We start from the raw sequence: 57,671 nt of genomic DNA, 5'->3' as shown, positions 1-57,671 counted from the left end.
CCCGGGTCAAATCGGAACACGGTCATCTCGGCTGTTCCCTTGAGTGGGCCGATCGTCACGTTGCCCTCGATTGCGCCAGCTGAGGACGAGTTCACGTACCTCACGCCCTCCCCCTCATAGAGGGGCCCGATACGCTTGTGGAAGTGCCCGGACAACTGGACGGGGACACATCCGGATGCCATGACGGGCGTACCCACAGCAGGCGTATGGATGGCCAGAATGTCTGCGTCTGCGCCGGGCTCACACGCCACGGACGCGAGCCGGGCGCCCCTGTCCGCGTAGTTTTCCTCGCCCACCAGAGTGGATCCCTGGCCGATGCGGGTCGCGCGGGGGTCCGAGTCCCCAAGGAATCGAACGCCCGCGACCTCCACGACCTTGCCGTCCAGCACCACTACCCCGGCGTCGCGCGCCTGCTTGGACGTGAGGGACGAATCGTGGTTCCCGTCGGACTGAACCATCACCGCGCCATGTGGCAGAGCCTTGGCAAAGGACTGCACGCAGAACCGCTCAATATCGGTCCCGTTGATCGTGGTGTCCCCGGTGTTTACCACGATCTTGGCACCAACCTCCTGGGCAGCGCTCTTGATCAAGGGAGCCATGCCCACGTTACAGTGCAGGTCAGAGACCTGCAGGATGGTGATGAGGTCCTCCTCCGGGGTCTGATTCTCCTGCGCCGCCTGCAAGACAGTGCTGGCCTGGGCGCGGAACGGAATGGACTTCTCATCTCCGGCCTCGGTGATTTGCTTCCGCGCCGCAAACGCGTCCCGCAGTGCCGCATCCGCACCGGCGTAGAAGTTCTGGTTCTTCTCGTACACACCGATGAGCTCGCTGCCGTACGTGTCAATGACACCTGCCAGGCGACCCGTGATCCGAGCATCCTCCAGCGGCGTCCCAGCAAGCACCGCAGTGGTTCGACCCGGCTCGGCCTCCGTGCGTTGGCGGGACTGCGTCACCGTGATCGTCATGACGGTGGCACCCAAAACTAGGTAGGCGGCAACCGCGGTCCACGTCTTGCGTGACAGCCTGTAGGCCAGTTCCCTCCGCCGCGTGTAGCCAACGAGCCAAGCACCTCCCGCAATGGTTAAGCCAACCACCGCCGCACAAAGCAGTGCGCGCTGAATCGCGTTTGCAACGAGCAGCTCGGCGGCGAGGTTGAGCGTCTCCTGTGGCGCTGCAAAGAACTGGAGGTACATGCTGAGGTCCTGCTGTAGGGCACCCAACGTCTCACTCGCGTCTAGCGCAGTCAGGTTTGCTGGGATCTCCCCCAGTGTTGCCCGCGCCCCCAGGAACGCGGGAAGCGTGGAGTCCAACTCCAGCGAGCCAAGCGGCCCAACGTCTAGCGTGAACGTGGAATCAACCGTGACCTCGTAGTGGGCGTTGTGCGGCCCAAAGTTGGAGTCCGCCCGCGCCGTCACCACCCCAAAGATTGCGGAACCAAGCAACACCCCAAGGAGAACGAGCATGTAGCGCACCACTCGAGGAGGCGCAGTTTTGTCTCCGGGGAATCGTGCCCATCGGCTCAGCCTCGCCCAGCCCTCGCGCAGGCGCTCCGAGAGGGCATTCCGGCGCGCAGCAGTCAGCCCGATCCGGTCAAGCAGTGATACGGGTGCGCCAGCGTGTGGGGATGGTGTGCTCTGTTGTGACATCGCGCGGAAGGTTCCTTGATGGGGAGGTTCTGGCCTCTAGTCTCTCACTTTTGTGGCCTTCGCCCGGGGAACCGCCCGCACTTCAGGACGCACCGAACTCCCTGGACAAAAATGTGGCGTTAGCCTCATTTCCTGTAAACCGCAAGGGACCTCGGTCACAGCCAAGTGAAAAAAATCACCTTGGCAATCTCGCTCGCTGACGCGGGATTATCATCAATCCCGTGGCATACGCAAAAACAACAGGTGAACCAGACTTCGACGTCGTACTGATCGGCGGCGGCATCATGAGCGTTACCCTCGGTGCCCTTCTGCATCAGTTGGAGCCAAACTGGAAGATCCGTCTGTACGAGCGACTGAGCGATGTAGCTCTGGAGAGCTCGAACCCATGGAACAACGCAGGGACCGGACACGCGGCCCTCTGCGAACTCAACTACACCCCGGAAATGGCTGATGGTTCGATCAACATCGCCAAGGCCGTTTCCATCAACGACCAGTACCAGCTCTCCCGCGAGTTCTGGGACCACCTGGTCGCGCAGGGCAACCTCGATGCCGAGGGCACCTTCCTCTCCGAAACCCCTCACATGACCTTTGTGTCCGGGGAAGAGAACGTCGATTACCTTCGCCGTCGGTGGGAAAAGCTCCGCGCAAATTCACGCTTTGAAAACCTCGAGTTCTCCTCCAACCCGGAGGTCATCAGCAAGTGGGCTCCGCTCCTCACCCAGGAGCGCTTTGGCGATGAACCCATCGCAGCAACCCGCGCGGCTGGTGGAACCGACGTTAACTTTGGGCGACTCACCGTCAACCTCGCCTCACACCTCAAGGACTCGGGCGTTGACATCCTGACCGGGCGCCAAGTTTCTAACCTGAAACAGCGCAAGGACGGGATCTGGAACGTGACCGTGCGCGACAAGCGCTGGAACGCTCCTCGAAAGGCTGAGAAGGTTTCGGCCCGCTTTGTGTTTGTGGGCGCGGGCGGCGGCGCACTGCCTCTCCTGCAGAAGTCCGGCATCCCAGAGATCAAGGGCTATGGCGGATTCCCCATCTCGGGCCAGTTCATGCGCACCACCAACCCCGAGATCGTGGCTCAGCACAACGCCAAGGTGTACGGAAAGGCCTCGGTTGGTTCGCCTCCGATGTCCGTTCCTCACCTCGACACGCGCGTGGTTGATGGCGAGACTTCGCTCCTGTTCGGCCCCTACGCCGGGTTCTCCACCAAGTTCCTGAAGTCCGGATCCCTGCTCGACCTGTTTGGCACCATCAAGCCAAACAACATCCTGACCATGCTTTCCGTGGCCAAGGACAACTGGGACCTGACCCGCTACCTCATCACGGAGGTCACCAAGTCGGACCTGCGCAAGTTCCGCTCCCTCAAAGAGTTCATGCCCACGGCTGACCCTAAGGACTGGGAGTTCATCACCGCCGGTCAGCGCGTCCAGGTCATGAAGACCAAGCCGGGCTCACGTGGCGGCATGCTTGAGTTCGGAACCGAGCTCGTGTCCTCCGCCGACGGCACGATCGCGGGTCTACTGGGCGCCTCCCCCGGCGCATCAACCGCGGTGGCCGCCATGGTCTCGCTCTTGGAGAAGTGCTTCCCGGACGAGTTCCTGCTCTGGGAGAACGACCTCAACCGGATGATGCCGTCGCTCGGCACCCCGGACCTGGTGGCAAGCGCCCCCAAAACGCGCGAAGAGTTCTGACGCATAAAACGTCACGGTGAGGCTCGTTGAACTACCTTCCACGGAATTAGTTCAACGAGCCTCACATATTTTCCTTGCGGCCTGCTTAGACTGGCCGCATGGAAACTCGCACATCATCTCGACTCCCCTTTGACCTGTCCGTTGTGGGGCAGGGTTGCTGGCAGCTCGGCGCGGACTGGGGTTCGGTCTCCGAATCCGACGCAATGACCGTCCTGCACTCCGCACTTGAGGCCGGGGTCACCTTCTTTGACACCGCGGACGTCTATGGCGACGGCCGCTCCGAAAAGCTCGTTGGCGCACTGCTGCGCGAGCACAGCGACAAGAACATCACAGTGTTCACCAAGATGGGCCGCCGCGCCAACCCGTTTGAGGCCGCGCAGTTCACGCTCGACAACTACCGCGCGTGGACGGACCGCTCCCGCGAAAACCTGGGCGTGGACACCCTGGACCTGGTCCAACTCCACTGCCCACCCACCTCCGTGTACTTCGACTCCGCCACCTATGACACCCTGGACACTCTCGTCCAGGAGAAGCGCATTGCCGCCTACGGCGTGTCCGTGGAACCAGTGGCCGAGGGCCTCGAGGCCATCTCCCACCCGGGCGTCGCCTCGGTTCAGATCATCCTGAACGCCTTCCGCCAGAAGCCACTGGAGGAGTTCCTCCCGGCTGCTCGCGAGGCCGGCGTGGCCGTAATCGCGCGTGTTCCACTCGCCTCCGGCCTCCTGTCCGGCCGGTACACCAAGGACACAACGTTCGCGGCCGACGACCACCGCACCTTCAACCGTCACGGTGAGTCGTTTGACGTGGGCGAGACGTTTGCCGGAGTTCCGTTCGAGGAGGGCGTCGAGGCTGCGGCCGAGTTCTCCCAGATCGTCGCGGACGAGGGCACGGGAGCTACCCCTGCCCAGCGCGCCCTGCGTTGGATCATCGACCAGCCAGGCGTCACCACCGTCATCCCGGGCGCCCGCAACGCCGAGCAGGCAGCGGCCAACGCGGCCGCGGGCACCCAGCCCGCGCTGTCCGCACAGGCCGCGGAGCGCGTGAACGCGCTCTACGCGGATTCCATTAAGGCACACGTCCACGGGCGCTGGTAACCGCTTCACGACGATCGACTCCCGTCCCGTAGAACCCTCACCAACCAGCCCACTCGGGTAGGGAAAAGGTGCTGGGACCGGCTCTATCGTCGATAATCAAACGCCGAGATCCTAGATACAACGGTGAGTTCCTCGCACACAGCCAGGGACTCACCGCCACAACTAGGATCTCGGCGTGAACCCTACTCAATCCAGGCGGCTCCCAAGGAGCCGTCTGGATTCTGTATGTGCGGCCCCATAGGGCCGTATGGAAAGCGTTAGGACGCTAACAGTTCCGGACCACGGCGTTGTGAGATGGAATGTCCGCAGATGCGGGCACGTACTGCGTCTTAGGAGCTGATCATGCTTGACGGCCTGGCTGTTGGCCTCGCGCTGCTGACCTTCCTTGTGGTGCACCTCGTACTCAAGGGATGTGAGAAGCTGTGATCTTTTTGAATGTGCTCGCGCTCGTGATGGGCGCCGGGGCACTCGTGTATCTCGTGTACGCACTGGTGAAGCCGGAGCGATTCTCGTGAACACCCTCTTTGTTATCCAGTTCATCCTCCTGATCGCTGCCCTGGGCGCCTGCTACAAGCCGCTCGGCGACTACATGGGCCGGACGTTTGCGACGGAACGCGACATCGCCCCGGAGCGCTGGCTGTACCGGTGGCTACGGGTCGATCCGCGCTCCGCCCAAACCTGGCAGTCCTACGCGCGCTCGGTGCTGGCGTTCTCGGTAGTCGGCCTCGTGCTGCTCTACCTCATCCAGCGGCTGCAGGCATTCCTGCCCTTTGCGGGTGGCCACAAGGGCGTGGAACCGTTCCTCGCCTTCAACACGGCCGCGTCCTTTGCTACCAACACCAACTGGCAGAACTACTCGCCCGAGCAGACCCTCGGGCACAGCGTCCAAATGTTTGGTCTCACGGTCCAGAACTTTGTGTCGGGGGCAACGGGCCTCGCCGTGGCAATCGCTCTGGTGCGCGGGTTCGCGTACGTCAAGCGGGGCACGATAGGAAACTTCTGGGTGGACGCCACCCGTGCGATCTTCCGCATCCTGCTGCCACTGGCCGTGGTGAGCGCGCTCGTCCTGCTTGCCGGCGGAGTCATCCAGAACCTCGTGGGGCACACTGACGTCACCACCATCGCTGGTGGCACACAGTCCATCCCCGGCGGACCAGTGGCAAGCCAGGAAGCAATCAAGCTCCTGGGCACCAACGGCGGCGGATTCTTCAACGCAAACTCCGCCCACCCGTTTGAAAACCCCAACGCGTGGACCAACATCTTTGAAGTCTTCCTCATGCTCCTGATCCCGTTTTCCCTCCCCCGTACCTTCGGCTGGATGGTTGGCAACCACAAGCAGGGCTACACCATCCTCGGCGTCATGGGCACACTGTTCGCCGGCTCGCTCGCTCTCATGTCGTGGTTTGAAATGCGCGGGGCAGGGGCGGCAACCCAGCTCGCCGGGACCGCACTCGAGGGCAAGGAACTCGCCTTTGGGGTGCTCGGCTCCACGCTGTTCGGCACCGCGTCCACCTCGACCTCAACGGGTGCGGTCAACATGATGCACGATTCCATGACTCCGCAGGGCGGACTCATGGCGATGATCAACATGATGTTGGGCGAGATCTCGCCCGGCGGAGTGGGCACAGGTCTGTACGGCCTACTGATCCTGGCCGTGATCACCGTGTTCATCGCCGGACTGCTCGTGGGGCGAACCCCCGAGTACCTGGGTAAGAAGATCGGCCCCCTGCAGATGAAGCTCGCAAGCCTCTACGTGCTGGTCACGCCCACACTCGTGCTCGCCGGAACGGCCCTGTCCTTTGCCCTGCCCTGGGCCCGCGAATCAGTAACCGGGACGTCCATCCTCAACACCGGCCCGCACGGCCTGTCCGAGGTGCTGTACGCGTTCACCTCGGCGGCCAACAACAATGGCTCCGCGTTCGCCGGTCTCACGGGCAACACGCCGTGGCTCAACGCGAGCCTCGGGGTTGTCATGATCCTCGGCAGGTTCATTCCGATCGTGCTCGCACTCGCGCTCGCGGGATCACTGTCCGCGCAGACACGCGTGCCTTCAACGTCGGGAACGCTACCCACCACCAGCCCACTGTACGCCGGAATGCTCATGAGCGTGGCCATCCTAGTCTCCGCTCTCACCTACTTCCCCGCCCTCACCCTTGGCCCGTTGGCAGAAGGAATGCACTAGCCATGTCCACATCAGCTACTCCATCCACGTCTGAATCGTCGGCTGCCACTGCGGCAGCAGCCGCCTCGGCCACATCGGCCACATCGGCCACGGGTGCAAGCAACCTCTTTGCGTCCGACACCCTGAAGACCGGCGCCAAGGACGCCCTGCGCAAGTTCGACCCCCGCGTGATGTGGAAGAACCCCGTCATGTTCGTGGTCGAGATCGGCGCGGTGCTGACCACCCTTCTGGCCATCGTCGAGCTGTCCAAGGGGTCCGCCCAGGACTCTGGCGGATCACCCATTCCGCTCGCGTTCTCGCTGGTCATTTCTATCTGGCTGTGGTTGACCGTGTACTTTGCTAACTTCTCGGAGGCGCTCGCGGAGGGGCGAGGCAAGGCGCAGGCCCAGACCCTGCGCAAGACCCGCACCACTACTCCGGCCCGTCTGATCAGCGAGACCCGCACCTACACGCCGGGCCTCGCGGTCCCCGAACACCTACACGTAACCATGGAGGCGTCCGCAGATCTGCGCGTGGGCGACTTTGTGGAGGTGCGGGCCGGTGAGATCGTCCCCGGCGACGGCGAGATCCGGTGGGGTCTGGCCTCGGTGGACGAGTCCGCGATCACCGGGGAGTCCGCTCCCGTTGTCCGCGAGGCCGGGACCGACCACTCCGCCGTGACTGGCGGTACACGTGTCCTGTCCGACCGCCTCATCGTGGAGATCACGGCCCAGCCCGGGCAGACGTTTGTGGACAAAATGATCAAGCTCGTCGAGGGGGCAAACCGCCAGCGCACCCCCAACGAGATCGCGCTCTCCATCCTGTTGGCGAGCTTGTCCCTCATCTTTGTCACCGTGGTTCTCACGATCAACCCAATCGCGTCATGGTCGGGCGGAACCGTGTCCTTGGCTGTTCTGGTGGCCCTTCTGGTCTGCCTGATCCCCACCACGATCGGTGCTCTGCTGTCCGCGATCGGCATCGCGGGCATGGACCGGCTGGTCCAGCACAACGTGCTGGCCAAATCCGGCCGCGCGGTCGAGGCCGCCGGCGATATCACCACGATCATCCTGGATAAGACAGGCACCATCACGTACGGTAACCGCCGCGCCCACGAGATTACGCCCATGCCTGGAGTGCTTTACGACGATCTTGCTCGCGCTTGCGTGGCCTCCTCCTTGGCAGATCCAACACCTGAGGGCAAGTCCATTCTGGACTTGCTGCCGGACTTCCAGTCCGACGTGGCTCCTCGGCCTGAGTGGATTGTTCCGTTCTCGGCCCAGACCCGAATGTCGGGCATGGACTACCCGGACGGCGGTCGGCTGCGTAAGGGTGCGTCGAGTTCGGTTTTGGCGTGGCTGGGCGAGAATGGGTGGCTGGGTTCCGATGCAACCCGCAAGGCGCTGACCACCGAGGTGGACAGGATCGCGGGGCTCGGCGGCACACCTCTCGTGGTCGCGGAGGTCTCGGCCACGGGCGTGGCCCGGGCGCTCGGCACGATCCACCTCAAGGACATAGTGAAGGAGGGCCTGCGCGATAGGTTCGCCGAGTTGAGGTCGATGGGCATTCGCACAATCATGGTCACGGGCGACAACAGGCTCACCGCATCGGCTATTGCTCGCGAGGCAGGCGTGGACGATTACCTTGCCGAGGCAACCCCCGAGGACAAGTTCGAGTTCATCAAGAAGGAGCAGGCCAGTGGCAAGCTCGTTGCGATGACCGGCGATGGCACGAACGACGCCCCCGCACTGGCCCAGGCCGACGTGGGAGTCGCTATGAACTCGGGGACGTCCGCGGCCAAGGAGGCCGGCAACATGGTGGACCTTGACTCCGACCCCACCAAGCTCTTGGACGTCATCCGCATTGGAAAGCAACTGCTCATCACGCGCGGTTCGCTGACCACGTTCTCCATTGCGAACGACGTGGCCAAGTACTTTGCAATCATCCCCGCGATGTTCGTGGGCGTGTTCCCAGGGCTTGAGGCGCTCAACATCATGCACCTGCACTCCCCTGCTTCCGCCGTGCTGTCCGCGGTGATCTTCAACGCCATCATCATCATCGCACTGATCCCCGTGGCGCTGCGAGGCGTCCCCTACAAGCCACGCACCGCGAGCAAGATCCTGTCCCACAACCTGCTGATCTACGGTCTCGGCGGCCTGATCGCGCCCTTCCTAGGCATCAAGCTGATCGACCTGCTGATCTCCCTCATCCCTGGCTTCTAGGCCATCCTGGTTTCTTGGAGGAACACATGCTTCAGTCCAAATCGTTCGGCTACCTTGGGGTGGCGCTGCGGGCGATGATCGCGTTTACAGTTCTTCTCGGTGTGGCGTATCCGTTTGCCATCATGGGCGCTGCGCGGATTTTCCCCGACCAGGCCACCGGCTCACTGGTGACCGATTCCGAGGGCGACGTGCGCGGGTCAACCCTCATCGGCCAGTCGTTCAGTGATGCCCAGGGAAAGCCAATAGCCAAATATTTCCAGCCACGGCCCTCTGCCGCAGGGAACGGGTACGACGCCATGAGCTCGGGCGGCTCCAACCTCGGCCCCAACTCCCCGGTGCTGCTCAAGCAGATTGCGCAGCGCCGCGCCGAAGTGGCCACGTTCAACACGGTCCCCGAGTCTCGCGTGCCGGCCGATGCGGTGACGGCCTCGGGATCGGGGCTGGACCCGCTGATCTCGTCCCAGTACGCCTCGATTCAGGTTGAGCGCGTGGCAAAGGCCCGCGGCCTGACCACCGCCGAGATTGAGGCTGAGGTGCTCAAGGCAGAAGTCGACGCCATGCCCTGGCGCTCGGAAGAACCACTCGTCAACGTGGTGCTTCTCAACCTGCACCTGGATGAACTAAACGCGGCATCCGCAAACTAGGATCAAATCACACAGTGACTGTACTCGGACAGGATGACAGATGAAGGGCCGACTCAGGGTCTTCCTAGGCGCCGCTCCAGGCGTGGGCAAGACATTTGCAATGTTGGAGGAAGCACAGCGACTCAAGGACGAGGGCAATGATGTGGTCGTTGCCCTCGTGGAGAGCCACGGTCGACCCGCAACCGCGGCACTCGTGGAGGGCCTCGAGGTCATCGCACGCATCCAAAAAGATCACTCCGGACTGACACTTGAGGAACTCAACGTTGACGCGGTAATCGAGCGTGCGCCCACCTACGCTGTAGTGGACGAGTTGGCCCACACCAACGCAAGGGGCTCCGCCAACCCCAAGAGGTGGCAGGACATCGACGTTCTCCTCGAGGCTGGAATCAACGTGCTGACCACGGTCAACGTACAGCACGTGGCCTCGCTCAACGACGTGGTCGAGGAGATCACGGGAATCGTCCAGCAAGAGACGGTCCCCGACTCCGTGTTGCGCGCAGCTAACCAGATCGAGCTCGTGGACCTGGCCCCGGCCGCTCTACGTGACCGGTTGGCCGAGGGAAACGTCTACCCCGCAGAACGCATCGACGCAGCGCTGTCCAACTATTTCAGACTGGGAAACCTCACCGCGCTCCGCGAACTCGCGCTCCTGTGGCTCGCGGACGAGGTGGACTCTGCGCTCAACGACTACCGCCACGCGCACTCGATCGAGGGACGCTGGGAGGCCCGCGAGCGCGTGGTCGTCGCACTTACCGGCGGCCCCGAGGGTGAGACCCTGCTGCGCCGAGGCGCCCGCATCGCCGCCCGCTCGGCGGGAGGAGAACTCCATGCAGTCCACGTCAACCAGAACGACGGTCTGGCACGGACAAACGCCGCCGAACTCGCGGCACTGCGGGCGCTCGTAGACACGCTCGGCGGGACGTACCACCAGGTTGTGGGGAACGACATTCCCACCGCGCTGGTGGAGTTTGCACAGGGCATCAACGCGACCCAGCTGGTCATTGGCCTGACACGCAAGACCCGGTTGCAATCAATCGTGTCCGGGCCAGGCATCGGACACGCAATCATCGCGGCTGCCGGCGGGATCGACGTGCACATCGTCAACCACGCCGCTGCGGGGATGAAGCCCTCGCGGAGGCGGCGACGTCAGGTGCTCACGCCGCGGCGCCTGGCGTGGGGCTTTGTGGTTGCACTGCTCATGGGTCCTGCACTCACCGCGCTGCTCGTGTCCCTGCGGAGCTCTGAATCGATCATCGGCGATGTCCTGTCGTATCAGCTCCTCGTGATCATCGTGGCGCTCATCGGAGGGCGTTGGCCAGCACTGTTTGCCGCAGTCATGTCGGGGCTGTCGCTGGACTACTTCTTCATCGACCCGATCCATACGGTGTCCATCGGCCATCCACTGCACGCGATGGCGCTGGTCCTCTACGTTGTGAACGCGCTCCTGGTCTCGCTCGTGGTGGACCTCGCGGCGCGCCGACTGCAGGCCGCACGCCGGGCTAGCGAGGATTCCGAACTACTCGCAAACATTGCGGGCTCGGTCTTCCGCGGGGACGACGCGCTGACCGCCCTAGTCAACCAAACGCGCGAGGCCTTTGGCCTCGACTCAGTCGAACTAGAACGCAACGGCCACCTTGTGGTGTCATCCCCAGCCATATCGTCGTCAAGCAGTTCCCACACGCCGTCAGGCGAGCCGCTCAGTGCTGTCGTGGAACGCGTCAACGTGGGCGACGAGTCCGAGCTGATCCTGCGGGGCGACTCACTCGCCGCGTCCCAGCAGCGCATGCTCGCGGCCGTGGTGGTCCAGCTGGAGGCGGTCCTCGAACACCAGGAACTCGAGCAGGCGGCCCAGACTGTGGAGCCACTCGAACGCAACGATCAGGTCCGCTCCGCGCTGCTGTCCGCGGTCAGCCACGACCTGCGACGGCCGCTGGCCGCCGCAGTGGCCGCGGTGACGTCGCTGCGCTCGCAGGACGTGAGGTGGGACGAGGACGACCGCGAGGAGTTGCTGACCACTGCGGAGGAATCACTCAAGACCCTCACCAACCTGGTGACCAATCTGCTCGATGCAACGAGGCTGCAGGCTGGCGTGCTGGCGGTATCGCTGTCCCAGGTGGACAGCGAGGAGGTGATCGTATCGGCGTTGGACGAGCTCCGGCTCGGACCCGACAGCGTCTCGCTGGACCTGTCGGAGACGCTCCCACCGGTGATTGCGGACAAGGGCCTCCTGCAAAGAGCGGTGGCGAACGTGCTGGCCAATGCCCATAGGTTCTCCCCAGCCGACTACCCCGTACGAATCTCCACAAGCGAGTTGCGCGGGACCGTCGAAATCCGGGTGATCGACCACGGCCCCGGCATTTCGAGCCAGGAGCGGCCCGACGTGTTCGTCCCGTTCCAGCGCCTCGGCGACACCGACAACACGACCGGCCTTGGGTTGGGGCTCGCGCTGTCGCGCGGCTTCATGGAGGGGATGGGCGGGTCGCTGGTGCTGGAAGACACCCCAGGTGGCGGCGTTACGATGGTGCTCGCGCTGCACGCGGCACCTACCGGCCCTGGCCGGGCCGGGGAACTACTGTAAGACTCAAACCGTGGGAGGTGACCAATGAAAGTCCTTATTGCCGACGATGACCCTCAGATCCTGCGCGCGCTGCGGATCACGCTCATAGCGCGTGGGTATGACGTGATCTTTGCGCGCGATGGCGCAGAGGCGATCAACAAGGCGATCGAGCACAAGCCCGACCTGTACGTCATCGACCTCGGCATGCCCCGGTTGGATGGAATCGAGGTCATCACGGCGGTTCGCGGCTGGACTTCCTCCCCCATTTTGGTGGTCTCCGGCCGCACGGATTCGTCCGACAAGGTTGAGGCATTGGACGCGGGAGCCGACGACTACGTGACCAAGCCGTTTGCCGTGGACGAACTGCTAGCCCGGCTTCGCGCGCTCTCGCGGCGTATTACCGGAGACGCTCCTGCCACCGGTCCCGTGCTAGATCTCGGGCACCTCGTGGTTGACCTGTCGGCCAAGGTCATTACGCGGTCGGACTCGCCTGGCGCAACCGGCTCGGCAGACTCACCCGGCTCACCCGGCGCGCACGTGCAGACGGTGCGGCTTACTCCGACCGAGTGGAAGATGCTGGAAATCCTTATCAGAAACCAGGGGCGCCTGGTCACTCGGCAGACCTTGCTCTCAGAGATTTGGGGCACTGACCGGGCAACCGACTCAGGCTACCTGCGCCTCTACATGTCCCAACTGCGCAAGAAACTCGAGCTCGATCCCGCGCATCCCGTCTTCCTCCTCACCGAGGCCGGGATGGGCTACCGATTCACTCATGGCAGCTGAACGATCAAGTCCTCACCGCGAGATTGCAGTTCGGGGACCGAGATATGCCGGCGGCCCTACAATCTCGGACCCCCACCTGCAATCTCGGCATGACATGCTCTGGCAGTAGGCCCTACTTCACACAGTCAAGACGTCATCATCGTTCATAGGAGAGCCCGTGCGTCCAGCCTCAGCGTTTGGTATGGCAGTAGTGATCAGCGGAGTTACACTTTTGTCCGGATGCTCCTCTGCACCCAGTTGCGGGGACGGATACGAGGAGCCTGCTGAGGCTATTTTGATGCTCGTGACCGCTGCCCGAATGGACGCACCCGAGTGGGCTTGTGCCTCCCTGCCCAAGGGCTCGAGCAAGGAGCAGGTTGCGTCCGAGGTCGCCTCCTACAGCGACTTCGCGGCTCTCTCCGACAGTACGAGAGCCGAAGAGGTGGACCAGATGGGTCGATCGCACCTGCTCAAGGTGACTGTCGGAGACCAGAGCCGCGAGGTCGAAGTAGTTTCGCAGTCCGTGGGCCGCTGGTTCTGGCGCAAGGACGTCTACCACGTGGTGCCCACCACCTATGAACTAGAGAGTGGTTCGACTCCGTCGCCGAGCACAACAGTGGACTAGATGGGCACCCGTCAGCGGAGGCGTCGACTCCCGTCCCGTAGACCATTCACCAACCAGCCCACTGCAGTTGGTGGATGGGGCTGGGACCTGCGCTATCGTCGATAATCAAACGCCGAGGTCCTAGATACAACGGTGAGTACCTAGCACACAGCTATGAACTCACCGTCACAACTAGGATCTCGGCGAGAACCCTACTCAATCCAGGCGGCTCCCAAGGAGCCGTCTGGATTCTGTATGTGTGGCTCTGTAGGGCCGTGTGGACAGCGTTACGCGGTTACGGCATCCACTTTTCCAACGGGTCGCACACGGGATAGTTCACGGCTTCTCCGTCGACGCACTGGAAATCCACAAGCGCGCGTTGGCCAATGGGTTCTTTCAACGTCACCGTGGCGGGGACCTGGTTGTTTCCTTGGCAGTTCGCTGCCGCACTTGGAGTTCGTGCGACATCCACACGGATGACGATCCTGTCGTTCTCATAGCTCACTGTGGGTTTCAAGATCTCGCCGGTCACGCCGCTGGCACATTCGAGGCGCGTAACCAAAATGTCCACGGAGGTGCTGGACGCTGAGACCTCCCCAGGATTGGCCAGTTCCCACATCCCTGCCTCTCCACGTCCGTTCGTCTGTCGCCCCACGATAAAGATGGTGACAAGCGCGGCCGCGATGACCACCAGTAGGGCGGATACCGCCAGAAGGGAGCGTCTCTTGGTGCGCATTGTCGGTCCTCTGGTGCAGTCTTGGGATTCGTACTGGTCGCGATACGAATGTGCTGATGTTGTGAGTGTGTCACCAGGACGACCAGACTTACCGCTCGACGCGGCTTAAGTCTCCGTATGGTTGGTTCCAAGACAGTGCCTTTATTTAGTCTGCCGCCCCTGAGGTTCACAGGAGAACTCATGCGTAGATCGACCAGATGGGCCGCGGATACATCTTCGAGGTGAGCGTGGGCGATCAGATCCGTGAGGTTCAGGTAGTCTCCGAGGGAGTTGGGCGCTGGATCCGGCGCAAGGACGTCTACCGGGTTGTTCCGACCCCGTTCGATTAAGACTAGGAAAGAGAAGCCACGTGAGTCACTCCAAGAGCCGCTCTGGAACCAAGCGGACACGAGAGCCGCACGTCCTCTTTGCGGGTGCGCTGTGGGGTGCAAGCAGCCTACTCATCGCAATCGCAGTCGTGCTGGTAGTTGTTGGGTTAGCGTTGAAGCCTGCGAGCTGGCCATTTACCGTAGCCTTCTACCCGCTCGCCCTTGCTGCAGCGGCACTGCTCACCCTATTGATCACTACACTTCCGCGCGAGGAAGCGTACGAATGGAACGCGGACTTCACCGCGTTTCCTGGTGTGATTCGTTGGCCACTCGCGGTTGGCGCCTGGATTGGCCACGGCGTTGTAATCGCCGTAGACCTCGTGTCCGTTTTCAGCCCGTCCTCTAGCACCGCACTGCTGAGTGCGAGTTCACGGGCAAGCGTGTCGGTACTCGCAGTTCTTGGTGCCATCGCGAGTGTGTTTACTCTCCAGGCAACTCCGGTAAAGATCGCGCTCTTTGTTGCCTGGGGCCTTATCGTGCTCATCTCAGTAGTGAGAGGCATCTACGGTTTCATCCGCGAGGCAACAAGCCGCTAAGCCTCAGCGGTTGAGCTTGCCGCCCGATTCCCGCAGGTAGCATTTGGCACACAGCGACTCGTAGGTGACCTCGACGCCGTCGATGGCGACCTGAGCGCCGTCAAAAATGAACTTTCCGTCAGCCCTGCGCGCGTTGAACACAGCCTTGCGTCCGCAACGACAAATGGTCTTGAGCTCTTCGAGCGAGTGTGCGATCTCGAGCAGTCGGCGCGATCCTGGGAAAGCGGCCGTTTGGAAGTCCGTGCGCAGGCCGTAACAGATCACAGGGATGTCATCGAGAACGGCCACCCGCAAGAGGTCGTTGACGTGGGTTTCAGAAAGAAACTGAGCCTCGTCCACCAGCAAGCACGACACGTCCTTGCCAGTCTCCTCTTGCACGCGCGCGCGGTGCTGCTGAAACGCGTCGTACGCGCTCTCATCCTCGCCGATCAGGTAGTCAACGTCGTGGTTCACGCCGAGTCGGGAGATAATCGCCCGCCCAGCCTTGGAGTCAATACCAGGCTTGGCCAGAAGAACAATGTGTCCGCGTTCCTCGTAGTTGTGCGCTGCCTGAAGAAGCGAGGTACTCTTTCCGCTGTTCATCGCTCCGTAGCGGAAGTACAACTTAGCCAAGGTGGGGTTCTCCCTGTGTGAATGCCTGCTGGGGTCGCTTTATGTTAGCCGCGCTCTCCCCAAGTTCTGCGGAGGTCGCGGTGTGAGAATCGCGGATGCGGATCAGTCTGTGTTGAGCGGCTTGGGTGCATGAAGGTCGTAGTGGATGCCGAGCATTCGGATTGCAAATCCGATGGCTGCTGCGACAACAACCCATGGGACGAGGTGAAGGTTGGCCGAGACCACGATCGCGGTGAGCGCTGCGGTGACGGCAGCAGGGATCGCATAGAGCTCAGTATGGAGCACGGCAGGTATCCGCTGGATCATGATGTCTCGGAGTGTTCCACCACCGGCTGCTGTGATGATGCCGAGGATGATTGACTGCGTTGCGCCCAGCCCGAACTCGAGCCCCTTGAGCGTCCCCGTCACCGCGAACAGTGACATTCCCACTGCGTCGAGCATATTGATGGTCTTGGCAAGCTTCTCTAGCCGCCGCCCGAGGAAGAATGCGATCAGGGATCCTATGGCGGCAGTGAGCAGGTAGCGCCAGTCCTGGAAGGTGGTGGGTGGCAGGTCATCGATCAAGATGTCCCTGATGAACCCACCGCCAAGAGCGGTGACCATGCCGAGTGTCAGAACACCCACGATGTCGACTCGCGCGTACTTGATAGCCGTCATCGCCCCGTTGATTGCGAACGCAAAAGTTCCTACGAGGTCAAGAATGAGCAGCGCGATAACGCCTGAATCCATATGCACATGTTTACTCGAATCTGCCCCCTTGGAGCAAAGCGGCACGCATTGCTCGCCGCGATCCGAACTAAGGTGGACTCATGACGCTTTACATCAACGATGACGCCACCGTGTGGGTGCGCCGTCCGCAAGAGTCCGGTCCGCTGGTTGTCCTCATGCACGGAATGGGCTCCAACGAAGACGATCTTGCCGGGCTCGCCCCGTTCCTCCCCCAGGAGTATGGAGTGGTTTCGCTTCGAGCTCCCCTTGGATTTATGGGCGGGTACGCCTGGTTCCATCCCACCCAGACCCCCGCTCACCCGGACCCAGCGCAGGTCCAAGACGCCGCCGAGGCGGTGTTGGCGTGGCTCGATGTCAACGTTGCTCCGACCACTCCTGTGGCTTTGATGGGCTTTTCTCAGGGTGGCGCTATGGTGTCGCAGTTGCTGCGTTCCCGCCCTGAGCGGTTCATTGCTGGTGTGATGATGTCCGGTTTTGTCAGCGCCACCGCGCTGCCAACTGACGATGCGTTCAAGGCTGCTCAACTGCCGATCTTCATTGGCCGCGGCGACGTGGACCCGGTGATCCCAATGGACAGCTTCGAGTTCGCTTCCGACTGGCTACACGAACGTTCGCTGTTGACCGAGGTCGTCTACAACGGAATGGCTCACGGCATCTGCGAACCGGAAATGACCAACATTGCGCACTTCTTGGAGTACGCAATCAGCGACGATAATGATCGGTTCGCTGCGTTCCTCTCGTCCCAGCGGAACTAGTTTCGTCTGACGGCAACTGGCCGGCGCCCGTCCCGGGTGCCGGCCCTTTCTTCGTCTTGAGCGCTCAGAGAGGCCGTTGGTCTCCCGTAGAGCCGCCGTGCACGTTGGTGCCCAAGCTTTCCATGAAGACAGGCCCGGTAGTGCCAAGTTCGACCCCGTAGTCCTGCGCCCACTGGGAGAAGGGTGCAACCGCAAGCGACTCGTTGGCAAAGCGCCGATCTTCTGTGACCTCAGAAACGCAGAAGCTAGGAATCCGCAGGTCCGTGACGGGTCCCCCGCGCTCGACCTCCGCAACGATCAGTGGAAAGTTGCTGGCACCGAAGACGTCGATAACCCACCCGTCAGAGTCGAGCCATACCGAATAGCGGTTCTTGATGATCCGGTTGTCGCCGCGTTCGAGGAGGTTGAGGCCCATGCTGATGTCGAGTTCGCGTTCCGCCTCGTACCGGGTCCCCGCGTTCATTGGCCCCTTGACTGTGATTGCACAGAAATCGAAGTCGGCGGCGTGCGTGCGGAGCACCGCGTCAATGTCCTCGTGACCGCTGTGCTCAAGCCGCACTCCCTGCGCCGATGCGCGCACGCGGATGGCATAGCCGTCCTTGGACAGGAAGTAGTTCTGCACGATGAGGGTCGGAGTCGGGTCGTCCAGTGCCACGACTGGGAGTTCCTCAAGATAGAACCGACGCTCAAACTCGAAGTCGCCGTATCCGGTCTCGCTCATGATCGCCTCCGCCTGTGCTGTCCCCGCGGATTCGTCCAACGCTGGACGTGTGGGTTTGGCACCAGTCTAGTGCCCCGAGCAGGAAAAATGAGGAGGGCTAGGCCCACGAAAGGAGAAGTGCCAAGCCAAGCAAGATCGTCGAGAATCAGTTTGCGACCGAGCCCAATCAGATCCCCCTCCCATCGAACGGATGATTATTGATCCGTTCGATGAAGAAGGAAGGCCGTGACCGAGGCCGCCCCGAGCATGACAGGGGCGAGAAGCAGCACGCTCTTCGGGGATGCGCGCGCCCACGCCCGGAACTTAGCAGGTGAGAGTGTATGAAATTGGGGTAACACTCTCGCAGTACACCCAACAAGGCCATATGCTGAAACGAACCTCAGGCGATGATGCCTGTCAACGTGGAAGGACCCCGCAATGGCTGGACTTGAAGACATTATCAACATGCTCCCGATCGACGAGATCGCGTCTAAGTTTGGAGTTGACAGGAGCACGGCCCAGCAGGCGATTCAGGAGGGCGGCGCAACCATCCTTAGTGGCCTGCAGTACAACGCGCAGACACCGGAAGGCGCTTCGGCCATCGAGCAGGCACTCAACAAGCACGCGGGCAACGTCGGCGATGGCACCATCGACATCAACTCAATTGACGTCAACGACGGCGGCAGCATCCTCGGTAAGATCTTTGGTCAGGAGAAGCAAGACGTCGTTCAGGCACTCAATCAGGAGCAGCGCACCGCGAGCATCGACTTTGCGAAGCTCCTGCCGATGCTCGCACCTGTCGTGATGGGCATTCTTGCCAACAAGATGAAGCCGAACCAGCAGGTTGAGCAAGCTCAGCAACAGCAACCACAAGCCGATGGTGGCATGCTCGGAACCATCCTCGGTGGACTGCTCGGCGGCGGAAACACACAGCAGCAACCGCAAGCTGGTGGTGGCATGCTCGGCAGCATCCTTGGTGGACTCTTCGGCCGTTGAGCACAGTTTCTGACTGATTGGTCAGGACATGAGGGCGCCGAACCTTCGGGTTCGGCGCCCTTTCGCATGCCTCACGTCTCGTTGCACTGGAGTAGATCTCCGATCAACGGAACGTGTCAGTAATGGAGGTGTCAGCCCTCGAAAGACGCAATGTACTCGTCGATTGCGGCGAAGTACTTGGCCTTCTCCTCGTCAGAGATCCAGCACACGTCGAACGAGTTCTTGGCGATCTGGATCATTTCCTCCGTGGAAACGCCGGACTTGGCCGCGTAGTCCACGTAGTTCTTGCCGATGTATCCGCCGAAGTATGCGGGGTCGTCGGAGTTCAGGGTGACCTTGACACCCTCACGAAGGAGCGCGGTGATCTCGGTTGCCTTCATGTCCTCCGTGACAAAGGAGTTGGACACTGGGCAGCAGGTCAGGCCAAGACCCTTTTCCTTGACGATTGCTACGAGCTCGGGGTTCTCAACGATATTGGTGCCGTGGTCGATACGGTCAACCTGGACGTCCTCGATGACCTGGCGGATGTTCTCGATCGAGCCGACCTGGTCGATGTCGCAGTGCATGGTGAGCTTGTAACCGAGCTCGCGGCCACGGGCAAAGACCTCAGCGAACTTGGCTGGTGGGTTGTCGCGCTCGTCGGAGTCGAGGCCCAGGCCGAGGATCTTGTCCGCAAATGGCACGGACATTTCGAGGTGCTCGGCGGCTGACTCAGCGGACATGTCACGCAGGAAGCACATGATGAGCTCGGCGGAGATACCGAGGTCTGCTGCGTCCTGGGTTGCGCGGTAGTAGCCGTTGACCACGTCAGCGAACGGCACGCCACGGGTGGTGTGCGCCTGGGGGTCGAAGAACATCTCGGTGCGCTTGACACCGTTCTCGGCTGCGCGGCGGAAGTACGCCATTGCGAGTGCGTAGAAGTCGTCCTCAGTCTGCAGCACGTTCATCGCTGGGTAGTACACGGCGAGGAAGGATGAGAGGTCGTTGAACTGGTAGCTCGCCTCGACCTCTTCGATGGTCTTCTGGTCGAGTTCGATATTGTTCTTAGCCGCGAGCTCAAGTTTGAGGTCTGGCTCCAACGTGCCCTCTACGTGGAGGTGCAGCTCTGCCTTGGGCAGGCCCATAAGGAAGGATTCGGTGGGTACGGCTGGGATTGGCACGGTTGCTCGTCCATTCTGAAGTATCTCTACTGCGGGGGTGCCCGAAGGGCTACTCCACAGTATCGCGCGGGGACGTTGGTCCTGCTCAGCGAGCCGCCACGGCCAGCGAGTTAAACGCGTGACGTGGCAGACCTCGCAGCCGGGTCACGCCGTCCGTGCCACCTGCACCATCTGTGCCAGTTGCGCCAACTACTCCAGGATCTCGCCGTCCACGTACAGCCACACGCCATCACGGCGTTCAAACCGACTGACCTCCTCTAGGAAGTCCCGCAGGTTGCCGTAACGAAAGTGCGCGCGGTAGTGCACGTATCCTTCGTTGCCCTCCGGCTCCGGCGCGTCCAGAACCCTTAGTCGCGTCCACTTCTGCTGCGCGTCTAGGGTTAGGTCCTGTGGAGTGGCCTCCGGCGCCCACGTCAGACGCAGGTACTCAGTGTCGAGCAGAAAGAACGCCGAGTACCGCGAGCGCATGAGCTGCTCGGGCGTCTGCGCGCGCCGCTCCCCCGCGTGTAGCGGGCCGCAGCACTGTGCATACAGTTCGCCCGTTCCGCACGGGCATTCGCCCTCGTATCTGTGTGCGACCATGTTCGACCTCTCTTCCTACCTAACTCTTGTCTATCGCGTCTGTGGGTGCAGTTCCAGCCCTACCGTGAACTGATTTCCGACGATATTGGCAGCCAACCCAGCACGCCCTGGATCTGCTCGTTCCAGTAATCCCAGTTGTGGTCGCCCGGGTGGGCGAGGTCAGAATCGACCGTCACACCCGCGGCCTTGGCGGCCGCGGCAAAGGCTTGGTTGTCCGCAAAGAGGAAGTCTTCGCTGCCGCAGCGCTGGTAGAGCGCCGGCAGTTCGGCCGGGTGTGCTGAGGCGAGGAGGTGGATGAGGTCGTCCGGTGTGCCCTCGGGGCCCTTGTCACCCCACACCTGCGGCACTTGTTCGCGTAGGCGGTCGAAGCTCTCGGAGCCCGCAACGTTGAGTGCGCCGGAGAGCGATGCTGCGGCGGCAAAGCGGTGGGGTTCGCGCAGCGCCCACTTGAACGCGCCGTATCCGCCCATGGAAAGTCCCGCCACGAACGTGTCTTCCCGCGCCGTTGAAACGTTGAACATGCGCGAGATCATTTCGGGCAGCTCGGTGGTGAGGAACGTCCAGTACTTTTGCCCGTATGCCTCGTCGCAGTAGAAGGAGCGGCCAACCTTTGGCATGACTACGAGCAGGCCGAGCTCACCAACGTAGCGTTCGATGAGCGTTCGGCGAGTCCACACGGAGTCGTCGCCCTCTAGGCCGTGCAAGAGATAGAGGACTGGCATTGCCCCGTTAGTGCCCACGCCTGCCGACTCTCCCGTGAGTCGCGCTTGGGTGTCGTTGACACCGCCTTCTGGGGCAATCACGGTCAGTGAGGATGATTCTCCGAGCGCTTGGGAGAAGAAGCGCAGGTCAAGCAGTGCCAACGTAATTCCTTTTCAGGTGAAGGTTTTGGCTCCAGTGTAGTGTGCGCGAGCCCATGCTAAGCGAGACCATTGGCTGCGGGTGCGGAGGCGCGCACGCAGCAATATCGTAAGTCGCATGAACACTCGCCTCACGCCAGCCTTGGCCACGGTTGCATTTTCCGTGGTGGCACTGCTCGGCGCTTGTGGCACCGATACACCCGTTCCCACGCCGACTGCCTCCACGCCACGTTCCAGCACGCCTCCCGAGAACTCCCCCTCAAGCACCTCCAGCACACCTCCCGAGTCTGCGGAAACGCCTGATCTCAGTGAGGTGCTCGGCAGCCCCGAGGTCGTTGCGCGGGATCTGAAAGCTCCCTGGTCCATCGTGTTCGTGGGAGAAACCCTGCTGATGTCGGAACGAGACACCGGTCGCATCCTTCAGCTCGGCGTGGAGGGCGACTTCGCCAGTATCGCCACCATTAAGGGAGTGCAACACGGAGGCGAGGGCGGGCTGCTCGGCCTGGCCTACCACGAGGGCTACGGGCTCTACGTCTACTCAACCACCGCCAATGGAAACAGAGTCGAACTCTACCCACTCACTCAGGCTGACGGGGCGATCACACTCGGATCACCCAGCACAATCGTCGAAAATTTGCCATTTGCGGGTTTCCACAACGGCGGGCGGCTCGCAATTGGGCCGGACGAACACCTGTACGTCTCCGTAGGAGACGCGGGCAACCCCGAGCACGCGCAGGACCCGGCGAGCCTGGGTGGCAAGATCCTGCGGTTTAGCCTGGATGGCTCCATCCCTGCCCAGGGGCCTGCACCGGACGGCAATCCACTGGAAGGGTCGCCCGTGTGGAGCCGGGGTCACCGAAATGTGCAGGGGCTGGCGTGGGCCGCGGACGGGACGATGTACGCATCCGAGTTTGGGCAGAACACGTGGGATGAACTCAACGTGATTGAGCCGGGCAAGAACTACGGATGGCCTGTGATCGAGGGAATCGGCGGTGAAGAATGGTACGTGGATCCGATCGCACAGTGGGGCACCGACGAGGCGAGCCCCAGCGGGATCGCAGTTCTGGATTTTGCCGCGGGTCCGGTGGTTGCGATGGCGAACTTGAGGGGGCAGTCGTTGCGGCTCGTGGATGGGGGCGACCCAGAAGCTCAGACTCTGGCTATTGATGACCTCGGGAGGATCCGGGACGCGGTGCTCGCGCCGGACGGCGCACTGTGGATCATCACGAACAACACGGACGGTCGCGGCTCGCCGAGGTCGGGAGACGACAAACTCCTGCGGATTACGGTCCAGGGACAGTAGCAATGCGGCCGCGACAAGAGGTCATGCGTCCAACCTAGAAGTTTTCCCCGCCCCCACGGAATACATTCCATGAAAGACGTGGTCTTGGGATTTTCTACCCAGTGTGAACGTGCACAATCCGCTAGGTTGGAATGTGACAGGAAACACTCATCGCGTGAGGAAGGTGCCAACGTGGCTCCAGTATCGAACGAAACCCTCAACATCATTGACCGCTGGTGGCGCACCGCCAACTACCTCTCGGTCGGCCAGATTTACCTGCTCGACAACCCACTTCTGCGCACCGAACTCACGCGCGACCATGTCAAGCCGCGACTCCTTGGACACTGGGGAACCACGCCGGGCCTCACCTTCCTGTACGCGCACCTGAACCGCGCGATCAAGGAACGCCAGCAGTCCACCCTCTACATCACCGGCCCCGGACACGGCGGGCCCGGACTCGTCGCAGCCTCCTACCTGGACGGCTCCTACACCGAGACCTACTCCGACATCACCCAGGACACCGAGGGCGTGCAAAAGCTGTTCAAGCAGTTCTCGTTCCCCGGCGGAATCCCATCGCACGTGGCCCCGGAGACCCCCGGCTCCATCCACGAGGGCGGCGAGCTCGGCTACGCGCTCTCGCACGCGTACGGCGCAGCGTTCGACAACCCCGACCTGTTGGTGGCTGCGGTAGTTGGTGACGGCGAGGCCGAGACGGGCCCCCTTGCCACATCCTGGCACTCCAACAAGTTTGTGAACCCCGCCCAGGACGGCACCGTCCTGCCAATCCTGCACCTCAACGGGTACAAGATCGCCAACCCCACCGTGCTCGACCGCATCAGCCACGAGGAACTCGAGGCGCTGATGATCGGATACGGCCACAAGCCCTACTTCTTTGAGGGCGGCTACGACGAGTCCGAGGACATTCTTTCCGTGCACGCGCGCTTTGCCGCGTTGCTCGATGAGGTGTTCGACGAGATCGACGCCATCAAGGCCCGCGCGGCTGCCGGCGACGAAACCCGCCCCATGTGGCCAATGATCGTGTTCCGCACGCCAAAGGGCTGGACCGGCCCCGCGGAGATCGATGGCAAGAAGACCACAGGTTCGTGGCGCGCACACCAGGTTCCGCTCGCCAACGCCCGGGACACCGAGGCGCACCTCAAAGACCTCCACGACTGGCTTGCCTCATACAAACCCGAGGAGCTCTTCGACGAGAACGGACGGGTGGCCGAGGACATCACGTCGCTCACGCCCCCGGCTGACCTGCGCATGAGCGCCAACCCGCACGCGAATGGTGGCCTCTTGCTCAAGGAGCTGCGACTGCCTCCCATCGAGGACTTTGCCATCGACGTGCCGGTTCCTGCTTCAGGACTCACGGAGGCTCCCCGCGTGCTGGGCAGCTACCTGACCGAGGTCATCCGCCGCAACCCCGACAACTTCCGCATCTTCGGTCCGGACGAAACCGCGTCCAACCGCCTCCAGGGCGTGTTTGACGTGACGGATAAGCAGTGGAACGCGGAGTTCTTTGGACCGGAGGTGGACGAGCACCTCGCCCGCGCTGGCCGCGTCATGGAGATGCTGTCGGAGCACCAGTGCCAGGGCTGGCTCGAGGGCTACCTGCTCACCGGCCGTCACGGCCTCATGACCTCGTACGAGGCATTCATCCACATCGTTGACTCAATGTTCAACCAGCACGCCAAGTGGCTCAAGGTCACAAACGACATCCCGTGGCGCCGGCCCGTTGCATCGCTCAACTACCTGCTGTCCTCCCACGTGTGGCGCCAGGACCACAACGGATTCTCGCACCAAGACCCAGGCTTCATCGACCACGTGGTCAACAAGAAGGCCGAGGTCGTGCGCGTATACCTGCCCGCAGACGCCAACACCCTACTGGCCACGTACGAGCACTGCCTGCGGTCCAAGCAGTACGTCAATGTGGTGGTGGCGGGTAAGCAGCCTGCGCCGAACTTCCTGAACATGGATCAGGCCAAGGCTCACTGCGAGCGCGGCCTGGGGATTTGGGACTGGGCGGGCTCGGAGACCCCGGGCGAGTCTCCCGACGTGGTGCTTGCCGCGGCCGGCGACGTGCCCACCCTCGAGGTCCTCGCCGCAGCCGACATCCTGCGGCGCGAGCTTCCTGACCTCAAGGTTCGCGTGGTGAACGTGGTTGACCTCATGCGCCTGCAGGATGAGAAGGAGCACCCACACGGGCTCTCGGACCGCGACTTCGACACAATCTTCACGGCCGACCAGCCTGTGATCTTCGCGTACCACGGCTACCCGTGGCTGATCCACCGCCTCACCTACCGCCGCAACGGTCACGACAACATCCACGTGCGCGGTTACAAAGAGGAGGGCACCACAACCACGCCATTCGACATGGTCATGCTCAACGATTTGGACCGCTACCACTTGGTCATCGACGTCATCGACCGCGTGCCCGGTTTGGGTTCAAAGTACGCCGGCCTGCGCCAGAAGATGCAGGACAAGCGCATCGAGGCTCGCGCATACACCCGCGAGCACGGCCAGGACATCCCAGAGGTCCGCGACTGGGTCTGGCCCGACGCGGCAGACGCCGCCGACGGCAGCGAGGTCGAGGCCACGATCTCCACGGGTGGCGACAACGAGTAGGTAGGGCTCCTGCCTAAGTAGAGGTGGGGCGGCGCCCTGGGATACCCGGTGGCGCCGCCTACTTCTGCCCACGCCCCCACTCTTCCGACCCCACGCGCCCACTCTTCCGACCCCACGCACCCGGCCCAAAGGCTCTGTGGCCCCGCACATACGGCGAGTGCCGGTTTTTGGTGGTGAGTGCCGGATCTAGGATCCGGCACTCACCACCAAAAACCGGCACTCGCGGTGTAATGACGGACGTTGGGTGGGTAGGCGCGCGCGGGCGGCGGGTGCACCGGGAAATGATTTTCGACGATCGTGGTCACCTTCCAGCACCCGGTTGCCACTGCCCGTCCTCGTCCCGGTGCCATTCCTGGCGGGAGTCTTCGTCCACGCTAATGGGCGCAAAGTAGTAGGTGATGTCCGGCGACCATCCCGCGAGAGTGCTCGCCCACTGGCCCGCGGTGCCAAGGTCCGGAACCGGAACCGCAGCGCCAGTCATCTCGAGGTACGCGGACGTAGTGAGGTGGATGCCGTCGAAGTCGCGGGCCATGAGTTCCCACGCGGGAATGACCCACTCGCCCGTCCGCCCAGTGTTTTCGGACCACGTGTACCAGTTTTGGGAGGTCATCGTTCGCGGGTACTTGGCGCAAATATCTGCCCAGTCCGTGTGGTGTGCGACCTCATAGATGTTCAGGTTATGCGGGTTAACGTGCCAGCTTGAAGCCCGTTCGTCCCCGAACGAGTCTTCCTGGAAATGCAGAATCTTGGGTGTTCCAAGTTCCGTGGGTGGGGTAGAACTTGCCAGAGTAAAAGTTGGAAACGACCACCAGACGCCGCTGTATTCGCGGCCCGGGTGTTTGCGCCTGTATTCGGAGTCCCGGGCCTCGGCCTTAGCGTTTTCTGCGGCGTCATCCGCAAGGATCTGCGCTATCGCTTCGGCCTCGCGTTGGTGTGCATGCAGTTCGATGGCAGGCTGCTCAGTCTTCTTCTGCCACCACTTCCGCTTCGGAGCAGGAGTCTCATTACGTCCGGGGAAGTACACGACCATTTGCCGGGCGGAATCGTGCGGCCTGTTCCAACCTGCGGCGCCTTCGCTCGCGAGGATGTGCGCGGCCACCCGCACAAGGGCGGCGCGCACAGGCGCAGACGCCGCGATGCGTTCCTCAGCATCCAAAGGCTGGCCCCACAGGTGTAGTTCATCCACCGCCCGAGTCAGCGCGGCTCTCAGCAGATCTCGACCCGCAGCCCCGGTGGGCATCGCATCAAGGTCGAACTCATCCAGTTTGCGCGCAACGGCGCCCGGCAGGTTCGCCAAATTGACACCTTGGTCAACGAGCGAGCTCTCAACGGCCATGACGAGCTCATTTCCGCTTAGCGGCTTTCCCGACTCATCCCAGCCGAAGCTAGCGCGCCCTTGGTCACTCGCGCCTTCAACAAACGAAACGTCAAACAGGAACCGCCTAAACTCGTCGGCTGCCGAGGTTTCGTCTTCCTTGCCGAACTCTTGGACGTAGGCCATACACAGATTGCGGCCAACCACGCTCTCAACCAACTGCTCTGGGGTGATCATGTTTCCGAGCATACGCATGAGTCCCACGAAACGAGCGCTGGTACGCGAGCAGAATCGTCGGGAATCAACTCCCCCTCGTCCCTAGTTACGGCGCAGTGCGAGGGTGCGGGGACTCTGGCGCGGCAGCCTGGGATTAGCCAGGAACGGCAGCGCAACTGCCAGCGCACTCCGGCGCGAAGAAGCAGCCGGCGCAGGCGATCCGGGCAGTCGCATCAATGGTCAAGCCTGTCCGAGCGGACGCGTCAGCGGCCGGTTCCTGCTGAACGGGCCCTGCCGGGGCCGTGCGGGCGCGGAGCGTGGCGTCCTCGCGCTGCATGAGCGCGAGGAGATCGTCTGGGATGGCGCCCTTCACCGCGATCACAGGAACAGCCTGCCAATCTGGAAGATGCCCACCGCGAGCAGCCACGCAAGCAGGATCGAGCCACCCACGGATCCGGCGGTAATCTTAGCGCCGAAGAGGCGTTTCTGCTCGGCAACCGTGACCATGCACGGCGTGTAGACCAGGCAGAACACCATGAACGCGGCGGCCGCGAGCGCCGGGTATCCGCCTGAACTTGCGTCAAAAGTAGCGTGCAGCTGTTCCGAGAGGTCCCGAGGCGCTGCACCCTCGGCGGGCTCATCCATGCCGTAAGTGGTGGCGAGCGTACCCACTACCGCTTCCTTAGCCACAAATCCGGTGATGAGCGAGGCGGAAATGTGCCAGTCGCCGAAGCCCGCGGGCTCAAAAATCGGTGCGATTGCGCTCGATGCCGCCCCGAACAGGGATGACTGCACGGGCATGTCCATGTCACCGATCGCGTGCTCGCCATCCACGGGGATCGCCATGAGCGTCCACACCCCCATTGACAGAGCAAGGATGACCACGCCAGCACGGCGCGCGAAACCCGAGCAGCGCAGGGCTACCGCTCGGCCGAGCGAGCCAAACCGTGGGGTTTGGTAGGCGGGAAGCACAATCACAAGGGGCTCCCGCACGAGCGAGTGGAACGCTGTTTTCCGCAAGGCATACGCAACCCCGAGGATCACCAGCGCGGACACGATGTACATGGCAAACACGACCGTGCCAGCATGCCCGGGGAAGAACACCGATGCCAGTAGAAGGTAGATGACCAGTCGTGCCGTGCAGGACGAGTACGGAATGAGAAGACCCGTCAGAAGGCGCTGCCTCGCATCGGGGATCGTCTTGGTGGCGGTTAAGGCTGGGATGTTGCAGCCGAACCCGATAACCAGGGGAAGGACCGCCCGACCGTCGAGCCCGAGTGACTGCATTGCCCGGTCCGCCATCACGGCGACCCTGGCAAGGTAACCCGAGTCCTCCAGCAGGAAGATCATGGTGAAGATGATCGCCATGAGCGGCAGGAAGCTGACCACTGTACCCACGCCGGCGATGAGGCCGTCGACTGTCAGGGACATGAGCCATCTAGGCGCGCTTGCGAGTTCAAGGAGTCCGGACACTCCGGACGTGAGTGGCCCCGTGACCAGTCCTTCGAGCCAGTCCTGAATCGGGCCGGAAATGGTGGTGGTCAGTTGGAAGGTTGCCCACAGGACCGCAAGGAACACGGGGATGCCGTACAGCGGACGCAACAAGAACCGGTCAAGCCGGTCAGACGGCGTCGCCCGACCTTTCGCACTCGAACCGTCTTGGCCTTCGTCTGCGGGCTGGATGTGTTCAAGGACTTCACGGACCCAGCCGAACAGTCTGTGCGCCCGCTCTAGTTCCTCGTCTGCCTCCAAACGGGAAACCCCAGAATGGGAAGCCTCCGGAGGAGAAACCCCAGCAGCGGGATCCGCGCCCGGGTTAACGGTGCTGGAAGTGGCGGCAGGATCGTCGAAAATTGGGAGCGGAATGAGCCCCGAAGGGGCGCGGTCAACGCGATCGAGCGCGGCCTCAAGCTCAGCGGCACCGCGGCCAAGGCGCGGGTTGATGGGCACAACCGGCGCACCGAGCGCGCGGGCCAGGCGCTCGGGATCCACCGAGGTGCCAGAGGCCGCGGCCATGTCGTTCATACTCAACGCCACGACCACGGGAACGCCGCTGAGCCTGGTCTGTGCATACAGGTAAAGGGACGAGCCGAGAGCGGTGGCGTCTAGGACGACGACGGCGAGGCGGTGGGAGTCTGCCCCAGCCGCGGCGATCTCGCGCGCACAGTCGTCCACGGCATGTGCTGTGACTTCCTCATCGGGCGAGGTGGGGTTCAGAGAATAGGTGCCGGGCAGGTCCGTGATCGAGACCCGCTCGCCCGTGGCCAAAGCCCACGTCCCCACCTCAACGCTGACGGTTGTGCGTGGGACGTTCATGGTTTTCTGGTGCGAACCGGTCAATAGGTTAAACAGCGTGGACTTGCCCACGTTGGGGCGCCCCACGAGGATGATCTGGCGGCCCGTGAGAGGCAGTGTTGCGGTTGCGGCACCTGCTCCAGCCGCACCGGCACCCACCTGGACCGATCCATCACCGGTATCGTGGCAGGTCATCGCCGCGCGCTGCCCGCAAGTTGCACGTGAACCTTGCTCGCTGCCTCGGGCGCAAACGCAATGCGCTCAGCGCCGAGCTTGATCACCCTGCGCCGCCCGAACCCGCTGAGAATAGCTGCGGCGGTCGAGCCGGGAAGCAGCCCCATTTCGGCGTAACGGAGTTGCTGCGCGGGCGTGCCCTCCACGTAGAGGACCGTGACCGTGGAATCCAATGGGCAGTTAGATAGGTTCACGCTCCCAACTTAGGTTAGTAGAGCCTAAGTTCGCAGGGACTTTGGTCCCGTTACGCAACATCCACGTTGCGTAATCTTCGAGCGGATTGCGGCCTACAGGAGGGCGCTGCGCCCCCCCTTCCTCGCCGAGATCCTAGCTGGCAGTTAGGAACTCACCGCCGCAGTTAGGATCTCGGCGCAAGAGGGATGACCCGACGGACCTCCCGCGCAACCACCTCCACCGCTGGCCCCAGTTCGCCGAAGTCCACGCTTCCGTACGCAATCACGATTCCCGCCACCGGCGCCTGCGCCGGCCCCTGCGCCGGCCCCTGCGCCGGCTGGTTCCAGTACGCGCCAAGGTCTCCCACCAGCACGCCCAACTCAGCGCAACTCCGCTGAACGTCCAAACTCACGGCGTGACTGGGCAGCTCCACGATCGCGTTCGCGCCCGCGTTCATCTGCACCCCGAACTCACCCAGCGCGGCAGACACAACCTCCCTGCGCCGCACAATCTCCCGCCTGCGGCGGATCAGGTGACGGCGAAGCCCGCCTCCGCTCAAATAGGAGGCAACGGCGCGCTGGGCGATTGCAGAGGCGCCCGACCCCAGGTCACCTCGAGCCGCAAGCAGACCCGCGTGCAGCGCGGCCGGCGCGATCAAGTACCCGATCCGGGCATCCGGGGTCAGCACCTGATTGAACGTTCCCAGGTGGACCACGCTCTGCGGCGCGAGCTCCCACAGGCTCGGCAAGATCGCTCCCACATGCCGGTACTCGGAGTCCAGGTCGTCCTCGATCACGAGCACGCCCCGGTCCTCGGCGCGCGCCAGCAGTTCGAATCGCCGCGGTGCGGGCATCGATCCGCCCACCGGGTACAGGTGATTCGGCGTCACCAGAATGGCCCCCACTGCAGCCGGCAACTCACTGGCCACAAGCCCCTGCGTGTCCACTGCGAGAGGCAGCGCCTCCACCCCAACCCGGGTCATGACCCTGCGCAGGCCCGGATAGCCCGGGGACTCAAACCCCACGGCTGACTGCGGACCGCTGTCAGCGCCAAGCGCGGCGAGCACGAGCGCGAGCCCATCTCGAGCGCCCGTGGTCACAAAAATGTCGGCTGGATCCACCACCATGGACCGCATCAACCGCAGGTGCTCGGCGATCGCCTCGCGCAACTGCGCGAGCCCCTGCACGGACTCCCCCGGCTGGCTGTGCGCGCCCTGCTGCGGCGTTGCCGCCGCCCGCCATGCCTCGCGCCAGCTGGAATCATCAACCACGACCGGCAGGTGCACGTGTGGAGTGAGGTCCAGCTGCGCTGGATGTGATTCACGACGATCGTGGTCACCACCCAGCCTCATACCAGCGGCCGTCGTGGCGCGTCTCGCCGGCCGTGCCCCAGCACTGGCAGCGACTGGCCGGGCTGAGGTGTCGGGGTGGATGCGGGTCTTCCCTCCGGGGGTTGCCACAAGGTAGCTCTCGGCCACGAGCTGGTCATATGCGGCCACGACTGTTCCCCGCGATACCCCGAGTTGGCTCGCCAACGCCCTGCTTGAGGGCACGGGCTGGCCCGGCTCGAGCGCTCCTGCGGCCACGAGTCGGCGGATCTCCGCAGCAATTTGGACAGCCATGGGCTCGGGCACGTCGGAGCGCAACACGATGGGGATCATGGGGCCAGCGTAGCGCGCGGAACGGGAATCTGGTCCATGCAACCGCCCTGTGAACCCCGCCCACAGTGGGCCAGTTTGCAACCAAACCCGAGCACCCTCGGTCGTTTTTGCCCGTGAACGTCTCGCGGCTAGGCTGAAGAGATGCAGCCAGAGACCCCAGCAGCGCAGCCCAACAAGCCCGCAGCCACCACCCTGTCCTATCGAACCGAACACGGTGGCACGATCGCATTCTTGATCGGATCCGGGGTCGTTCTCGGTGGCCTGGGCGTCCTTGCGCTGTCTGGAGTAATGAAGAGTCCGGACGGAAGCACTTTTGCCTCGCGAATCATCGGGGCCCTTCTTCTGGTGGGACTCGTGATGGTTTGGCGGCAATTGCTTCCCGCCCTGAGGACCACGGTCCAGCTCACCGACACGGATGTTGAGGTGGTCCGAAGCGGGCACACTGTCCGCACATACCCGCTGGCCACGAGCACTTTCTCGCACGGCAGCGCGCACTTTGCGGGGACATCCGACACCAAGGTGAACCGCTCGATTACGGTCAAGACCGAGGAGGGGCACACCTTCCCGCTCCCACTCCTGCGCGGCCCCGACTTCACCGCGTTCGTCTCCGCTCTGAGCGCTCACACGGCCGCAACCATCACTAGGGGCCCCGTCCGATCAGTCTCTTCGGATGCCGAGGCGCACCCGGAGCCCGAGGATGGTTGGGGAACACTCAAAGAGCCTGTCACCCTAACAGCATCTCGAAACGGCACCGTCCGCACGATCCGCAGGTCTGCTCTGGTTCTCGGGCTTGCCGTGGTCGCTGCCGCAATACTCATCCCCGTTGCAGGCGCCACCAAGATCAGTGCACTCGCGGTTCTCGGATGGCTCTGTGCGCCGCTTGCGATTGTTGCAGCGATCTCGCTCGCAATCTCCGCCAGCCGCTACGCCAACGGACACCGCCAGCTCACGATCGCCCCAGATTCGATCTCGGTGGATGCCGACACGCTCTACTATTCGGAGATCGCCGTCATTGGCCTCTCCCCCAAGGCGGCCCCCGTTCGCCTGATTCACGTAGAGTTCCACGACGGCTCAACCCACGACTGGGAGTTCTTTGGCTCAACCAAGTCCGAAGCCACCGACCCGTTCCCACGCTGGCTTCAGGTGGTGAGCCTTCTTGACCAGGCCACCGAGAATGCTCCCGAGATGCTCCGCATGGAAAACCTCTGACCACAGCCAGTACCGCGAGCCTCCCTCGCACCAACCCGCAAACTGGTACATCCCAAGTTTCTCTAACCGGATCTGGCCCTAGTCCAGTTTCTAGTGGATTCTTGTCTGTGAACCCGTGTTTCACAATCCCAAGGAGTCCACCATGAGCACAACTGCGCCCGCGAACAGCACAAACACCAACCCAAGCACCCACCCAGCCGCACCCGAGGGAAACGCCACCACGATCGTCGAAAATCATGATCTGGTTCCCGCAAACCGCCTCAACACTGGGCTGGCCAAGATGCTCAAGGGCGGCGTGATCATGGACGTGGTCAACGCCGAGCAAGCCAAGATCGCCGAGGACGCCGGGGCCGTTGCGGTCATGGCACTCGAGCGAGTGCCCGCGGACATTCGCGCGCAGGGTGGCGTGGCCCGCATGAGCGACCCTGACCTGATCGACGGCATCATCGAGGCAGTCTCGATCCCCGTCATGGCCAAGGCACGCATCGGACACTTCGTTGAGGCGCAGGTGCTCGAGGCGCTCGGCGTGGACTACATCGACGAGTCCGAGGTCCTCTCCCCCGCCGACTACATCCACCACATCAACAAGCGCGAGTTCAGCGTGCCGTTTGTGTGCGGGGCAACTAACCTGGGTGAGGCTCTGCGCCGCATCACCGAGGGTGCCGCGATGATTCGCTCCAAGGGCGAGGCCGGAACAGGTGACGTCTCCGAGGCAATGAAGCACATCCGCACGATCAAGGCGCAGATCGCGCGCCTGACCTCGCTTTCCGAGGACGAACTGTACGTGGAGGCCAAGGAGCTCCAGGCCCCATACGAGCTGGTCAAGCAGGTGGCACGCGACGGCAAGCTCCCCGTGGTCCTGTTTGTGGCGGGTGGCGTGGCCACCCCTGCGGACGCCGCGATGATGATGCAGCTGGGCGCCGACGGCGTGTTTGTGGGCTCGGGCATCTTCAAGTCAGGTAACCCAGAGCAGCGCGCCCGTGCGATCGTCCACGCAACCACCCACTTCAACGACCCAGCCGAGATTGCCAAGGCGTCCCGCGGCTTGGGCGAGGCCATGGTCGGCATCAATGTGGCGGACCTTCCAGCTCCGCACCGTTTGGCGGAGCGCGGCCGGTGACCCCTCCTCTTATCCCGGTGAACAAGGTAGCGCAAACACAGCTAGGGTCTCCGCGAAGCGAGACTCTGGCGGAGTTGGAGCGGATGCCGTTCGACGGAGTCAAACACAGAATTGGCGTTCTAGCCTTGCAAGGCGCCGTCTCCGAGCATGCGGACATGCTGTCCGTGCTCGGGGCGGACGTCTCGCTCGTGCGCACGCCCGCCCAACTCGATGGGTTGGATGGGCTGGTCATGCCTGGCGGCGAGTCCACTGCGATCGCCCGGCTCGCAGCCCCGATGGGGCTGCTCCGCGCGATTCGCGCCAGGTTGGACGGTGGAGATTTTGGCGTGCTCGGCACGTGCGCGGGCCTGATTTTGCTTTCCGACGATATTGCTGAGCCGGGTGCATTGGCGGGCTTTGATCGGGTGGGCGGGCTGGATGTCCTCGTCGAGCGCAACGGCTACGGCGGGCAGTTGGCGTCGTTCGAGGCAGACGTTGAGTGTGCAGCGGAGGATTTTGAGGTCGGCACAATTCCTGCTTCCACGCCGAGCCGCGTGGCGTTCATCCGGGCGCCGATCATTCGCCGAGTTGGCGCGGGCGTCCGCGTTGTTGCCACCCATCAGGGGAATCCGGTGGCGGTTGCCTCCGGACGCATCGTGGCTGCGGCCTACCACCCTGAGATCACGGGCGACCTAGCGTTGCACCGGTACTTCCTGAGGACCCTTGGAGTTTCCTCGTCGGTGTAGTTCTGTGTGGAACCGCCTATGACACCGGGATCTCTAGGCCCGCACGCGAGGCAAAGACCGCAAGCTTGACACGGTTGTTCATGTGAGTCTTGCTCATAGCGTTTGACACGTAGGTCTTGATGGTGCTTTCGCCGACGTGGAGCTCCTGTGCGATCTCTGCGTTGGTCAAGCCCGATGCTAGGAGCTTGGTGGTGGCGAGTTCCTGGCTCGTCAGCGTGTCAACTAGCCTTCGCTCTTCTGAACTTGGTGTTCGCGTGCCTCCAGACCGAGTCTGCTCTGCAATGATCTTTGCGGCGCGGGGCGAGAACCAACCTGACCCCTCGGCGGCGCTCGCGACTGCCGTGATCATGGCTGCGGGGCTCGTATCCTTGGCCAGGAACCCGTCAGCTCCAGCGTCCACCGAGTCCAAGATGGCATCGTGCGTGTCAAAGGATGTCATCGCAATGATTCCCGCTTTCACGCCACGCTCCCTCATCTGGCGGATCGCCGTCACGCCGTCCATGTTGGGCATCCGCAGATCAATCAGGACGACATCCGGTTTGAGTTCCACGGCCAGACGCACGGCCTCGATGCCGTCCGGTGCCTCAGCCACAACCTGGTTCACTGAGCGCGGTTGCCCGTCCTCGCCGACAGTTTTGGCGCTTTCACTGTAGATCTTCACTGCTGCGCGAACCATGGCGTCGTCGTCAACGATCATGACGCGCACGGGCGCTGTCCTGTTCGGGGTGAGGTTCATTCCATCCTCTTTGCTTGGTAGGTCGATTCGGGCGGGCGGAGTGTGCCCGATAAGGTAGGTGCTGTCAGAATCCGGGCAGGCTCAGCTCGTGCGAAGGCTCGGCCCACGGGAACTTGGCGTTCAGGATCCACACATCTCCTAGTTCGGATACCGTGACCTGGCCTCCCACGCTCGCCGCGCGTTCCTGCATGCCCGGAATACCGGCCCGCGATCCTTGGGACTGCCGGGACGCGTCATCGGACTTCTGGTTAATCACGTCGATGGAGATTCCAAGGCCGGGTGCTCCAAAGACCCTCAGCAGGATCGGAGTGTCCACCCCGTACCTGATCGCATTGGTCAAAGCTTCCTGCGTAATTCGGTACACGGCGTTGGTCAGGTTCTGCGGTGCAAGCTCGCCGTCTTGGATTCGGATGTCCGGGCTCACCGGAGCACCCGACTCTTGGGCCTCCGCCACTAGTTGGTCGAGGTCTACGAGTGACGGCTGCTTACCTAGATATCCCTCACTCGACGAGTCGCGCAGCGAGGTGATGAGGCTGCGCATCTCGTCAAGGGCCTTGCTCACGGACTCGCGCATTGCCTTGGCGGAGTCCGCCACGTTTTCGTCTCCCGTCGTCACCTCGAGCACACCTGCTTGGAGGGAGATGAGTGAGAGTTGGTGGGCCACGGTGTCGTGCATTTCTCTGGCGATGATCTCGCGTTCCTGTTGGCGCGACAGCTCGTCCTTAAGGCCCTCCGTGACCTGGACGTTCTCTTGGAGGAGGGAGACCGACTGCTGAAGAATGCTTTCCTGCTCCTTGAGGATCGTGTCCTTTTCGTGGAGTTTCATGTCCACCTGCTGCAGGATCGTGCCCACCGAGTCGGCCCTGTTTCGGTACTTGGTTACAAACCCCATGGTGATGGGAAATGCCACCATCACGATTCCGAGCAGGATGTAGGCAAGTGCTTCAGACTGAGCAAAAGACCCTTGTTCCGGATCCGCCAAAGTGAACACGCTCGCGTAAGTTGGGCGCTGAAAGTCCTTGTACAGGATGAACGCGGTCAGTGAGATCGCAGCAAAGATACTGACCGCGGCCTCCTTGACTGGCCGCTTTGCAATGACCCATGTGAGAGGAACGAGCACACCAAACGGCGAGATTGGGAATACGAGCGCGAGCACCGCGTTGAGCCAGAAGATTTGGGTTGGGTACTCCCTGCGCACCACCATTGAGCCGCCGGCCGCTATCGCAATCATCATCGATACACCGGCTCCGATTGCCTCGGCACCCGTAAGTTCAGTTGACCCATCTGCGGACGAAAACACGTACGCAACAAACGCTATGCCCATGAAAATCACGGAAACCACGGAAATGGTTGTCAGCAGTTTGCGACCTACCCGCTTTGCCTCCGACTGAGCTGTGACGGTTGGCCGGAAGCCGGCCGGGCCAGGAAACTGGCCAGGCCCCATTGGCTGACCCATTGGCTGACCTTTCCCCAGCTGCTGCCCCGCGCGGAACGTCGGCCACGGCCCCTGTTGCTGCCCGTTGTGTTGCCACGGCGGCACGCTGTTGTGGTGTGGCGGCACGTCACCCTGTGGGCGCGCGAATGGATTAGTCATGGCACAACATTAGCGCCCCTATCCGACATTTCCCCTCCCCCAAGTGGCCACCAAACTCCGGCCGGTTGGGGGAGGTGGAGATATGCCTCTGACCTGCAGGATTGAATCACTGAAACTTCGAGAAAGGCCGAACGATGGAAACCCCAAACCGTTTCAATCCTCTTCAGCCGTTCGCACAGCAGTCTGGCCCAGTGCAGGGTCAGCCCAACTCAGACCAAGGACAGCCGATCATGCAGAACCAGCAGCCCAACCAAGCGAACGGACAGGACCCAATGAACTCCCGGAACTCGCAGCAGCCTCCGACCCAGCAGTTCCCCCAGCAGCCAGCGCAGCCCCAGCAGCCGGGCGCGAGCTTTGACCCAATGCAGGGCCACTATCCAGCACAGGGTCAGCCGTTCCCAGCCATGACTCCACCCGAACCCAAGAAGAACTGGTTCTCTCGCCACAAGTTCCTGACTGCTATCGGTGCGGTGGCCGTCATCGGCATTGCGGCGTCCGCGTTCGGCGGCGGTTCCTCGGACACCCCGACCCCGCAGGCCAGCCCTTCGTCCTCGGCCACACAGGAGGTCGACAACTCAAAGGACAAGGACGCCAAGGAAGACAAGCCCGAGGAGAAGCCCGAAGAGGCCCCGGCAGCCGACTTCAAAATCGGCGACGTGGCCGAGGTCGGCGACATGACTTACAAGGTCACGAGCGTCAAGACGTCCAAGACCGTGGGTAGCCAGTATCTCGAGGAGAAGGCCAAGGGCACCTACGTGGTGGTCGAGGTTGATGTCACCAATAACTCGAACGAGTCCGCACTCATTTCCACCTCGTTCTTCAAGCTGCGCAGCGGCGACAAGACCTTCGAGGCGGACGACATGGCCTCGATCACCGCAAACTCGTCTGACGATCTCGACTCCTTCTTCCTGGAAGAACTCAACCCTGACCTGACCGCCTCGGGCATCGTGGTCTTTGACGTCTCGGAGAAGGTCGCCAAGGCCAAGGACAACGTCCTCGTTGCGCAGACGGGATTCTGGGGCACCCAGACCGTCGACATCCTGCTCGCCAAGTAAGCAAGTAAGCGAGCAGCGCTCAAACTCGAATGCGGAGCGGGCATCGCCGAGTCTCGATCCCACGCGATCGGTTCGCAGGCCCGGTACGTCCCCACACGACACGTCCCGTCCACGCATTCGGCCATGATGATGCCCGGCAGCCTCCACCCCCTAGGAGCTGCCGGGCATCGGCGCGCCTGCGGACCTAGACTGAAATCTGGGAGTCATACCGGTATCAATCACCTAGAAAGCAAGGCCCCATGGACCAGCAAAAGATCGTCCCGAGTATCTGGTGCAATAACAACGTCGAGGAAGTCGTCGCGTTCTACGAGTCCACCTTTGGTGACGTGCAGAGAGGCACCACAACCCACTACCCCACCGAGGGTCTTCTGGACTTCCAGCTGGACTTCGCAGGCAAGCCGTTGTCGGTGGAGTTCACCATCTACGACCTCCGTTTCCTCGGCATTAACGCAGGAAATGAGTTCCACCCCAACCCTTCGATCTCCTTCATGGTCAGTTACACCCCTGACACGGACGCCGATCCCCAAGCCCGCATGCGGGCTGTGTGGGATCAGCTTGCCGCAGGCGGCAACGTGCTCATGCCACTGGACACTTACGACTTCAGTCCGCTATATGGCTGGGTCCAAGACAAGTTTGGTGTGTCGTGGCAACTGATTTTCGACGATTCTGGTGACGTTAATCCCGATGGATCGCCTCGCGCTCCACGGCGCCGCGTTATGCCCACCTTCCTCTTCTCCGGGGACAAGGTTGGCAGTGCGGAGGCAGCTGGGAAGCTCTATGTGTCGGTCTTTCCCAACTCACACACTGGTGACCTTGCCCGGTACGGGGAACCAACCGGCCCTGCCTCGGCTGAGGATCTGATGTTCTCCGACTTTTCGCTGAATGGCGAATGGTTTGCTGCGATGGACTCCGGCAACGAGGGTACGTTCCCGTTCTCCGAGGCAGTCTCCCTGCTCATTGAGTGTGAGGACCAGGAGGAGATCGACAGGTACTGGAATGTACTCTCAACCGTGCCCGAGGCCGAGGTATGCGGCTGGTGCAAGGACGAGTTTGGGGTGTCGTGGCAGATCGCGCCGCGGGACACGGCACGTCTCACCGAGAATCCTGCAGCGTATTCAGCCATGATGGGGATGAAGAAGATCGTGATCGCGGAGTTGGAAGAAGCGGCCCGCGGCGAATCGAGTTAATAGTGGTGGCCGGCTCCACCCCCTGCGGGCCACCTGAGAAGGGCGGTCGCAATGCGCATTTCAGTGCCAAAGGAACTCAAGAACCACGAGGATAGGGTGGCGCTCACACCAGCCGGCGTGCACGACCTTGCGGGCGCGGGACATCAGGTGACCGTTGAGTCCGGAGCCGGCGTAGAGTCTGGATTTACGGACGCAACGTATGAGGCGGCCGGAGCCAAGATCGTCGAGAATCAGGGCGCGCTGTGGGAAGAAGCGGAGCTGGTAGTCAAGGTGAAGGAGCCTACGCCGGCCGAGTATCAGTTCCTGCGTCCGGACCTGACAGTTTTTGCGTATCTGCACCTGGCGGCAGATCCGGAACTTGCGCGCGTGCTCATGGAGTCCCGCACGACTGCGATCAGTTACGAGACCGTGGAAACGGATAGTGGTGAGTTGCCGCTACTCGCTCCAATGAGTGAGGTCGCGGGGCGACTCGGCGTGCAGGTCGGCGCCTACCACCTGATGAAGCCCGTGGGTGGCCCAGGCGTGCTGATGGGTGGCGTGCCGGGTACGCCACCAGCCAAGGTCGTGGTGATCGGAGGCGGCGTAGCTGGCACCGGTGCCGCCATGACCGCTGCTGGCATGGGTGCGGATGTGACCGTCCTCGACATATCGGTGCCGCGCCTGAGGGCAATTGCGCAGGAGAGTAACGGCCGGATCCGCACGGCCTTCTCGTCCCACTTTGAAATTGCGGAACTCGTTTCGCAGGCCGACCTCGTCATCGGTTCGGTCCTTGTGCCGGGAGATTCCGCACCCAAACTCGTGACCGACGCGATGATTGCCGGGATGAAGCCGGGTTCGGTTCTGGTGGACATCGCGATTGACCAGGGTGGTTGCTTCGAGCACTCGCACCCCACCACGCACGACGACCCCGTGTTCAAGGTCCACGACACCCTGTTCTACTGCGTTGGCAACATGCCGGGTGCCGTGCCTAGGACGTCCACGATCGCGCTCACCAACGTGTCCCTCCCCTACATCAGGCAGATCGCCAACAACGGTCCTGTGGACGCAGCACGCAGGAACCCGGAGATTCAGCGCGGGTTCAATGTGTTCGATGGGAAGGTCACGCACCGGGGCGTAGCCAAGGCGCTGGGTGTTAAGCTCTACGGCTTCCAGGAGGCCACGGGAACGGCCTACCTCGAAGGCAACGTGTAATCGGTTACTCCTGAGGTGGGCCAGACTCTGCCGCTTCTGGGTCCATCCAGAATGGCTCAAAGTGGTTGCCATCGGGGTCGTCGAACTGCCGTTGGTACATGAAGCCAAGGTCCTGAGTCTTGCCCACCTTTGCGCCTGCACCCTCTGCCCGGGCTACAAAATGATCCACTGCTTCACGGGAATCTAGCGAGAACGAGATGAGAGCGAGTGACTGCGTCTTGGCGTCACCCGTCACCTTGCCTGTGCCCTCTAGGAACTGGGCGTAGAAACTACGCGTCAGAACCATGAGGTAGTTGTGCTCTGACAGCACCACGCAAATAGCGTTGTCGTCAGAGAAGTTGGGGTTGATGATCCAGCCCACGGAAGTGAAGAACTGCTTAGCCCGCGGTAGGTCATCGGTGATGATATTGACAAACAGTTGCGTACTCATGCTGGCTCCTTCGCCCTGTGATCAGGGCTTTTAGGGTATGACCCTTGCGGGCCTTACGTTCAGCAAACCAGCATCAGAGAGCACCTGCAACCGGAAAAACGACGGGCTCGGCCCACCTAGTCCCCAAACGGGAACAGGTTGTTTTGGTACACGTAGACCACCGCTTCCGTTCGGTCGCGCACGCCAATCTTGCGGAAGATCGCGGACAGGTGGGACTTGATCGTCGACTCCTCTACGCCCAGCATCTCCGCGATCTCAGAGTTCGACAGTGCCTCGGAGAGCAGTTTGAGGACAACCACTTCCTGCTTGGTTAGGAGGTCAAGACCCTGCGCGTCGAGGCGCCCGAGCGTGGCCTTCCTGGGGTCGGAGAACCGTTCCATGAGGCGCTTTGCTGGCCCTGGCGAAAAGACTGGTTGGCCCGCCGCGGCGGCGAGGATCGAGCCCGCGATCACCGCCGGCTCGGCGTCCTTGGTGAGGAAGCCCTGCGCGTTGACCGCGATGGCATCGCTCAGATAGTCGGCCTGGTCAAACGTGGTCAGCATGACCACGGGAAGGTCCGGGTGGTGTTCCTTGACCAGACGGCAGGCGTCGATGCCGTTGACCCGCTTCATCTGAACGTCCATCAACAGGACGTCAGGGCTCGACTCGGTAATCATGTCGAGTACTTCGTCGCCGTCACTCGCGGTGGCGACAATCTCAATGCCCTCTTCTTGTGAGAGGAGCTTGGACAAGATGTTGCGAATCATCGCGTCATCGTCGACCAACCCAACCTTCACGTTTTCAGGCGAACTCACGTCTTTCCTCCTGCTCTTCGAGCCGTATGCGCTTTGGTAAGGAGAACGTTAAGAGCCACCTACCTGAACCCGAACTTGTGGACACCATCCCGCCAATCGCTTCAAGCCTCTCGCGGATTCCGATGAGCCCAAGTCCAGACGAGGGAAAAAGAAGTTCCTTCGCCTCGTCGATTGTATTCACAAGTGCCACGGAAACCCGGGTGTCATCTGCGTTTACGGTCAGAATGATCGGCTTTTCCGTGGACCCATGGCGCACAGTGTTGGCCACAGCCTCCCGCATGCATGCAATCAGGGTGGAGAGTGCAAGAGGGTCCATTCCCTCGAATCCACCCTCCTGAATCATGTTGACGTGGAAGCCCTCGTTCTTGAGGTGCTGGACCTGGCGCCCAAGTTCCTTGTCGGGATCAATTACCTTGTAGTCACGGTAGCGCGCCTCATCGGCGTTGTTGCCGCGGAGCAGGCGCAGCAGTGCGCGCATCTCGGCGAGCGATTGGAGAGACAGGTCCGTGATCTCCGCGAGGTCGGCTTTAGATTCTTCGCTTAACTCCGGCCGAGTGGACGCGGCCCGTGCCCGCAAAACCACAGAGGACATCGAGTGCGCTACCGCATCATGCATCTCGCGGGCAATGACCTTGGCAAACTCTGCTGCCTCGAGCTTGGCTGCGGTCTCTGCCTCGGACGCCCTCGCCTCTTCAACCCTGATCCGGTCGTTGTAGGTCTGCAGGACCGTGCCAAACACCCAGGCGAGTACAAGGCATACGGCTGCAAGGAGGGCGGCACCCGGTTCGCCGGCGACTCCCCAGTAGATCACCACTGAGAACAGGGTGACAGCCGAGGTTGCGAAAGCCAGGGTGACCCGCCTGCGGGCGATCTGCATGACGATCGGGGTGTAACAGCCCACGTAGATGAAGGAAATCATCTCGGGGTTGAGGTTGTAGATGACCGCGATTCCGATGAGCACGATCGAGGAAAGTACCTCAAACCTGGGGTAGGCCAGGAGGAAAAGAGCCACCGTCATACCGATGACAAATGCACCCGAGTCGATGATGTCCCACATCACCAGAATGAACACTCCGGTGATAGCCAAGATCCAGAAAGTGTAGATGCGCTGCCAGTCGGGAAAAGCCCACTTCAGCAGGCGCAAAATTTCGTTTCGCCCACTCACCGGTTCGTCATTCACCTCGCCTTGCATTTATGGATCGTAGCAGTTTGGCCTTCTCCTCTGTGGGGACTACTTCCCCTACTTCCGCAGGAGACCTCCTACTAACGTTGAATATCTCCCTCACCAGATAGTGGCATTTGGGCAGGTCAAAGTCCCGCCGCTCGTTGGATGTTCCAGAGAGGTACGAACGGCAGGATTGTTCTGTAACCAAAGCGTTCCCGCAAACTACTGGATCTAAGGAGGCGACCATGGGTGTTATTGAATTCATCAAGAAGTGGTTTCGTCCATGATGACCGCGTAAATCCTTGAAGTGGAGATGGCCCCAGCGGGTCATCTCCACTTTTTGTTTTTCCTAAGCGCCCGGCACCCCTCTTACTCCCATCGCAGGGTCCGGTGTCCAATGAGGAACAAGACGAGCGCCGTGACGGCAAGCGTGAGGGTGCCCCAGCCTAGGACCTGTGGATTCCAGTGTCCGGCGAGGCTCTCGGATAGGAGATCGCGAAGCTGGAGAACTGGTGAGTAAGGTGCGATCGTCTGAGCCCACCCGGGCAGCGTGCCCGCCGAAGCGTTGAGCCCGAGGTAGATCAGAATCGCAGAGAACCCCATCACTGCGAGCGCCGAGGTCACGAGGGTGCGTGTGACTAGCCCGATGATGGCACCTGCAAAGAAGAAGATGAAGAGGCCTAGGACCACCGGCACCAGCACGCTCGGCACAAAAACACTGAGTTCGAGGGCGCGCAGCGGAAGCGCGGCAAGAACCAGAAGCACTGCAACCTGTGCGATGCCCAGAACCGCGCACACGAGCGCTTGCGCGGTCAGCAGCCCTCCGCTTGAAATGGGGAACGTTCGCAGGAGCCGCAGCGCGCCGTTCTGCCGCCAGTAGTGGATATGCAGGACTCCAGCGATCAGGCCCGTGGTCGCAACAGAGGCCGCAATCGTGGAGCTGACCGTTGCGTTTGCGTCCGCGATGATCGCGTTGCTCTCAGGGAGCGCCAGCCTCAGCGCAATGAGAACGAGAATCGGAGCGGTCAGCAGCGAGATCACGCTCGTGGTGTCCCTGGCATCTGACCGCAGGAGCACCCTGTACAGCGCGCCAAACGTGGTCATCGAACCGCTCCTCTCGGAAACAGTTGCCGGCCACCCATCTGACGGCGAATGGTGCGGAGCAGTGCCACGCCCCCACTTACGGCAGTGGCTTCTCGCTTCTCTGCGTTTACACCTGCACCGCGCAGATACGCGCCGTTCTCCGTCTCCACTCGGTTCCACACCTCCGCAGGTCTGTCCATGACGGTCACGGCGTCACACAGGTACTCCACCTCGTCCAAGTGGCGGGTTGCGTACAGGGTCGTGGTGCCGATGATATTGGAGCTGCGCAGGAGTGAGACGAGGTTTCGGCGCGACTCCTGGTCGAGGTTAGCTGTGGGCTCGTCGAGGAAAAGGATCTCCGGGCGGTGCACAACCGCGGAAGCGACCGCGAGCCTCTGTCCTTCGCTCGCCGTGATCGCGTCCACCCGGGTGTCCACTGCGGAGTCAAGCAGAAGTGCTTCGATCAGGATGTCCACGTCCCGTAGCGGCGAACCAAAGATCTCAGCCACAGACCGCAGGTGTTCACGCACTGTCAGACGCGGCAGGAAGCCCACGCGCTGCGATTGAATCCCGATGCGTCGCAAGAGTTCTGTCTGGCGAGGTGTGGGGCTGAGACCAAGAACTTGCACACGGCCGCGTTCCGGCCTGCGGAACCCGACAGCGAGGTCCATGACGAGGGACTTCCCGGATCCTGGAGCGCCAATGAGGCCGTGAAACGTGCCGGGCTCTACGAGAATGGAGAAGTCGTTGAGGGACCCGCTGTTGCGGGAGCTACACGTCACGCCTTCCATGAGGAGTGCAGGAATGGTCGCAGTAGTCACAGCACTCCTTCCTCAGGCAATCTGACGTGGTGCCACACTCACCCTCTGCACCCCGTGAAGCGGGTGCAGCGTGGGTGGTGTGTTGTGTGGCCAACGGTTGGCCTGGGTCAGAGACTGACTCTGCCCGGGTAAGCAAACCGAGACATTCCCCCTGCGGATGTCTCGGTTTGCCTGTTCCATGCGGGGGCGAGCTTGTGTTGTGGACGCTACGGTTCACTCAACCAAGCAGGTGGGGAGAGCCACATGTCCCCCGTGGCTAGTGACTCTCCCGGAACCGTCGTGGCAACCCCGTTGGTCTGCTAGGCTCCCGACCGCTGGCCCACACACATCTGGCGGACCGCGCGCACCCCGCATGGCGGAGTAGTTCAGGATCTGAACTACTCACCAGGTGTTCATTGAGCGACCCTGGACTGGTCTCGCCGGAGTTTTCCGCAACCCCATGATTTGCCGCCCCCTGCGGGTTTCAAATGCACGTGGCCTAGCGAGCTATCGCTCAGCGAACTCCTCCATGCTACGGATTCTTTGAACGTGAATAATCCCGCTGGTGTGGCATCTTTTTTGGGCTTTTCTCCCCCGTTTCGCCGGGGGATGCCCTGCGCAAGTATGACAAAGCGGCCGTGTCCATCTTTCGGTGGGCACGACCGCTCGTCCAAACGTACTGCTGTGTCCCAAACTCACGACGATCTTGGTCGCGTTCCAGCACCCCTCACCTTGGCTGCTCGATACGGAGAGACCGTGGGTTCACCGTCGAGCCAGAAGCGCCACGGAAACTTCTCCGTGCCGGCGTTTCCGCTCACGCCCACGCGCGGACCAGTGCGAATCGTGTCGCAGTGCGCGGTCGAAGCATCTAGCCGGAGGACGGCTTGGCCGTGTGGGTTCAGGAGGTCGATGCCATCATGGTGGGCGCGTTCGAACCCGAGCGCCATGGCGAGTCGAGCGGGTCCGCGTGCGAGGTCCCTGGCGGTCTTTGCTGTGGGCCGCCGGGCCCACGCAGTGTCGTGACCGGACACGATTTCGCCTGCCCTCAGCAGGACTCCGGAAGCTTGGCCATCCGGCGAACACACCACGTTGACGTTGTCGTACATGCCGTAGATGAAGTACACGTACAGGTGCCCGGGCGGCCCAAACATGGACCTGTTGCGGGCGGTGGGACCCATGCGGGCATGCGATCCCTCGTCGTGTACGTCACCCGTGCCGAGGCCCAGATACGCCTCTGTCTCGGTGATGCGGACGGCAACCTCCGCGCCGCCGACCCTACTAGTCAGGGTTGCGCCGAGGAGCAGCGGTGCCACTTCGAGCGCGGAGCGCTCAAAGAAGGACCGGTCAGGCAGTGTGTGCGACATCCTTGTGTCCACCGTGGCGAATCTTGCCAATGAGTGCGACGACACCCACGATGATCAGACCCCAGGTGAGTCCAACAACTGCGGAGTACAGGGTGTCACCGATCCACGCACCGACACCGCCCGAGAATCCACGGAACCACTCGGCAATGTGGTGTGCCACGTCGTACAGAGGGGTGAAGCCGAGGTCGGAGAGCGACTTGGCAAAGATGTGTCCACCAACCCACAGCATTGCAATGGTTCCCACGATGGAGAGGGTCTCAAACACGTACGGCATGCCCTTCACAAGGCCGCGACCAACAGCGGCAGAGACCTTACGCGGACGGGTCGAAAGCTTCAGCCCGAGATCGTCCATCTTAACCAGGAGCGCGACCACGCCGTACACGCCGACGGTCATGATCACTGCAATGATCGCGAGGATTCCAACCTGCTCCCAGAACGGGTGGTGACCCACGTTTGAGAGGGCAATGAGCATGATTTCGGTGGAGAGGATGAGGTCCGTCCGGACCGCTCCACCAACGAGGGAGTCCTCAAACTCCTTCTCGTTCTTCACCGTGTCTATATCGGTCTTCTTGTCGTCGCCGTGCAGGTGAATGCCGAACCAGCCGAGGACCTTTTCGGCTCCCTCAAACGCGAGGTACGAACCACCAAGTATGAGCAACACTGGGAGCACCATCGGCGCAAAGGTAGTGAGTAGAAGTGCCACAGGCAGGATGATGAGGAACTTGTTGCGCAGGGAGCCCATGGTGATGCGCTTGACCACTGGAAGTTCGCGCGAAGGCGCGATTCCCTGCACGTATTGGGGCGTCACAGCTGCGTCGTCGATGACCACGCCGATCGACTTTGCTGAGGCCTTCATCGCTGCAGCGGTCATGTCGTCGACCGAGGAGGCTGCGGCCTTGGCTAGCAGCGCGATGTCGTCAAGGAGTGCAAAAAAGCCGGAGGCCATGGTGTCCCTTTCGAGGGAGTAGATCGACTAGACGGTTTCGACGATTATATTCTCCCGTTCTGACATCTCGTCACGCTGCGGGTCCATGCTCACCACATTCCTGCCGCGAACGCATCCACGAGTTCATTCAGGAACTCGATGATCGCAAGCCTTCTCGCGCTCTTCCCCGGCTATCGGGTGCCAAAGTTGTAGCGCGCGACCTTCCATTGGTCGCCGGAGCACTCCAGTTCGACCCAGTTGGCGTGGTTGAGGTTGCCAAAGAGCTGCGGGTCTTCGCCAAGGCCCAGGAGCCGGCGCATGCCGGTGGCGATGGCGGAGCCGTGGCTCACAAATACGATCACGGGAGCATGGCGTCCACCTGAACCGCTGGAAGCGGGGCCTTCGCTGGGAGCGGGTGAATCGTCGGTTATTAGGGACTGGACCTCAGCGCAACGCGAGGTGATGGCGCGTGCAACGCGCTCCCCCACGTCTAGGCCGGTCTCCCAACCGGGGATGCGCGGGTCTCCACCGGCGTCCCGGATGGCGAGGTCGTCGGGATAGAGGCGGGCGACCTCGTCAATGTGCATGCCCTCCCAGATGCCGTAACTGCGCTGGGTGATGCCGGGCTCGATGATCGGGGCGGCTACACCGGCGATGTCCGCGAGCACCTGAGCGGTGGCGGACGCGCGCTTGAGTGGCGAGGTGAAAATCGCCGCGGGTGTCCCGTACAGCTCGACTATCGCCTTGGCCGCAACGCGGGCGAGCGCCAGTCCCGGCCCGGCGGGGTCGGTGTCGGTCTGGCCTTGGAGTTTTCCGGCGGCGTTTTCGGCGGTGGGCGCGTGGCGCCACAGTACAACTCGCACGTTAGTCACGCCACTAGTTTATGGTCCGCGCCTCCCGATGCGGCTAGGACTTCCGCCGCATCGGGCCCGGTTTTTTACAGCAGTTGCATCGTGGTCAGGCAGGTTGCGTCGTCCTCGGACAGGGTGGAGACGTCCGTGGTCGCGGTCTTGCCGTCCGCGGTGATGGTCACCGTGGCGTCGATCCCCTTGGGGATCCAAACGCCAACAAACCCGTTGTCAAAGGTCGTGGTGTCCTCGTCCACGACCGTCTTCCCTGTGGCCTTGTCCACGATGGTCAGGTGGATCTGGGCGTTCGCCATCTCGCCGAGGCAGGTGGTCAGGGAGTGGAAGTGGCACTCGTGGGTTTGGTTCACGTAGGGCGCGATGGACAGGTAAAACTCGTTGGCTGGCAACGGAACGCTGATCTGGTCACCTAAGTCGTTTGCCACGACCAGTTCCGTCGGACGAATCGAGGCCATGAGGTTGGTGGGGCGGTCCGCCACAGCCATGGTGTCGAGCTCGGTGATGATGGTCTTGGCGTCCTTGCCTGCCAGGTTGTGGTCCGCAAGGATGTCACCACTCGCGTCCTGTGACGCGCTCGGCGAGCCTGCGCCATCGCCCTGCGATGGGCTCTCGTTGGAGCATGCCGCGAGCGTGATAGACAACATCGCTGCCATTGCGTACGCGCCTGCGGCGCGCTTCACTGATTGACGACGATCGTGGTTACGGCGCGAAAAAATGTTCAGTGTCATGATGTCTGGGTTCCTTAGATGGAGTAAACGATTGGGTTCTAGCGAACGAGAGTGGAGGCCACTACCCCCACCTCTCACGTCCGGCTGATACTCAATCGATGGAGGTCCACCAGCGGAAAGAACCCGGTTGCGTCAGGGGACGCACGTAGTACAAGGGGCGCGCGTTGCGTGAACCACAGAACCCAACTGCGAGGTCTAGAAAAGAAGAACAAGACAAGCAGCAAGGCAAGCACGCACATGGTGGCAAGATCGCTGTGGTCGCCCACGCAATTGGTGCACTGGACAGAGTCCACTGAGCCCGAGTCATGCGTAGAGGAGTAAGCGTGAGTGAGGGAGTTTATGTGCGCGAGTGAGTCAGTGTGCTGGCTGCTCAAGGCCGGCTCCGTAACTGCCTTCCCCGGAGCACTGTGCGCCATACCCAGCGATATCGACTCTTGGGCTCCGACCGCGTGCATTGCGAACGGCCCGAACACGATGCCAAAGATGGCCGTGAGTGCGAGCACGCAGAGTAGGGCCAGCGGCGTTTTCCGCTGTCCCTGCCCCGCCTGTGAGGAGCGTGTTGTCGCCGCAGGGTCCGCTGGCGCGAACCATTGCGTCCATGCTTCTGTGCGCCGCCTACTGGTCATCGGGGACATCATAGGCACCTAATCTGGGAGGATCCCGTGAGGCGGGTACACGTGGACAGATTTGCCTACCTTGGCCCTATTCTCAGCCCACTGCGGCGCAATAGACTGTTGTATATGCGTTTTCTTTCTGGCCACGAAGCCCAACAAGATCTCACTTATGGCGACGTCTTTTTGACGCCCTCCCGCTCAGACGTTGCATCGCGATTCGATGTTGACCTCTCCAGCAACGACAACACGGGGACCACGGTTCCGCTGATCGTTGCGAACATGACCGCGGTGTCTGGCCGCCGCATGTCCGAGACCGTAGCCCGCCGCGGCGGCATGGCCGTCATCCCACAGGACATCCCGGTTGAGGTCATCGCTGACGTCATCCGCAACGTCAAGAGCGCACACCCAGTCATTGAGACCGCGATCGTCCTCGCTCCGTCGGACCCAGTGGACACCGCACTTTCCCTCATTGGTAAGCGCGCGCACGGCGCCGCCCTCGTGGTGGACAACGGCAAACTGGTGGGCATCGTGACCGCGGCCGACTGCCGTGGCATCGACCGCTACGCGCAGGTCCACACCGTGATGTCGGACAACCCGCTCGTGCTTCAGGCTTTCGAGTTCGAGGACGTAGTGGGCGGCAACGCCGAGCACCTGCGTTCCGCCTTCAACACCCTGCACGACGCCCGCGTGCGCCTCGCACCAGTTGTGGACGCCGAGGGCAACGCGGTGGGTATTGTGACCCGCAAGGGCCTGGTCCGCTCCTCCATCTACACCCCGGCACTCGATGCACAGGGCCGCCTGCGCATCGCCGCCGCGGTGGGCATTAACGGTGACGTGGCCGGCAAGGCCGCCGCCCTGCTCGAGGCAGGCGTGGATACCCTCGTGGTGGACACAGCACACGGTCACCAGAAGAAGATGATCGACGCCCTGCACGCGGTCCGCTCGGTCAACCCCACCGTTCCCATTGCCGCCGGAAACGTGGTCACGGCAGCGGCTGTTGCCGACCTCGCCGAGGCCGGAGCTGACATCCTCAAGGTCGGCGTGGGCCCTGGTGCAATGTGCACCACGCGCATGCAGACCGGCGTAGGCCGCCCGCAGTTCTCCGCTGTACTCGAGGCCTCCGCCGAGGCGCGCCGCCTGGGCAAGTCCGTATGGGCCGACGGCGGTGTCCGACACCCGCGCGACGTCGCCCTCGCGATCGCCGCAGGCGCCTCCCAGGTCATGATTGGCTCGTGGTTCGCGGGCACACACGAATCCCCCGGAGACCTCCACGACGACGGCACCGGCCGCCTGTACAAGGAATCGTTCGGAATGGCTTCGGCCCGCGCGGTAGCCGCACGCACCGCCCAGTCCGAGGCGTTCGACCGCGCCCGCAAGGGCCTCTACGAGGAGGGAATCTCCTCCTCCAAGATGTACCTCGACCCCAAGCGCCCAGGCGTGGAAGACCTCATCGACGACATCACCTCCGGCGTCCGCTCATCGTGCACGTACGCAGGGGCTCGCTCGCTCGAAGAGTTCCACGACAAAGCCGTGGTAGGCGTCCAATCCGCTGCCGGATACGCCGAGGGGCGCCCACTCGATACCAGCTGGTAATCGGTTTTTCTCAGCGCAAAGGCGACCATGATCGCTGTTAATCAGAACTGATTCACAACGATCGTGGTCGCCTTTGCCGTGCCCAGCACGGCACCACCGTGGCTGGGTCCCGGGCTGATGCAGTCACGGGCGCGCAGCAGCCCGGGTCGTACCTACATGATCCCGCGGAAGCTGAACGTGAACGTCAGCTTCTCCCCCGCTGGCAGTAGGTACTCGGGATGCGTGCGCGCGCCCCACGTGTCATCTCCGCCGACGCCGCGGCGCGCGAGCGCCGGGCGAACCACCGTCTTGCTGATGGGCGGAAGTTCAGGGTGGTGCGTTGCATTCTCCACCTCGAACGGAGTCCACGGCAGTGCACTGAACTCCATCTCGCCCTCGTGCTCGAACCGCAGTCCGCGGCCTGAACGATCCGTCACTTCTGCCCAGCGCACGCCCGTGTGGCTGCCCGACTCCTGCGGACGCAAGTACGGAGCCAATTGGTCCTCGATGTCGGCAGTGTAGACGTCCAGCTTGGCGCCGTGACGCTTGTCCACGTAGCTTTCTTCAGGACCACTGCCGTACCAGGTCAGAGTGTCAAACTCCGGCTGGGTGATGAGCATGACGCCAAACTCTGGCATGTCATTCAGTCCCTCGCCAGGGGTCACCTCAGTAGTCACGTCCACCGTGCCGTCACCGTGGACACGGTACGTGACCTCGGCCAGGCTCGGCGGATTGGTGGGCAGATCGTACGTGAATGAGAATGTCCCTGTATCTCCGTCAAGCGCGTAAGCGGGCTGGTCAGGACCCCGGCGAGGAACCGCGTACTTCGACGCCAAGAGCCATTGGCCGTCCTCCGCCGGCGCACCCCAACCCCGCTCGTTCGAGTTGGGGGCGTGCCAGAAGTTTGGCATCGGGATGGCCTTGAGGAGCTCGCGCCCACCGTTTCGGTCCATACCGTACCGGTAGGACTGCATTCCGCCGTACAACCGTGAGAACAGCACAGAGAAGTGCTCGCCGTACACGCCCAGGTTGTGGATACCCTCAACCAGCTCGAACGCTGGCTGTGCTTCCGGGTCCTTTGCCGCCACGGGGCGGGAGCCGAACACGCCCTGGCCCCACGCGACCTCGTAACCGGCCGGAGCCCACGGCTCTGCCTCCAGCAGGCTGAACGACACCGTGACCGTGTACTCTCCGTCTTCCGGAATCTCAAACGGCATGTCAACGCTTCCACTCTTACCCGGGCCGATGGTGAGCTCGAGCGGAACGATGTCGAATACCTCTCCCTCACGAGCCAGTTCCGCCTCACACCGGAACTCTTCGGTGCTGGTGAAGTTGGTGCGGTTGTGCACGGTCACCAAGTGCTCGCCAACCTCAATCTCGAACGGCTGGTAGAGGTACTTCACCTCCTGCACGAACGGCTTGGGAGTGTGGTCCGCGTACAGGATTCCGTTGCCGCAGAAGTCGCCATCGTGTGGGGATTCCCCGTTGTCGCCGCCGTAGCCAAAGAAGGTCTTGCCGTGGCGGTCCGTCATCTCAATGGCCTGATCAGCAAAGTCCCAGATGAACCCGCCCTGGTAAAGGGGTTCCCGATAGGCCAACTGGGTGTACTTGTGCACCGCGCCAAACGAGTTGCCCATCGCGTGGGCGTACTCGCACAGGATGAATGGCTTGTCCCGGTTCTCCTTGAGGTAGGCCTCGATGTCCGCGGCCGAAGTGTACATCTGGCTCGTGACATCCGTGGTCTGCGGGTAACGCGGATCCCAGTGCACTCCCTCGTAGTGAACTGGACGGGTGCTGTCGAACGCCCTGAAGAAGTCCGAGAGCTCCAGCAGGTTCTTGCCGCCGTAGGACTCGTTGCCCAACGACCATATGACGATCGAGGCGTGGTTCTTGTCCCGTTCGAGCATGTTCGTGGCCCGATCGCGCAGAGCAGGCATCCACTCTGGTTTGTCACCAGGAAGAGCGTCGTCGTTGTTGCCGAGATATCTGACCTTGTCCCAGATTCCGTGGGTTTCAAGGTTCATCTCGTCTATGACATACAGGCCGTACTGGCTGCACAACTCATACAGGAATGTGTTGTTGGGATAGTGGCTCGTGCGCACCGCATTGATGTTGAGCGACTTCATGAGCAGAATGTCCGAGAGGGTCTCCTCACGGGTGACCACGCGGCCGTTCAGGCCGAACTCGTGGCGGTTCACGCCCTTGAACACGACTCGTTCGCCGTTGATCTTGAGCACGCCGTCCTCGATCCCGAATCTGCGGATTCCCACCTCCACAGGAATGACCTCAACGGTCTCGCCACTGTTTGATGAGACCTCGATGATCACCTCGTACAGGTACGGACGCTCAGCACTCCACAGCAACGGGTCACTGACCTCCGCCGTGAACACGCCGTCCTCGCCTCGCGTGAAGTCTCCGATTCCATCTGCGGACACGGACACGGTGACCCCCGTGCCGGGCGCACCAACGGAAGCCGACGAGCCGTCTGGCCCGACCAGCCCCTTCAGTGCGACGGACACAGTGGCGTGACCGAAGTCGCTAGAAATGTGAGTGGTGACGCGCACGTCCTCGACGTGCGCGGCCGGCTTGCGGTTGAGCGTGACGTCGCGGAAGAGGCCGGAGAAGCGGAAAAAGTCCTGGTCCTCAAGCCACGAAGCACCGCTCCACTTGAGTACCTGGACCGCCAGGCGGTTCGAACCCGTGCGAACGTGCTCAGTGAGGTCAAACTCGGACGGCGTAAACGAATCCGTGGCATAGCCCACGTAGGTGCCGTTGAGCCACAACACCACGGCGCTCTCGGCGCCGGCAAAGGTGATGGTTAGCCGCTCGCCGGGAGCAAGCCAGTCATCCACATTGAACGTGGTGACGTAGCTAGCAACTGGGTTGAAGCGCGTGGGGATCTGGCCCGGATCGATTTGGTCGCGGCCATCCCACGGATACTGCACATTCGCGTACTGCGGACGGTCGTACCCGTGCATCTGGATGTGCCCTGGAACGGGGATATCGTCCCAAGTGGACACGTCGCACTCGTCGGACTCGAACCCCTTGGGCACGCCCACGAGGTTCGGCGAGTAGTGAAACTTCCATAGGCCATTCAAACTTCTGCGAAAACTGCTCCCGTCCTGGTCGATCTCGGCCGCCGAGGCGTACCAGCCGTGGTCCGAGTGGGCCGGTAGCCGGTTCTCTTGGAAAAAGAGAGGGTCGGCGGTCGTGGTCAGATCAAACGTCACTTGATAGCTCCTGTCATTCCTTCAGCAAAGCTGCGTTGCAGCGCCAGAAACACGATCATCGCGGGAAGCGATGCTATGAGAACGGCGAGCATGAGCACGCCAAAGTCAGTCACGTAGCCTGCACTCAGGTTGGACACCAGCATGGGCATTGTTTGGTACTCGTTCTTGATCAGGATCACCTTGGGCCACAGGAAGTTGTTCCAGGCGGTCATGAACGTGATGACTGCTGCTGCCGCGTAGGTCGCCTTCATCGTGGGCATGTAGATCCGGGTGAAGATCGAGAGCTCTCCCAGACCGTCAATGCGGGCGGCCTCGATGATCTCGTGCGGGAAGTTCCTCGAAGACTGCCTAAACAGCATGATGAGGAACGGCGTGGAGATCGCTGGGAGGATGACAGCCCACGCGGAGTTGACCATGGAGAACTTGGCAAACATTTGGAACAACGGAATCATGATGGCCGCGAACGGGATCATCATCGCGAGCAGCAAGATGCTCATCAGGAAGTCTTTGCCCTTGGAATGGAAGATCTCGAACCCGTACCCCGCAATAGAACAGATGATGAGCGCGAGCACGGTGATTCCCACCGCATAGAGAGCCGAGTACCAGAGCGCCGAGCCGAGGTCCTGAGCAGCCGTGAGTGCCTTGAAGTTGTTGATCAGGTTGCCACCCGGAATGAGGCGCGAGGCCAGAACATCCTTGCTCGTGTTGGTCGCGGAAACCGCCATGAAGTACAGCGGGAACAGCGAGAAGATCGCAAAAATCGTAAGGAATATGTACCCGGGAAGACGGGCAATTGATTTAGTCACGCTTGTCACCAACCTTCATCTGGGTCAACGCAAGGATTGCCACGAGGATCAGGATCACGTACGAGATCGCTGCCGCGTAACCAAAGTTCGGGTTCTTCTGGAAGGAGACCTCGTACAGGTAGTGCGACATCGACATCGACTCGTACGCTGGCCCGCCTCTGGTCAAGTTCCAGGACTCGTCGAACAGCTGCAACGTTCCGTTGGTGGAAAGGATCGCGGTCAGCAGGATCATCGGCTTGAGTTGTGGGAGCGTCACGTAGAAGAACGTCTGAGTGGAGCTCGCCCCGTCAATCTTGGCTGCTTCTAGGCTGGAGTACTCGATGTTCTGCAGCGCGGCCAAGTAGAAGATCATGTTGTAGCCGGTCCAGCGCCACAGCAGACCAATGATGATCACAATGCGGGCGGTGGATCCCTGTCCCAGCCAGTTAATCGGGTCGTCTATTATCCCGATCCCTCGCAGCATGTCGTTGACAAAGCCCTCGGTGGAGAAGAGCGTTCTGAACACAAGCGAGTACGACACGAGCGACACCGCGCAGGGCAGGAAGATTGCGGTGCGCCAGAATGCCTTGAACCTCAGGTGCTTGTTGTTCAGGAGGTTCGCCAGGATGAGGGCGAGGAAAAGCATGATGGGAACCTGGACGATGAGATAGATGAACGTGTTGCGCATCGTCATCATGAAGATTTCGTCATCGAGCAGGCGCTTGTAGTTGTACCAAAGCGGCTCAGCGTAGTTGAGGTTGGCTCCCTTTCCTGTCTTCATCGACAGGAAGAATGCCTGGAACATGGGGTAGAAGTTCATGATCGCGATCAGCAACGCTGCGGGGATCAGGAACGCCCATCCGGTTAGGCTGCGCTTCTGAGCAACGCCTAGGCCGGTGAAGTTACCTTTGGAAAGAGAGCTGCGGCGAGAGCGGGCTTTTCCGATGGAACTCTTGGTGGAGTCTGTATCTAAGTCACTGTTGGATTGCTTGGTGCGGGGCATCGCGGGCCGCCTTTCGAGGCCAGTGGAACGAAGCTCAGAGGTGCGTAAGTGGAACCTATGTAGAACGAACGGAAACAGCGGGAGTCGGGGCCGTGGATGGCCCCGACTCCCCTACGTCCGTTACTAGTTCATTGCGAACTCGACGTTCTTCTGTGCTTCCTCAAGTGCACCGGCTGGGTCCGCACCCTGGATGATCTGGGTGATGGCCGCGCTCACTGCGTCACGTCCTTCGTAGTAGTACGCGCCCGTGTTGTTCTTTGGCACCTTGGTACCGAACTCGACTACCTTCTCGAACACTGGCTGTCCACCGAAGAACTCCTGTGGTTGCTTGTACACGTCCGAGCTTCCGGCTGGAATCCAGTTAGCTACTGCGCCTGAAGCCGGGAGGATCGTGTCGTACAGTTCCTTTGATCCGGCGAAGGTCGACTTCAGGAAGTCCTGAGCGAGCTCAACGTTCGCGTTGGAGCTGACGCCCCACGAGGAACCACCGTTTGCCGAGTAGTTGGTTGCGTTTGCAACGCCGTCAAGCTTGGGCAGGTTGGTGATGTTCCACTTTCCGGACTGGTCCTTGGCCGTCTGGATGGTGCCCGCGATCCACACGCCGTTGATGGTGCCGGCCACGTCACCGTTCACGATCGTTGCCACATACTCGTCCCACGAGTTGACCTCAAGGAAGATGCCCGCGTCGACCATCTGCTTGTAAGTGTCGATCGACTTGAGCAGTGCGTCATTGTTCGTAATGGTTGGCTTTCCGGCGTCATCAAAGAGGCTCGCGCCGGCGCTTTGCAGCATCATCATGATCGTGTCAGAGGACCCCGCCTGTCCGGAGAGCAGTGGCTTTCCGGTCTTGTCCTTGATCTGCTTGCCCAGTTCGATGAACTTGGCGTAGTCGATGTCGGTGAAGTCGTCGATCTTGAGCCCGGCTTCCTCAAGCAGGTCGGTTCGGTATGCTCCGATCGCGGTACCTGCATCGAATGGAACGCCGTAGTTCTTGCCGTCCACCGTGGAGTACGCGGTCACGCTCTCCGGGAAGTCGGCAAAGTTGATTCCAGATCCCGTGATGTCAGTGAACAGCTCTGGATAGTTGGCCACGTTCTTCTGGTAGGCGTTGTTCTGCATGAGGAAGATGTCTGGCAGTTCGTCATAGGACTGTGACTGCGCGAGCGTGGTCAGCTTGGTCTGCAGGTCGTCCCATGGGGTCTCAACGATGTTGAGCTTGAAGTCTGGGTGGTCCTTTTGGTATACCTTCTCAGCCTCTTGCATAGCGTAGATGTTGAAGGCGGGGTCCCAGGTCCACACGGTGAGCTCGTTCGAGGCCTCGCCTCCACCCGTTCCGCCTCCGCCTGTTCCGGAGGTTTCCCCTCCCCCGCCGTCTCCGGTGCCGCAGGCTCCGAGCGCGAGGAGAACTGGTAGAGCAATTGCGAGTGCTTTCTTGCTTGGTTTCATGGTCGTTGACCTTTTCTGTCTGTGTACGTCGTCGTTGAGTACATGTCGCGATCGCCCGCGGGAAGTGGGCATGTTGGAGACAGGGCGTGAAGGGAATTGGCCCTCCGTGCAAGCTCGGCATCGTTGCGAGCCTGGATAGGGAGCACAGTCGATGTGACCTGCGCCTCAAATGTTCACGTCACCAATCTAGCGCCGCACCCTGGGCGGCGGCACCCCGAGTTGGTAACGGCAACATAACGATTTCCCCATGACGGGAACGCATGGACGAAATGTTGACGCTAACTTCTGATTCCTCTGCTCGCAGTTTTCTCAGGCAACCCGCCGTGTTACTGTTTTGCGCATGACCGAGGTGCAACGACGCGCTAGCCGGAAGACAGGGCCCTCCATTCTGGATGTCGCCCGGTTTGCCGGCGTTTCAGCCCAGACAGTTTCCAGGGTGTCCACAGGCTCGGCTGCTGTGCGCCCAGAAACTCGTGATCGCGTTCTCGTAGCCATGGAGAAACTTGGCTATGCGCCAAACCGTGCCGCGCGCGCCCTGCGTAACGGGAGTTTTCGAACGATCGGCGTCATTACCCAACGCCTCGAGCGCACCGGCGAAACCCTCACTGCCGCTGCCGTCATGGAGGCACTCGAAGCCGCCGACTACACGGCCAACCTGATCCAGGCCCACAACCCGAGCTCCGGCGATCTGCGGCGGGCTGCCAAACGGCTCATCGACCAGTCCGTTGATGGGCTGATCGTCATTCGTGCAGGTCTTGCCACACTCGACACCCTCGGCCTGCCGCAGGATATTCCCGTGGTGGTTTCAGATTCCCTGCTTGTCACCT

At 62.0% G+C, this 57,671-nt stretch carries 51 protein-coding genes (1 of these 51 cut by a window edge); 23 read left to right on the top strand and 28 right to left on the bottom strand.

Annotated elements, in window-relative coordinates:
* Nucleotides 1–1,646: the 5' portion of a hypothetical protein gene (locus tag HGSM_RS05340; RefSeq protein ID WP_019147719.1), read on the bottom strand. The gene continues 304 nt to the left of window position 1, outside the view; the window shows 1,646 of its 1,950 coding nt (coding positions 1–1,646); its start codon is at nt 1,644–1,646; its stop codon lies beyond the left edge, outside the window.
* Between the two features lie 221 nt (nt 1,647–1,867).
* Between HGSM_RS05340 and mqo the strand changes: the two genes are divergently transcribed.
* From mqo to HGSM_RS05300, 9 genes are all read left to right on the top strand, one after another.
* Nucleotides 1,868–3,343 carry a malate dehydrogenase (quinone) gene (gene mqo / locus HGSM_RS05335; protein WP_019147718.1) on the top strand — a complete coding sequence of 492 codons (1,476 nt, stop codon included), beginning with the start codon at nt 1,868–1,870 and terminating at the stop codon, nt 3,341–3,343.
* A gap of 98 nt (nt 3,344–3,441) precedes the next feature.
* The gene (locus tag HGSM_RS05330) at nt 3,442–4,437 is read left to right on the top strand and encodes an aldo/keto reductase (RefSeq protein WP_019147717.1); all 996 of its coding nucleotides are present in this window, start codon (nt 3,442–3,444) and stop codon (nt 4,435–4,437) included.
* Nucleotides 4,438–4,859: 422 nt separating this feature from the next.
* Entirely contained in the window at nt 4,860–4,952 is a 93-nt protein-coding gene (gene kdpF, locus HGSM_RS14075) for a K(+)-transporting ATPase subunit F (protein WP_019147716.1), read from the top strand.
* On the top strand, nt 4,949–6,619 hold the full coding sequence (kdpA, locus tag HGSM_RS05325) for a potassium-transporting ATPase subunit KdpA (RefSeq protein ID WP_019147715.1): 1,671 nt from the start codon (nt 4,949–4,951) through the stop codon (nt 6,617–6,619). Before kdpF ends, kdpA begins: the two co-directional genes overlap by 4 nt.
* A 2-nt stretch (nt 6,620–6,621) precedes the next feature.
* Entirely contained in the window at nt 6,622–8,817 is a 2,196-nt protein-coding gene (gene kdpB, locus HGSM_RS05320) for a potassium-transporting ATPase subunit KdpB (RefSeq protein WP_019147714.1), read from the top strand.
* A gap of 26 nt (nt 8,818–8,843) precedes the next feature.
* Nucleotides 8,844–9,461: a K(+)-transporting ATPase subunit C gene (kdpC, locus tag HGSM_RS05315; protein WP_019147713.1), complete on the top strand. Its 618-nt coding sequence runs from the start codon at nt 8,844–8,846 to the stop codon at nt 9,459–9,461.
* 40 nt (nt 9,462–9,501) lie between these two features.
* Nucleotides 9,502–12,039, top strand: coding sequence for an ATP-binding protein (locus tag HGSM_RS05310; RefSeq protein ID WP_019147712.1), 2,538 nt, complete (start codon nt 9,502–9,504; stop codon nt 12,037–12,039).
* Nucleotides 12,040–12,063: 24 nt separating this feature from the next.
* Nucleotides 12,064–12,801, top strand: a complete 738-nt coding sequence (locus HGSM_RS05305) for a response regulator (RefSeq protein WP_019147711.1) — start codon at nt 12,064–12,066, stop codon at nt 12,799–12,801.
* 157 nt (nt 12,802–12,958) lie between these two features.
* Entirely contained in the window at nt 12,959–13,405 is a 447-nt protein-coding gene (locus HGSM_RS05300; RefSeq protein ID WP_040594674.1) for a hypothetical protein, read from the top strand.
* A 274-nt stretch (nt 13,406–13,679) separates the two neighbouring features.
* On the opposite strand, the gene HGSM_RS05295 is transcribed toward HGSM_RS05300, so the two are convergent.
* On the bottom strand, nt 13,680–14,120 hold the full coding sequence (locus tag HGSM_RS05295; RefSeq protein WP_019147709.1) for a hypothetical protein: 441 nt from the start codon (nt 14,118–14,120) through the stop codon (nt 13,680–13,682).
* Between the two features lie 197 nt (nt 14,121–14,317).
* On the opposite strand from HGSM_RS05295, the gene HGSM_RS14940 reads away from it, so the two are divergent.
* A complete protein-coding gene (locus HGSM_RS14940) occupies nt 14,318–14,449 on the top strand; it encodes a hypothetical protein (RefSeq protein ID WP_019147708.1) in 132 nt (43 codons plus the stop codon).
* A 20-nt stretch (nt 14,450–14,469) separates the two neighbouring features.
* Nucleotides 14,470–15,024, top strand: coding sequence for a hypothetical protein (locus tag HGSM_RS05290; RefSeq protein ID WP_019147707.1), 555 nt, complete (start codon nt 14,470–14,472; stop codon nt 15,022–15,024).
* Between the two features lie 3 nt (nt 15,025–15,027).
* Here the strand turns inward: HGSM_RS05290 and HGSM_RS05285 are convergent, their stop codons facing one another.
* Entirely contained in the window at nt 15,028–15,636 is a 609-nt protein-coding gene (locus HGSM_RS05285) for a thymidine kinase (RefSeq protein WP_019147706.1), read from the bottom strand.
* Nucleotides 15,637–15,738: 102 nt separating this feature from the next.
* Nucleotides 15,739–16,365: a trimeric intracellular cation channel family protein gene (locus HGSM_RS05280; protein ID WP_019147705.1), complete on the bottom strand. Its 627-nt coding sequence runs from the start codon at nt 16,363–16,365 to the stop codon at nt 15,739–15,741.
* Nucleotides 16,366–16,445: 80 nt separating this feature from the next.
* Between HGSM_RS05280 and HGSM_RS05275 the strand changes: the two genes are divergently transcribed.
* A complete protein-coding gene (locus HGSM_RS05275) occupies nt 16,446–17,120 on the top strand; it encodes an alpha/beta hydrolase (RefSeq protein ID WP_019147704.1) in 675 nt (224 codons plus the stop codon).
* A gap of 64 nt (nt 17,121–17,184) precedes the next feature.
* Here HGSM_RS05275 and HGSM_RS05270 read toward each other — a convergent pair whose 3' ends face one another.
* On the bottom strand, nt 17,185–17,841 hold the full coding sequence (locus tag HGSM_RS05270) for a CYTH domain-containing protein (protein ID WP_019147703.1): 657 nt from the start codon (nt 17,839–17,841) through the stop codon (nt 17,185–17,187).
* Between the two features lie 417 nt (nt 17,842–18,258).
* Between HGSM_RS05270 and HGSM_RS05265 the strand changes: the two genes are divergently transcribed.
* Nucleotides 18,259–18,816, top strand: a complete 558-nt coding sequence (locus HGSM_RS05265) for a DUF937 domain-containing protein (RefSeq protein WP_019147702.1) — start codon at nt 18,259–18,261, stop codon at nt 18,814–18,816.
* Between the two features lie 131 nt (nt 18,817–18,947).
* Here HGSM_RS05265 and add read toward each other — a convergent pair whose 3' ends face one another.
* The 3 genes from add to HGSM_RS05250 all read right to left on the bottom strand — a co-directional run bounded on the left by add (nt 18,948) and on the right by HGSM_RS05250 (nt 21,421).
* Nucleotides 18,948–19,976: an adenosine deaminase gene (add, locus tag HGSM_RS05260; protein WP_019147701.1), complete on the bottom strand. Its 1,029-nt coding sequence runs from the start codon at nt 19,974–19,976 to the stop codon at nt 18,948–18,950.
* Between the two features lie 189 nt (nt 19,977–20,165).
* The gene (locus tag HGSM_RS05255) at nt 20,166–20,558 is read right to left on the bottom strand and encodes a YchJ family protein (RefSeq protein ID WP_019147700.1); all 393 of its coding nucleotides are present in this window, start codon (nt 20,556–20,558) and stop codon (nt 20,166–20,168) included.
* 59 nt (nt 20,559–20,617) lie between these two features.
* Nucleotides 20,618–21,421, bottom strand: a complete 804-nt coding sequence (locus HGSM_RS05250) for an alpha/beta hydrolase (RefSeq protein ID WP_019147699.1) — start codon at nt 21,419–21,421, stop codon at nt 20,618–20,620.
* A gap of 115 nt (nt 21,422–21,536) precedes the next feature.
* Between HGSM_RS05250 and HGSM_RS05245 the strand changes: the two genes are divergently transcribed.
* The gene (locus tag HGSM_RS05245) at nt 21,537–22,721 is read left to right on the top strand and encodes a PQQ-dependent sugar dehydrogenase (protein ID WP_019147698.1); all 1,185 of its coding nucleotides are present in this window, start codon (nt 21,537–21,539) and stop codon (nt 22,719–22,721) included.
* Between the two features lie 171 nt (nt 22,722–22,892).
* Entirely contained in the window at nt 22,893–25,328 is a 2,436-nt protein-coding gene (locus HGSM_RS05240; protein ID WP_019147697.1) for a phosphoketolase family protein, read from the top strand.
* 301 nt (nt 25,329–25,629) lie between these two features.
* Here the strand turns inward: HGSM_RS05240 and HGSM_RS05235 are convergent, their stop codons facing one another.
* From HGSM_RS05235 to pdxR, 5 genes are all read right to left on the bottom strand, one after another.
* Entirely contained in the window at nt 25,630–26,880 is a 1,251-nt protein-coding gene (locus HGSM_RS05235; protein ID WP_154646253.1) for a hypothetical protein, read from the bottom strand.
* A gap of 133 nt (nt 26,881–27,013) precedes the next feature.
* Nucleotides 27,014–27,241 (bottom strand): hypothetical protein, encoded by a 228-nt coding sequence (locus HGSM_RS05230; RefSeq protein WP_019147695.1) that lies wholly within the window; start codon nt 27,239–27,241, stop codon nt 27,014–27,016.
* On the bottom strand, nt 27,238–29,349 hold the full coding sequence (feoB, locus tag HGSM_RS05225) for a ferrous iron transport protein B (RefSeq protein WP_019147694.1): 2,112 nt from the start codon (nt 29,347–29,349) through the stop codon (nt 27,238–27,240). The genes HGSM_RS05230 and feoB overlap by 4 nt, the downstream gene beginning before the upstream one ends.
* Nucleotides 29,346–29,582 carry a FeoA family protein gene (locus HGSM_RS05220; protein WP_081581345.1) on the bottom strand — a complete coding sequence of 79 codons (237 nt, stop codon included), beginning with the start codon at nt 29,580–29,582 and terminating at the stop codon, nt 29,346–29,348. Before HGSM_RS05220 ends, feoB begins: the two co-directional genes overlap by 4 nt.
* Nucleotides 29,583–29,746: 164 nt before the next feature.
* Nucleotides 29,747–31,222 (bottom strand): MocR-like pyridoxine biosynthesis transcription factor PdxR, encoded by a 1,476-nt coding sequence (pdxR, locus tag HGSM_RS05215; protein ID WP_019147692.1) that lies wholly within the window; start codon nt 31,220–31,222, stop codon nt 29,747–29,749.
* 141 nt (nt 31,223–31,363) lie between these two features.
* Between pdxR and HGSM_RS05210 the strand changes: the two genes are divergently transcribed.
* The 3 genes from HGSM_RS05210 (at nt 31,364) to pdxT (ending at nt 34,276) form a co-directional block, all read left to right on the top strand.
* Nucleotides 31,364–32,431 (top strand): hypothetical protein, encoded by a 1,068-nt coding sequence (locus HGSM_RS05210; protein ID WP_019147691.1) that lies wholly within the window; start codon nt 31,364–31,366, stop codon nt 32,429–32,431.
* A 142-nt stretch (nt 32,432–32,573) separates the two neighbouring features.
* Nucleotides 32,574–33,551, top strand: coding sequence for a pyridoxal 5'-phosphate synthase lyase subunit PdxS (gene pdxS, locus HGSM_RS05205; protein ID WP_019147690.1), 978 nt, complete (start codon nt 32,574–32,576; stop codon nt 33,549–33,551).
* Between the two features lie 83 nt (nt 33,552–33,634).
* Entirely contained in the window at nt 33,635–34,276 is a 642-nt protein-coding gene (gene pdxT / locus HGSM_RS05200) for a pyridoxal 5'-phosphate synthase glutaminase subunit PdxT (protein WP_019147689.1), read from the top strand.
* A gap of 16 nt (nt 34,277–34,292) precedes the next feature.
* Here pdxT and HGSM_RS05195 read toward each other — a convergent pair whose 3' ends face one another.
* On the bottom strand, nt 34,293–35,012 hold the full coding sequence (locus HGSM_RS05195; RefSeq protein WP_019147688.1) for a response regulator: 720 nt from the start codon (nt 35,010–35,012) through the stop codon (nt 34,293–34,295).
* A 64-nt stretch (nt 35,013–35,076) separates the two neighbouring features.
* Nucleotides 35,077–36,606, bottom strand: a complete 1,530-nt coding sequence (locus tag HGSM_RS05190; RefSeq protein WP_081581344.1) for a sensor histidine kinase — start codon at nt 36,604–36,606, stop codon at nt 35,077–35,079.
* 134 nt (nt 36,607–36,740) lie between these two features.
* Here HGSM_RS05190 and HGSM_RS05185 point away from each other — a divergent pair, with 134 nt between their 5' ends.
* The 3 genes from HGSM_RS05185 (at nt 36,741) to ald (ending at nt 40,039) form a co-directional block, all read left to right on the top strand.
* A complete protein-coding gene (locus tag HGSM_RS05185) occupies nt 36,741–37,661 on the top strand; it encodes a DUF4352 domain-containing protein (RefSeq protein WP_019147686.1) in 921 nt (306 codons plus the stop codon).
* Between the two features lie 239 nt (nt 37,662–37,900).
* Nucleotides 37,901–38,848 (top strand): VOC family protein, encoded by a 948-nt coding sequence (locus tag HGSM_RS05180; protein ID WP_019147685.1) that lies wholly within the window; start codon nt 37,901–37,903, stop codon nt 38,846–38,848.
* A gap of 51 nt (nt 38,849–38,899) precedes the next feature.
* On the top strand, nt 38,900–40,039 hold the full coding sequence (ald, locus tag HGSM_RS05175; protein WP_019147684.1) for an alanine dehydrogenase: 1,140 nt from the start codon (nt 38,900–38,902) through the stop codon (nt 40,037–40,039).
* 4 nt (nt 40,040–40,043) lie between these two features.
* Here the strand turns inward: ald and HGSM_RS05170 are convergent, their stop codons facing one another.
* From HGSM_RS05170 to HGSM_RS05130, 9 genes are all read right to left on the bottom strand, one after another.
* Nucleotides 40,044–40,469 carry a VOC family protein gene (locus tag HGSM_RS05170; RefSeq protein ID WP_019147683.1) on the bottom strand — a complete coding sequence of 142 codons (426 nt, stop codon included), beginning with the start codon at nt 40,467–40,469 and terminating at the stop codon, nt 40,044–40,046.
* A gap of 116 nt (nt 40,470–40,585) precedes the next feature.
* The gene (locus tag HGSM_RS05165; RefSeq protein ID WP_019147682.1) at nt 40,586–41,263 is read right to left on the bottom strand and encodes a response regulator; all 678 of its coding nucleotides are present in this window, start codon (nt 41,261–41,263) and stop codon (nt 40,586–40,588) included.
* A complete protein-coding gene (locus HGSM_RS05160) occupies nt 41,250–42,455 on the bottom strand; it encodes a sensor histidine kinase (protein ID WP_019147681.1) in 1,206 nt (401 codons plus the stop codon). The genes HGSM_RS05165 and HGSM_RS05160 overlap by 14 nt, the downstream gene beginning before the upstream one ends.
* Nucleotides 42,456–42,797: 342 nt before the next feature.
* Nucleotides 42,798–43,532, bottom strand: coding sequence for an ABC transporter permease (locus HGSM_RS05155; protein ID WP_019147680.1), 735 nt, complete (start codon nt 43,530–43,532; stop codon nt 42,798–42,800).
* The gene (locus tag HGSM_RS05150; RefSeq protein WP_019147679.1) at nt 43,529–44,332 is read right to left on the bottom strand and encodes an ATP-binding cassette domain-containing protein; all 804 of its coding nucleotides are present in this window, start codon (nt 44,330–44,332) and stop codon (nt 43,529–43,531) included. Before HGSM_RS05150 ends, HGSM_RS05155 begins: the two co-directional genes overlap by 4 nt.
* 674 nt (nt 44,333–45,006) lie before the next feature.
* Entirely contained in the window at nt 45,007–45,675 is a 669-nt protein-coding gene (locus HGSM_RS05145) for a DNA-3-methyladenine glycosylase (RefSeq protein WP_019147678.1), read from the bottom strand.
* Nucleotides 45,656–46,621, bottom strand: a complete 966-nt coding sequence (locus HGSM_RS05140) for a DUF808 domain-containing protein (protein WP_019147677.1) — start codon at nt 46,619–46,621, stop codon at nt 45,656–45,658. Before HGSM_RS05140 ends, HGSM_RS05145 begins: the two co-directional genes overlap by 20 nt.
* A 170-nt stretch (nt 46,622–46,791) precedes the next feature.
* Nucleotides 46,792–47,472, bottom strand: coding sequence for a histidine phosphatase family protein (locus HGSM_RS05135; protein WP_019147676.1), 681 nt, complete (start codon nt 47,470–47,472; stop codon nt 46,792–46,794).
* A 65-nt stretch (nt 47,473–47,537) separates the two neighbouring features.
* The gene (locus HGSM_RS05130; protein ID WP_019147675.1) at nt 47,538–48,194 is read right to left on the bottom strand and encodes a CueP family metal-binding protein; all 657 of its coding nucleotides are present in this window, start codon (nt 48,192–48,194) and stop codon (nt 47,538–47,540) included.
* Nucleotides 48,195–48,934: 740 nt separating this feature from the next.
* Between HGSM_RS05130 and HGSM_RS05120 the strand changes: the two genes are divergently transcribed.
* Entirely contained in the window at nt 48,935–50,401 is a 1,467-nt protein-coding gene (locus HGSM_RS05120; protein ID WP_019147673.1) for a GuaB1 family IMP dehydrogenase-related protein, read from the top strand.
* Nucleotides 50,402–50,553: 152 nt separating this feature from the next.
* Here the strand turns inward: HGSM_RS05120 and HGSM_RS05115 are convergent, their stop codons facing one another.
* From HGSM_RS05115 to HGSM_RS05100, 4 genes are all read right to left on the bottom strand, one after another.
* Complete coding sequence (locus tag HGSM_RS05115) at nt 50,554–53,610, bottom strand: glycoside hydrolase family 2 TIM barrel-domain containing protein (RefSeq protein ID WP_019147672.1); 3,057 nt, start codon at nt 53,608–53,610, stop codon at nt 50,554–50,556.
* Nucleotides 53,607–54,416, bottom strand: coding sequence for a carbohydrate ABC transporter permease (locus tag HGSM_RS05110; RefSeq protein WP_019147671.1), 810 nt, complete (start codon nt 54,414–54,416; stop codon nt 53,607–53,609). Before HGSM_RS05110 ends, HGSM_RS05115 begins: the two co-directional genes overlap by 4 nt.
* The gene (locus HGSM_RS05105) at nt 54,409–55,398 is read right to left on the bottom strand and encodes a carbohydrate ABC transporter permease (RefSeq protein WP_019147670.1); all 990 of its coding nucleotides are present in this window, start codon (nt 55,396–55,398) and stop codon (nt 54,409–54,411) included. The genes HGSM_RS05110 and HGSM_RS05105 overlap by 8 nt, the downstream gene beginning before the upstream one ends.
* 123 nt (nt 55,399–55,521) lie before the next feature.
* Nucleotides 55,522–56,844, bottom strand: coding sequence for an ABC transporter substrate-binding protein (locus HGSM_RS05100; RefSeq protein ID WP_019147669.1), 1,323 nt, complete (start codon nt 56,842–56,844; stop codon nt 55,522–55,524).
* 340 nt (nt 56,845–57,184) lie between these two features.
* Here HGSM_RS05100 and HGSM_RS05095 point away from each other — a divergent pair.
* Nucleotides 57,185–57,671 (top strand): LacI family DNA-binding transcriptional regulator (locus HGSM_RS05095; protein ID WP_230197499.1); only part of this gene is annotated, 487 nt, incomplete at its 3' end.

Origin of the sequence: Timonella senegalensis JC301 (assembly GCF_000312125.1) — a bacterium.
GTDB lineage: Bacteria > Actinomycetota > Actinomycetes > Actinomycetales > Cellulomonadaceae > Timonella > Timonella senegalensis.
The sequence above is the reverse complement of the archived record's forward strand: the minus strand, read 5'-3'. Positions and strand labels throughout refer to the sequence as shown.

Coding starts and splice junctions, on each gene's coding strand:
- HGSM_RS05330 (WP_019147717.1), top strand. CDS start 3,442: ATGGAAACTCGCACATCATCTCGACTCCCCTTTGACCTGTCCGTTGTG.
- kdpB (WP_019147714.1), top strand. CDS start 6,622: ATGTCCACATCAGCTACTCCATCCACGTCTGAATCGTCGGCTGCCACT.
- kdpC (WP_019147713.1), top strand. CDS start 8,844: ATGCTTCAGTCCAAATCGTTCGGCTACCTTGGGGTGGCGCTGCGGGCG.
- HGSM_RS05310 (WP_019147712.1), top strand. CDS start 9,502: ATGAAGGGCCGACTCAGGGTCTTCCTAGGCGCCGCTCCAGGCGTGGGC.
- HGSM_RS05305 (WP_019147711.1), top strand. CDS start 12,064: ATGAAAGTCCTTATTGCCGACGATGACCCTCAGATCCTGCGCGCGCTG.
- HGSM_RS05295 (WP_019147709.1), bottom strand. CDS start 14,120: ATGCGCACCAAGAGACGCTCCCTTCTGGCGGTATCCGCCCTACTGGTG.
- HGSM_RS14940 (WP_019147708.1), top strand. CDS start 14,318: ATGGGCCGCGGATACATCTTCGAGGTGAGCGTGGGCGATCAGATCCGT.
- HGSM_RS05280 (WP_019147705.1), bottom strand. CDS start 16,365: ATGGATTCAGGCGTTATCGCGCTGCTCATTCTTGACCTCGTAGGAACT.
- HGSM_RS05275 (WP_019147704.1), top strand. CDS start 16,446: ATGACGCTTTACATCAACGATGACGCCACCGTGTGGGTGCGCCGTCCG.
- HGSM_RS05270 (WP_019147703.1), bottom strand. CDS start 17,841: ATGAGCGAGACCGGATACGGCGACTTCGAGTTTGAGCGTCGGTTCTAT.
- HGSM_RS05265 (WP_019147702.1), top strand. CDS start 18,259: ATGGCTGGACTTGAAGACATTATCAACATGCTCCCGATCGACGAGATC.
- HGSM_RS05255 (WP_019147700.1), bottom strand. CDS start 20,558: ATGGTCGCACACAGATACGAGGGCGAATGCCCGTGCGGAACGGGCGAA.
- HGSM_RS05245 (WP_019147698.1), top strand. CDS start 21,537: ATGAACACTCGCCTCACGCCAGCCTTGGCCACGGTTGCATTTTCCGTG.
- HGSM_RS05235 (WP_154646253.1), bottom strand. CDS start 26,880: ATGATCACCCCAGAGCAGTTGGTTGAGAGCGTGGTTGGCCGCAATCTG.
- feoB (WP_019147694.1), bottom strand. CDS start 29,349: ATGACCTGCCACGATACCGGTGATGGATCGGTCCAGGTGGGTGCCGGT.
- pdxR (WP_019147692.1), bottom strand. CDS start 31,222: ATGATCCCCATCGTGTTGCGCTCCGACGTGCCCGAGCCCATGGCTGTC.
- HGSM_RS05210 (WP_019147691.1), top strand. CDS start 31,364: ATGCAGCCAGAGACCCCAGCAGCGCAGCCCAACAAGCCCGCAGCCACC.
- pdxS (WP_019147690.1), top strand. CDS start 32,574: ATGAGCACAACTGCGCCCGCGAACAGCACAAACACCAACCCAAGCACC.
- pdxT (WP_019147689.1), top strand. CDS start 33,635: ATGCCGTTCGACGGAGTCAAACACAGAATTGGCGTTCTAGCCTTGCAA.
- HGSM_RS05195 (WP_019147688.1), bottom strand. CDS start 35,012: ATGAACCTCACCCCGAACAGGACAGCGCCCGTGCGCGTCATGATCGTT.
- HGSM_RS05190 (WP_081581344.1), bottom strand. CDS start 36,606: ATGACTAATCCATTCGCGCGCCCACAGGGTGACGTGCCGCCACACCAC.
- HGSM_RS05185 (WP_019147686.1), top strand. CDS start 36,741: ATGGAAACCCCAAACCGTTTCAATCCTCTTCAGCCGTTCGCACAGCAG.
- HGSM_RS05180 (WP_019147685.1), top strand. CDS start 37,901: ATGGACCAGCAAAAGATCGTCCCGAGTATCTGGTGCAATAACAACGTC.
- ald (WP_019147684.1), top strand. CDS start 38,900: ATGCGCATTTCAGTGCCAAAGGAACTCAAGAACCACGAGGATAGGGTG.
- HGSM_RS05170 (WP_019147683.1), bottom strand. CDS start 40,469: ATGAGTACGCAACTGTTTGTCAATATCATCACCGATGACCTACCGCGG.
- HGSM_RS05160 (WP_019147681.1), bottom strand. CDS start 42,455: ATGCAAGGCGAGGTGAATGACGAACCGGTGAGTGGGCGAAACGAAATT.
- HGSM_RS05155 (WP_019147680.1), bottom strand. CDS start 43,532: ATGACCACGTTTGGCGCGCTGTACAGGGTGCTCCTGCGGTCAGATGCC.
- HGSM_RS05145 (WP_019147678.1), bottom strand. CDS start 45,675: ATGTCGCACACACTGCCTGACCGGTCCTTCTTTGAGCGCTCCGCGCTC.
- HGSM_RS05140 (WP_019147677.1), bottom strand. CDS start 46,621: ATGGCCTCCGGCTTTTTTGCACTCCTTGACGACATCGCGCTGCTAGCC.
- HGSM_RS05130 (WP_019147675.1), bottom strand. CDS start 48,194: ATGACACTGAACATTTTTTCGCGCCGTAACCACGATCGTCGTCAATCA.
- HGSM_RS05120 (WP_019147673.1), top strand. CDS start 48,935: ATGCGTTTTCTTTCTGGCCACGAAGCCCAACAAGATCTCACTTATGGC.
- HGSM_RS05105 (WP_019147670.1), bottom strand. CDS start 55,398: ATGCCCCGCACCAAGCAATCCAACAGTGACTTAGATACAGACTCCACC.
- HGSM_RS05100 (WP_019147669.1), bottom strand. CDS start 56,844: ATGAAACCAAGCAAGAAAGCACTCGCAATTGCTCTACCAGTTCTCCTC.